Origin of the sequence: Catellatospora sp. NPDC049111 (genome assembly GCF_040648615.1) — a bacterium.
Lineage (GTDB): Bacteria > Actinomycetota > Actinomycetes > Mycobacteriales > Micromonosporaceae > Catellatospora > Catellatospora aurea.
The window spans coordinates 1-57,306 of the sequence record NZ_JBEZEB010000048.1 but is presented as its reverse complement, the minus strand read 5'-3'; the positions used below and the strand labels follow the sequence as shown (position 1 = coordinate 57,306).

The window sequence follows — 57,306 nt, the reverse complement described above, 5'->3', positions numbered from 1 at the left end:
TCACCATCACCTCGCTGAAGCTGACCCCGGCCGAGAGCTGATCGCGGTACGGCAGAACGGAGCGGGGCGGGACCTGAGGGTCCCGCCCCGCTCCGCTTTCCGTGTCCATCGCTTGTGGACACTGCGCGCCCGCCACCGGGTGCACCGCTCACCGTCACGGGTTACGCTGCGGTTCCACCTGTGACAGGAGCATCGTGACCACTTCCCCCTGGACCCCCGACAGCGGCCCGCACCAAGCACCCGCGGCGCAACGCCGCGGCACCAGTGGCTGGCTGATCGCGGCCGTGGTCACCGCCATCGTGGTGGTGCTGGTCTGCGCCGTCGTGGCCGTCACCGTGTTCGTGCTGCGCCTGCGCGACGGCGCCGCCACCGGCAGCGGATCCGCGGACACCACCGCGGGCGCCGCGGCTGGCGGCACGTGCCGGTGGCTGCCGGTCGAGGCGGCGTCGAACGTGAACGTCAAGGACGTCGGCACCCCGCCGCAGACGGTCCCGAGAAACGGCGTCCAGCAGCTCACGATGACCACGAACCGCGGCGTGATCACGATCCAGGTGGATACCGGCAAGGCCCCGTGCGCGGCGGCCAGCATCACCCACCTGGCCGGCCGGCGGTTCTTCGACGGCACGAGCTGCCACCGCCTGGTCACCGAAGGCATCCAGGTGCTGCAATGCGGCGACCCGTCGGGCACCGGCATGGGCGGTCCCGCGTACCGGTTCGCCGAGGAGAACCTGCCCAACGCCACCGACCCGGCCCTCGCCTACCCCGCCGGCACGCTCGCCATGGCCAAGACCCAGGAGCCCCACACCACCGGCAGCCAGTTCTTCATCGTGTACGGCCCGACCCCGATCGCCTCCGAGTACACCGTGCTGGGCACGGTGACCGCGGGCCTGGACGTGGTGACCGCGATCGGCAAGGGCGGCGCGGTCGACCCCACCGGCAACACCGCCACCGACGGCGCCCCCAAGTCCCCCGTCACCATCACCACCCTCACCGTCACCCCGGCCGTGCGCTGACCGCTTTGCCCGACTCTTAACGACTCGCGCCCTCGTCAGGTCGATGAGGGCGCGGGTCGTTGAGAGTTGCGGCTGGGTCAGGCGCCGGAGGTGACGCGGTAGGCGTCCATGACGCCCTCCACGCCGCGTACGGCGTTGAGCAGGTGGCCCAGGTGCTTCGGATCGGCCATCTCGAAGCTGAACCGGCTCACGGCGATCCGGTCGCGGGTCGTGGTGACCGTCGCGGACAGGATGTTCACCCGCTCCTCGGACAGCGCCCGGGTGATGTCGGCCAGCAGCTTGTGCCGGTCGAGCGCCTCCACCTGGATGGCGACCAGGAACATCGAGCCCGCGGTCGGCTTCCAGGTGACCTCGACGAGCCGCTCCGGCTGCGCCTTGAGGTCGCCGGTGTTGACGCAGTCCTCCCGGTGCACGCTGATGCCGCCGGAGCGGGTCATGAAGCCGTACACCTGGTCGCCGGGCACCGGGGTGCAGCAGCGGGCCAGCTTGATCCAGACATTGGACACGCCCTTGACCGCGACGCCGGGGTCGTGGCCGGGGGCCCTGGTCCGGCTGGGCCGGGTCGGGATGGTGGACTCGGCGATGTCCTCGACCGCGCCCTCCTCGCCGCCGTATCCGGCGACCAGGCGCTGCACCACCGACTGCGCCGAGACCTGGCCTTCGCCGACGGCCGCGTAGAGCGAGGTGATGTCGCTCAGGTGCAGTTCCCGCGCGATGGCCAGCAGGCCGCCCGCGGTCAGCAGGCGCTGCAGCGGCAGCCCCTGCCGGCGCATGGCGCGGGCGAGGGAGTCCTTGCCCGCGTCGATGGCCTCGTCGCGGCGCTCCTTGTTGAAGTACTGCCGGATCTTCGTGCGCGCCCGCGAGGACTTGACGAAGCCGAGCCAGTCCTGGGTCGGGCCGGCGCTCTCCGACTTGGACGTGAAGATCTCGATCACGTCGCCGTTGGACAGCACCGACTCCAGCGGCACCAGTTTGCTGTTGACCCGCGCGCCGATGCAGCGGTGGCCCACCTCGGTGTGCACCGCGTACGCGAAGTCGACCGGCGTGGAGCCGTTGGGCAGCGCGATGACCTCGCCCTTGGGCGTGAAGACGAACACTTCCTGGCTGGACAGGTCGTGGCGCAGCGCGTCGAGGAACTCGCCCGGGTCGGACGTCTCGCGCTGCCAGTCCAGCAGCTGGCGCAGCCAGGTCATGCCGTCGATGTGGCTGGACGGGCCGACCACCGTGGAGTTGGCCTTCGGGCCCTCCTTGTACTTCCAGTGCGCGGCGATGCCGTACTCCGCGGTGCCGTGCATCGCGTGGGTGCGGATCTGCATCTCGACCGGCTTGCCGTTCGGGCCGATCACGGTCGTGTGCAGCGACTGGTAGAAGTTCATCTTCGGCATGGCGATGTAGTCCTTGAACCGGCCGGGGACCGGTTGCCAGGCCGCGTGGATCACGCCGAGCGCCGCGTAGCAGTCGCGCACGGTGTCCACCAGGATGCGCACGCCGACGAGGTCGTAGATCTCGTTGAAGTCCCGCCCGCGCACGATCATCTTCTGGTAGATCGAGTACAGGTGCTTCGGGCGGCCGGTGACCTTCGCGTTGATCTTCGAGCCGCGCAGGTCGGCCTGCACCCGGTCGGTGACCTGCTTGAGCAGGTTGTCCCGCTGCGGGGTGTGGTCGCTGACCAGGCGCTGGATCTCCTTGAAGCGCTTGGGGAACAGCGTCGCGAAGGACAGGTCCTCCAGCTCCCACTTCACCGTGTTCATACCGAGCCGGTGCGCCAGCGGGGCCAGGATCTCCAGCGTCTCGCGCGCCTTCTGCTCCCGCTTGGCCAGCGGCAGGAAGGTGAGCGTCCGCATGTTGTGCAGCCGGTCGGCGAGCTTGACGACCAGCACGCGCGGGTCCTTGGCGGTGGACACGACCATCTTGCGGATCGTCTCGGCCTTGGCCGAGTCGCCCAGCTTGACCTTGTCGAGCTTGGTCACGCCGTCCACGAGCAGCGCGACCTCGTCGCCGAAGTCGGCGCGGGCCGCCTCCAGGGTGTAGGGCGTGTCCTCGATGGTGTCATGCAGCAGTGCAGCCACCAGCGTGGTGGTGTCCATGCCGAGGTCGGCCAGGATGCTCGCGACGGCCAGCGGGTGCGTGATGTACGGGTCGCCGGACTTGCGGAACTGGCCCTCGTGCCACTGCCGCGCCGTCTCGTATGCCTTCTGCAGGACGCGGATGTCGGCCTTGGGGTGCGCGGCCCGGTGCGCGGCGATCAGCGGCTCCAGCTCCTCGCTGACGCTGGCCGACTGCCAGGGCGCGTTGAAGCGGGACAGCCGGGCGCGCACCCGGCGGCCCGAAGGCACGCCGGCGAACATGCCGAGCTGGTTGGTGCCGGGCGCGGCGCGCACCTCAGGTGCGGTGGCACGCTCCTGCGGACCCCGGTCGGACTCGGCCGGGGACTGCTCGTTCGTGCCCGGGAAGGGCAGCACGGCTGCTGCCTCGCGCTTGGCGGGCTGGGCCGCCTTCGCGCCCTTCGCCGCCGGGGCCTTGTCGGGCCCGTTCCCGGCCGGTGACGTCTCCGCCACGGCCACGCTGGGGGCGACTTCCTGAGACAACGGCCGCTCCTTCGAGTGAGGTTCGGATAGCCCATGCTACCTGTGTTCGGGCTTGCCGGCCGATTTGCCGGAGGAGCGTACCCCCGCCGGCTGCGGCCGGGTAGGGCACTCGTGGCGTCCGTCACCCGGGCGGGTGGACGGACGCGGCTGATCAGGGCGCCTCGTACGCGCCCCGGACGGTGGTGTGCGTGGGGCGCTAGATGCGCAGAAGGGCGTGCACCGGGCGCTCGCCGAGCCGCTCCCGGCCGCCCAGGAAGCCCAGCTCGATCAGCACCACGAAACCGGCCAGCTCGCCGCCGGCCCGCTGCACCAGGTCCAGCGTGGCGTCGGCGGTGCCGCCGGTGGCCAGCACGTCGTCGACGACCAGCACCCGCTGGCCGGGCGTGAAGGCGGCCTCGCTGATCTCCAGCGTGGCGGTGCCGTACTCCAGGGCGTAGGTGGCGGCGTGGGCCACCCGGGGCAGCTTGCCGGCCTTGCGTACGGCCACCACCCCGGTGCCTGCGGCGTACGCGACGGCGGCGGCCAGCACGAAGCCACGCGCCTCCACGCCCACGACCACGTCGAACCGCCCGGCGTACTGCGCCACGATCGCGTCGATGACGCCGCGGAACGCCTTGCCGTCGGCGAACAGCGGGGTCAGGTCCTTGAACAGGACACCCGTCTTCGGGAAGTCCGCCACGTCGACGACCATGTCGGCGACGAGCGCCGCGGTGGCGTGCCCGCTGTCACCCTGGATCAGATCGTTGGTCACGGGCACACCCTAGTACGCCCCGCCGTGTCGCCACACCGTCACCGCCGGTCCCGGTCAGAACTGTGTCCCCACACACCCCGGCAGCATCCGCACACCGTAGTTGATCATGAGGTTGTGGCGACGACACACCGCCGATCCGTGCCATAAGTTCATGATCAACGCGCTGAAAGGGCGAGGCCCGGTCTCCGTGGGGAGACCGGGCCTCGGTGGTGTCGCCGGGGTCAGCGGCGCTTGCCGGCGGGGCGGCCGCCCGCGGGACGGCCGGCCTTGGCGCCGACGGTGGGCTTGGCACCCGCCTTCGGAGCCGCGCTGCCCGCGCCCGCGCCGACCTGCGCGGGCAGGTCGCCCGACGCGGACTTGGCCGGAGTGGCGCGGCGCGCCAGCACCCGCGCGGTGTGGTTGGCGATCTTCGGGTCCTTCTCCTTCAGCCACACCAGCACCGGCGTGGCGAAGAAGAGCGACGAGTAGACCGCGGTGCCCATACCGATGAACAGCACCAGACCCAGGTCCTTCAGCGTGCCCGCGCCGAGCAGGCCCGCGCCGATGAACAGCAGGCCGCCGACCGGCAGCAGCGCCACCAGCGCGGTGTTGATGGACCGCATGAAGGTCTGGTTCAGGGCCAGGTTGGCCGCCTCGGCGTACGTCGTGGTGCTGCTGCCCGTGATGCCGCGGGTGTTCTCCTGCACCTTGTCGAACACCACGACGACGTCGTAGAGCGCGAAACCGAGGATCGTCAGGAAGCCGATCACCGTCGACGGGGTCACCTCGAAGCCGACCAGCGCGTACACGGCGGCCGTGGCGACCAGGTCGAACGCCAGCGACGCGACCGCCGCCGCGGCCATCTGCCACTCGAAGCGGATCACCAGGTAGATGGTGACGACCACGACGAACAGCGCCAGGCCGATCAGCGCCTGCTCGGTGACCTGGGCACCCCAGGCCTGGCTGACCCGGTTGCCGGTGACGTTGTCGGCGTCCAGCTTCAGGTCCGCGGCGATCTTCGCCCGGACCGTGTCGGTCTGCTCGTCGGACAGCGACGAGCTGCGCACCGTGATCGCGGCGTTGCCGACCTGCTGCGCGGGGACCAGCGTGGCGTCGGGCTGGACCGACAGGATCGCGTCGTCGATCACCTTCTCGACGTCGGCGAGCTGCCCGGCCGAGGCCGGCACCGTGAACTCGTTGCCGCCCTCGAACTCGATGCCCGGCTTGAAGCCGATCAGCGACATGGCCAGGATCGCGACGAGCAGCACACCTCCGGCGACGCCGAACCACAGCTTGCGCTTGCCGACGATCTGGAACCCGGCCTCACCGCTGTAAAGACGGGATGCGAGACCACTCATCACTTAGCCTCCTTGGCTTCGTGCAGCACGCGGCCCAGGCCGCTGACGCGCGGGGAGAGGAACGCGTCGGTACGCGCGAACATCGTCATGATCGGGTGACGGAAGAGGAACACCACGATCAGGTCGAGCAGGGTCGCCAGACCCAGCGCGAAGGCGAAGCCCGCGACCGCGCCGGAGGAGACGAGGTAGAGCACCAGCGCGGCCATCAGCGAGATCGCGTTGGCGGTCAGGATCGTCTTGCGGGCACGCACCCAGGCGCGGGGCACCGCGCTGCGCGGGCTGCGGCCCTCGCGGATCTCGTCCTTCAGACGTTCGAAGTAGATGACGAAGGAGTCCGCGGCGACACCGAGCGAGACGATGAATCCGGCGATGCCGGCCAGCGTCAGGGTGAAGCCCATCTCCCGGCCCAGGAACACCAGCGCCAGGAAGGTCAGCGCCGCCGACAGGATCAGCGACAGCACGATGACCGTGCCCAGCAGGCGGTAGTAGAAGAACGAGTAGATGACCACCAGCAGCATGCCGATGCCGGCCGCCAGCAGACCCGCCTTCAGGTGCTCGCCGCCCAGGGTCGGGGTGATCGACTGCGCCTCCTGCTGTTCGAAGGTCATCGACAGCGAGCCGTAGTTCAGGTTGTTCGCCAGGTCGGTAGCCGACTTCTGGTCGAAGTCGCCGCTGATGACGGAGTCGTCACCGAGCACGCCCTGGATCTCCGGCGAGGAGATGATCTTGTTGTCCAGCACCACCGCGACGCGGCAGTGGTTCTCCGGGCCGATCGCGGTCTGGTCGCACTTCTGGCCCTCGTTGTTGAAGGACTCCTTGGTCAGCTTGGTCCACTTGTCCAGACCGTCGCTGGAGAAGTCCAGCGAGACCACCCGGCGGTTGGTGTTCTGCTCGACCTGCGGCGACGCCTTGTCGACATCGGTGCCCTTGACCTTCGACACGTCGAGCAGGTACTTGGCACCGTTCTCGCAGGCGACAGCCTCGGCGTCCGGGTTGTTGATCGAGCCCGGGGGGCGCTTGTCGAGCTGCTCGCAGCTCACGAACGGCACATAGAACTGCACCTTCGGGGCCAGCAGCGCGGCCTCGTAACCGTCGAGCGTGCCGAACGGAGCGAGCACCTCGAGCTGCGCGGGGTCGGTCGGCACCGCGGTCAGCTTGGCGGCGGCGTCCCAGGCGGCCTTGCCGACCTTCGCCTGCACCTGCTCCACGGTCACGTTCTTGTTGGCCGGGGCGGCGGAGGCGGAGGGCTTGGGAGCCGCTGCGGCCTTCGGGCTGGCCGAGGGAGAAGCGGCGGGGCTCTTGCTGGCCGGGGTCGGCGTCGGCGTCGGGGCCATCGCGACACCGCCACCGGTGCCACCGGCCGACGGGCTCACCGACGCCTTCGGGCTGGCCGCGGTGCTCGGCTTCGGGCTCGCGGCCGCGCTCGGGCTCGCGCTCGGCGACGGCTGGGGGGCCGCGGTCAGGCCGCTGCCGTCGGTCTGGCTCAGCACCTTGCGGAAGAAGAGCTGCGAGGCCTGGCCGACATCGTCGATCGCGTTGTCGCCCTTCTTGGCCACCGAGATCACGATGTTCCGGTCGCCCTCGATGACGACCTGCGCCTCGGAGACACCGCGAGCGTCGACACGCTCGGCGATGATGCGGCGGGCCTGCTCGAGATCCTGCGCGGTCGCCGGCTTGCCATCGGCGCCGGTCTGCGCCAGGAGGGTGACCCGCGAGCCGCCGACGAGGTCAAGGCCGAGGTTGGGGGCGAGGCGATCCTGCCAGCCGCCCTTGCCGCCGAACCAGACCGCGCTGGCGAGGATGACGAAGATGGCGCCGAGAAGGGCAAGTTGCCTCCCGGGGCGCATCTGTCCCTGAGGTGGTGCCACGGCTGTCGAGTCTCCCTGGGATGAATGACGGATGGGGATACGCCACGGCTCGACGCAGGGGAGCGGCCGGCCGTGGCGTGGGGTCAGCGATTTACTTGTCTTCCTTGACGGGGTTGTCCACCACGTGCTCGGTCGGCACGGTGACCTGCTCGGTCACCCGGCCCACGGCCTGACGCGCGTAGCGGGCGGTCACGCCGGGCGAGATCTCGAGGGTGACGCTCTCGTCGTCGGTGGAGACGACCGTGCCGTACAGGCCGCCGATGGTGATCACCTTGTCGCCGGCGCCGAGCGACTTCTGCATCGACTCGGCCTCCTTGCGGCGCTTGGCCTGCGGCCGGATGAACATGAAGTACATCAAGCCGAAGAGCAGGGCGAACATGATGATCGTCGGCAACGCGCTGCCGGAATTACCGCCCACTTTGTGACCTTTCCACAAGGCCCCGCAGCGCGAACCCGCGCGCCTGCGGTGGCATCTGTCGTCCGTTCGGACCGCGCGAAGTCTAGTCGGTACGCGAGCGATCGCACACTTGCGGTGTAGGTCACGTTAAGATCACGAACGCGAGGTCCGCTTATGTGTCCGGCTGGGCATCGACGGTGAACAGGTCGGGCGCCGTGGTGGCACCAGCACCAAAAGTACCATTTGGCGGTTTTTTACCGAGATGCCGCCACGCGGCAGCGGTCGCCACCCGGCCCCGGGGCGTACGCGCCAGCAGGCCCGCCCGCACCAGGAACGGCTCCACGACCTCCTCGACCGTGTCCGGCTGCTCCCCCACCGCCACGGCCAGCGTGGACAGGCCCACCGGTCCCCCGCCGAACAGCTCGACCAGCGACACCAGCACGGCCTTGTCCAGCCGGTCCAGCCCCATGTCGTCGACGTCGTACACCTTCAGCGCGGCGCGCGCCGAGGAGACGTTGACGACCCCGTCCGAGCGCAGCTCGGCGTAGTCGCGCACGCGGCGCAGCAGGCGGTTGGCGATACGCGGCGTGCCCCGGGAGCGCCCGGCGATCTCCGCGATGCCCTCTTTCGTCGCCGCCACCCCGAGGATGCGGGCCGAGCGCTGCAGCAGCGCCGCCAGCTCCGGTGCGCTGTAGAACTCCAGATGCCCGACGAACCCGAACCGGTCGCGCATCGGCCCGGTCAGCAGACCCGCCCGCGTGGTCGCGCCGACCAGCGTGAACGGCTCCACGTCCAGCGGGATCGCGGTCGCGCCCGGGCCCTTGCCGACCATCACGTCGACCCGGAAGTCCTCCATGGCGCTGTACAGCAGTTCCTCGGCCGGCTTCGCGATGCGGTGGATCTCGTCGATGAACAGCACGTCGCCCTGCTGCAGGCTGGTCAGCACCGCGGCCAGGTCGCCCGAGCGCTCGATGGCCGGGCCCGAGGTCATCCGCAGCGCCCCGCCCAGTTCGGCGGCGACGATCATCGCCAGGGTGGTCTTGCCCAGCCCCGGCGAGCCGGAGAACAGGATGTGGTCGGGCGGCGAGCCGCGCCGCAGCGCGCTGTGCAGCAGCACCTCCAGCTGCTCGCGCACCCGCTCCTGGGCGACGAACTCCGACAGCCGCTTCGGGCGCACCGACGCCTCGGCGTCGCGCTCCTCCGGCGAGGCCAGCGCGCTGACCAGAGAATCGGTCATCGCTTCGCCTCCCCGCGCTCGTCGTCACGATGAGTGGAAAGGTGCCGGATGCGCTCGCGGTGCTCACTCATCGCTTCTCCTCGCTGCGCTCGTCGCCACGATGAGTAGAAAGCTGCCGAATTCGCTCGCGGTGCTCACTCATCGCGTCTTACCCAGCAGCCGGATCGCCTGCTTGAGCAGCACGGGCACGGGCGGGGTCGGGCCGTCGATCGTCTCGGCGACCGCGGTCACCGCCTGGTCGGCCTGGGCCTGGCTCCAGCCGAGCCCGACCAGGCCCTGGCGCACCTGCTCGGTCCACGCCTGCGGGCGGCCGCCCTGGGCCGGGACCGCGGCCACCGGGCCGACCTTGTCACGCAACTCCAGGACCATGCGCTCGGCGCCCTTCTTGCCGATACCGGGCACCTGGGTCAGCGTCGAGACGTCCCCGTGCGAGAGGGCTGCGCGCAGCACGTCCGGGGTGTGCACGGACAGCGCGGCCTGGGCCAGCTTCGGGCCCACCCCGCTGGCCGTCAGCAGCAGCTCGAACAGCTGCTTCTCGTCGTCGTCGGCGAAGCCGAACAGGGTCAGCGAGTCCTCGCGCACGATCAGCGTCGCCGACAGCCGGGCCTGCTGCCCGACCCGTAGCGCCGCCAGCGTGCCCGGCGCGCAGAGCAGCCGCAGGCCCACCCCGCCGACCTCGACCACCGCCGCGTCCGCGCCGATCGAGGCGACGGTCCCCGCCACACTCGCGATCATCACTGCCTGCCCTTCGCCGCTCGGATGGCATCGCTCAGCCGGTCGCGCGTGCCACCGCGCCAGATGTGGCAGATGGCCAGCGCCAGCGCGTCGGCCGCGTCCGCCGGGCGGGGCGGCGCGTCCAGCCGCAGCAACCGGGTGACCATCGTGGTGACCTGCTTCTTGTCGGCCTGACCGGAGCCGGTCACGGCGGCCTTCACCTCGGACGGAGTGTAGGTGCGCACCGGCAGCCCGGCGCGCGCGGCCGCCAGCACCGCCACCGCCGCCGCCTGCGCGGTGCCCATCACCGTGCGCACGTTGTGCTGGCTGAACACCCGCTCCACGGCGACGCTCTCCGGCTGGTGCTTGGCGATCAGCTCGGCCAGGTTGCGGTCCAGGTGCAGCAGCCGGTCGGCCAGGTCGGCGTCGGGATCGGAGCCGATGACGGTGTAGTCCACCATCACGCAGGGCCGGCCGGGCACGCCCTCCACCACACCGACGCCGCACCGGGTGAGCCCCGGGTCGACGCCGAGCACCCGCCGCTGCCGTTGCTGCACCCGCCGCTCCGTCCACTTCGCCGTACGTGTGTACGACACCCTAGCGGACACCACCGTCAGCGGGCCCGAGCCACGTCCCGCCACACCCGTTCCCGGCACACTGTGTGGCCCGGACCCATGTGCCCGCTCCCACGGTGCTCGTAGTTTGACGAGCCATGACGACCGCGACGCCGCCACTGGTACGACTCGACCTCACCGGCCGCACCGCGCTGGTGACCGGCGCCGGCAGCGGCATCGGCCGGGCCTGCGCGGCCCGGCTGGCGCAGGCCGGGGCCAAGGTGCTCGTGGTCGACCGGGACGAAGCGTCCGCCCGGCTGGTCGCCGACGAGATCGGCGGCGCCGCTGTCGTCGCCGACCTGGCCGAACCGGACGCCCTCGACGACCTCGACCCGGCCGTCGACGTGATCGTCAACAACGCCGGCCTGCAGCACGTCGCGCCGCTGCAGGACTTCGCCCCCGACCGCTTCACCTACCTGCACCAGGTCATGCTGGTCGCCCCGTTCCGGCTGGTGCGCCGGGCGCTGCCGCACATGTACGCGCGGGGCTGGGGCCGGATCGTGAACATCTCCTCGGTGCACGGGCTGCGCGCGTCGGCGTTCAAGTCGGCGTACGTGTCGGCCAAGCACGGCCTGGAGGGCCTGTCGAAGGTCATCGCTGTCGAGGCCGCTCCGTTCGGCGTCACCGCGAACTGCATCAACCCCGCCTACGTGCGCACCCCGCTGGTCGAGGGGCAGATCGCCGACCAGGCCCGCTCGCACGGCATCGACGAGACCGAGGTCATCGAGCGGATCATGCTGGCCAAGGCGGCGATCAAGCGCCTGATCGAGCCCGCGGAGGTCGCCGAGCTGGCCGCGTACCTGTGCACCGACGCCGCCTCGTTCATCACCGGCACGTCCATCGCCATGGACGGCGGCTGGACAGCCCAGTGATCGGCGGGGTAGGAATGCGAGCCATGCCCTCCTCGACCATCCGGTTCCTCGAACTGCTCGAGCGCGAGGCGGCCCCGGTCGAATTCGAGGGGCCGCTGGTCCAGGCGCGCTCGCGGGGCGCCGGGCCGGACGAGATCGCCGAGCTGGAGGAGGCCAAACTCGCCGCGCTGCGGGTGCGGGCGCTGCTGGAGCGCCGCCGCCGCCGCGAGGCGGAACTGTCCGGCCTGTACGACACCGCCGGCGACCTGGCCGGCCTGCGCGACCTCGACGCGGTGCTGCACGCGATCGTGCACCGGGCCCGCAACCTGCTCGGCACCGACATCGCCTACCTGACCATGAGCGACGACGCCGCGGGCGACGTGTACATGCGGGTCACCGACGGCTCGGTCTCGGCGCGGTTCCAGCGGCTGCGGCTGCCCTTGGGCGCGGGCCTGGGCGGCCTGGTCGCACAGACCGGCACCCCCTACGCCACCGCGAACTACCCCGAGGACCGCCGCTTCCACCACACTGGCGAGATCGACGCGGGCGTGGGCGAGGAGGGGCTCGTCGCCATCCTGGGCGTGCCGCTGCGGCTGGGCTCGCGCGTCATCGGCGTGCTGTACGCCGCGAACCGCTCCGAGCGCCCGTTCGCCCGTGAGGAGGTGTCGCTGCTGGTGTCGCTGGCCGCGCACGCCGCCGTCGCCATCGACACCGCCCGGCTGCTCGGGGAGACCCAGACCGCGCTGAGCGAGCTGTCGGCGGCGCACACCAAGATCTCGGCGCACAGCGCGTCGGTGGAGCGCGCCGCGGCGGCCCACGACCGGATGACGGCGCTGGTGCTGCGCGGCGGCGGGGTCGAGGAGGTCGCCGCCGCAGTCACCGACGTGCTCGGCGGGCGGCTCATGGTGCTCGACGCCGACGGCCGCACCCTGGCCGTGGTCGGCACGGACACCTCCGGCAGCCTGGCCCAGGGCGCGCCGCTGCCCGGCCCGGGGCAACCGGGCGTCCGGCCTGCCGACGCGGCCGGCTTGTTCGGCCCGGACGGGCCGGTCCTGCCCGACGCCGCGATCGTGGCAGAGGCGCTGGCGACCTCCCGCGCCGACGGCCGGGCCGTGCGCCGGGGCGGGCTGTGGTTCGCCGCCGTCGTCGCCGGGGCGGAGAACCTCGGCGCGCTCGTCTGGCAGCCCAAGCACGACACCGGCCACGCCGACCAGCAGATCCTGGAGCGCGCCGCGCTGGTCACCGCGCTGCTGCTGCTGTTCCGGCGCACTGTGGCCGAAGCCGAGGGCCGGGTGCGCGGCGAGCTGCTCGACGACCTGATCGCCCGCCCGGTGCGCGACCCCGAGTCGCTGCGGGCGCGGGCCCGCCGGCTGAACGTGGACCTGGATCGCCCGCACGTGCTGGTCTGCGTCGACGACGCGGCGGCGACCTCCGGCCCTGCCCGGCAGCGCGCGGTGTCGTGGGCGCACACCTTCGCCGGTACGCATGCCGGGCTGGCCGCCACCCGCGACGGCCGGGTGGTGCTGATGGTGCCCGGCACCGACGCGGGCGCGCTGGCCCGCTCCGTGGCCCGGGAACTGGGCCGGGTGCTGGGCAGGCCGGTGACCGCGGGCGCGGCCGGACCGGCGACCGACCCGGCCGGGCTGGCCGCGGCGTTCAAGGAGGCCGACCACTGCGCCTCCGCGCTGGCCGCACTGGGCCGCACCGGCGACGGCGCCTCGACGGCCGAGCTCGGTTTCGTCGGACTGCTGCTGGGCGCGGTCCGGGAAGGCGGCGACCCGGACGTGACCCGGTTCCTGCGCGACACCATCGGCTCGGTCGTCGACTACGACATGCGTCGTGGCACGGCGCTGGTCAAGACGATGGAATGCTACTTCGGCACCGGCGGCAGCCTCGCCCGCGCCGCCGAGCAGCTGCACGTGCACGTCAACACGGTCACCCAGCGGCTGGACCGGGTGGCCCAGCTGCTCGGCGCGGACTGGCAGCGCCCCGACCGGGCGCTGGAGGTGCAGCTGGCGCTGCGCCTGCATCACCTGCGCACCGACGTGAGCTGAGGAGCGGCCGCGCGACCCGACGCCGCGACCGCCGCCGGGCGGTGGAGCGGAACAGGTCGGCCGCCTACCCCACCCTCGCCCGCATCTCGGCGGTATGGACAGACGACAGGGCTGGTCCGTCCACTGAGGAGATCTGATGCGAAGACTCGCTTTGCTCGCGGCTGCCACGGCCGTGGCCCTGGCCGGGTGCTCGGGCGGTGATCCGGTGCCCACCCCGAGCCCGACCGGCCTGAACGCGGGCGCGGCCTGCGAGCTGCCGCCCGGCGCGCGGCAGACCCGGTTCGGCGAGCACGGCGCCGACCTGGGCGGGGTCATCCTCGGCAGCGGCAAGACGGGGATCGTGCTGGCCCACCAGAACGGCGGGGACGTCTGCCAGTGGGCACCGTACGCGGCGGAGCTGGCAGGGCAGGGATACCGGGTGCTCGCCTTCGACTTCGGCGGGTTCGGGGTGTCCACGGCCGGTGACGCCGACAATCCGCAGCAGGTCGCGGCCGCTGCGGCGACCCTGCGTGCGGACGGCGCGACGAGCATCGTGCTGATCGGCGCGTCGATGGGCGGCACCGCCGTGCTCGCCGCCGCGCCGACCGTGACCCCGGCCCCGCTGGCCGTGGTGGCCCTGTCGGCTCCGTCGGTGTTCAGCGCGAACGCCCTGGACGCCGCGCCGAAGCTGACCATGCCGGTGTTCTACGCCGCGGGCGAGTTCGAGAGCAGCTTCGCCGACAGCGCCCGCGAGCTGCACGGCCTGACCCCGAAGACGACCACCAAGGAACTGCTGATCGTGCCGACCGACTGGCACGGGGTGTTCCTGCTGACCCCCGGCGGCCCGGCCGCGACGGAGACCGTACGGGCGAAGCTCGCCGAGTTCCTCAAGGCGAACGCGCCCACGTGACGGCGGCGCGGCCACGGCGTACGGCCGTCCGGCGTCGTTGCGGAGCATGGTGCCGCAACGCCGCAAGACCGCCCACGCCGCGCCGCGACCGCTTCGCGGTAAGGAAGGGCACCTTCCACAACGCATAGCGATAAGAAGGTGCCCTTCCTTGTTGCAGGGGCGAGGGGGTCAGGCGGCGACGCCTCGTAGGACCACGTCGACGATCTGCTCGGTCAGGTCGTCGACCTCGTCGAGGCGGGGATTCCAGCGCACCATGCGGTGCAGCAGCAGCGGGCTGATCAGCACCGACACGGTGACCTCGATGTCGAGATCGGCGCGCAGCTCCCCGGTGGTGACGCCGCGGCGGAGCACCTCGCGCATCACCTCACGGCGCGGCTCGGTGATCGCCTCCTGCCAGATCCGGTAGGCCTCCGGGCTGCGCGACACCTCCGGCATCAGGCAGGGCATCACGCGGACGGCGCGCTGGTCCTTCTGCCCCACCACGCTGAGCAGGCGGATCAGGTCGGCGCGCACCGAGTCGCCCACCGGCTGGGTCGGCGGGCCCTTGAGCTTGACCAGCGTCTCCAGCAGGAGTTCGTCTTTGCCCGCCCAGCGGCGGTAGATGGTGGCCTTGCCGACCCCGGCGCGGGCGGCGATCGCCTCCATGCTCAGCGCCTCGACGGTGGTGCCCTCCTCGATCAGGTCGAGAACGGCTTCCAGGATCGCCTCATGCGCACGGGAGCTGCGCGGACGCCCTTGCGTCCGCGCAGCTCCCGGCGTCGCCGGCAGTTCAGCGAGCTCAGTCATGGTGAACGGAACCTTACCCGACCGCGGACAACCGGGACGGCCGCTGGACGTCGCCCTCGTCACCGTCGGCGGGCACGGAGCGGTTCACCGGGATGTCGGTCCGGGTCGTCGCACCGCCCGGAGCCTGCGCAGTGCCGGGACCGGCCGGACCCGCCAGCTGCTTGGGCATCCATCGCAGCACCACCGCGACCGCGATCAGCGCCACGAGCGTGGAGCCGAGCGCCGCCCAGTGCATGGCGTGCACGAAGGCGTCGTTGGCGGCGCTGACCAGCGGGCCGCCGGCCGGGCCGAGGTTGGCGGCCACGCCGTACGCCCCGGCGATGGACTCGTTGGCGACGTCGCGGATCGGGCCGGGCAGCGCCGCGGTCGCGGTGTCGATCTCGCCCCGGTAGACCCCGGCCACGACCGAGCCGAGCACGGCCACGCCCATGGCCACGGCGACCTGCCGGACCGTGTTCGACACGGCCGAGCCGACGCCGGCCTTCTCCCGCGGCAGCACCGACATGATCGTGTTGGTGGCGGGCGGCATCACGTTGGCCATGCCGGCGCCCATGAAGAAGAAGTTCACCACCACGATCCAGATCGGGGTGTCCACCTGCAGGGTGGCCAGCACCGCGAAGGTGATGCCCGCCAGCAGGATGCCCACGGCCGACACGGTGCGCACGCCGAAGCGCTTGACCAGGTTCGTGCTCAGCGGCGCGAACACCATCTGCCCGACCGCGAACGGCACCAGCAGCGCGCCGCTCTGCATCGGCGAGTAGTCCCGCACCAGCTGCAGGTAGAAGCCGACGAAGAAGAACGAGCCCATCGAGGCGAAGAACAGCAGGCCGATGCTGGCCACCGAGGCCGAGAAGCGGGCGTCTCGGAACAGCTTCACGTCCAGCGACGGGTGCGTGGTGCGCGCCTCCCACCAGACGAAGGCCGCCAGCACCAGCGCGCCGCCGACCAGCGAGGCCCACACCTCGGGCCGGCCGAAGCCGTGCTCGCCGCCGTCGACGATGCCGTACACCAGCGCGACCAGGCCGACCACGGACAGCACCACGCCGACCAGGTCGATGCGGCCCGGCTGCGGGTCACGCGACTCGGGCACCAGGAACGCGACCGCGGCCAGGCCGAACAGGATGATCGGCACGTTGATCATGAAGACGGAGCCCCACCAGAAGTGCTCCAGCAGGAAGCCGCCCAGCAGCGGCCCGATCGCGACCGCGAGGCCGACCGAGCCGGCCCAGATGCCGATCGCCTTGCCGCGCTCGCGCGGGTCGAAGACGTTCGAGATGATCGAGAGCGTCACCGGCATGATCGCCGCGCCGCCGACGCCCATGAAGGCACGGGCCGCGATGAGCTGGCCCGGGTCCTGCGCGTACGCCGAGAGGACCGAGGCGATGCCGAACAGCACCAGGCCGATGAGCAGGAAGCGCTTGCGGCCCCAGCGGTCGCCGAGCACGCCGAAGCTGAACAGCAGGCCGGCGAAGACCAGGGTGTACGAGTTGATGGCCCACTCCAGCTGGCTCTGGGTCGCGCCCAGGCCGTGGACGGGGTCGGCGAGCGTACGCATCGCCACGTTGAGCACGGTGTTGTCGAGCACGACCACGAGCAGGCTGATCACCAGCACGCCGAGAATCGCCCAGCGCCTCGGGTGCCCGGTGTTGGCAGCAGAGTCCACGTGTGTTTCCATCCCCCAGGATTCCGATACGGTTCCGTTCCGTATCGGAAGCGACGCTACGCCCGCCCCCACAAATACGAAACCGTCCCGTATCGAAAGTGACCCACCCCACTCCAGGGAATAACGTCACGCGCCCCGGCATCATGCCGGGGCGCGTGCCCTCGATCATCCGACCTGCCAGGCAGTCGTGCGTATCTTGACCGGCTGTTCGCCCAGGTGCCTGGCAAGTCGGGCGATCTTGGCGAGGCGGGCCGGCGCGGGTCAGCCGCGGCGGCGGAGCCAGTGGGTGAGAGTGCCCCAGAGGCCGCGGCGGAAGATGAGGACGGTGAGGGCGAAGATGGCGCCGGTGACGAGGCCGATCTGTTCGAAGCCGGCGAAGGAGAGCCAGTCCTCCAGGCGGGTCACCGCGGCCGAGCCGACGACCGGGCCCCACAGGGTGCCGATGCCGCCGAGCACGACGATGATCACGGCCTTGCCCGAGGTGGTCCAGTGCAGCACGTCGAGGGAGACGAAGCGGTGGCCGATCGCGAACAGGCCGCCGCCGAGCCCGGCGGTGAACGCCGACAGCAGGAACGCGGCCAGCTTGTACCGGTGCACCGGGTAACCGAGGGCGCGGGCGCGGGCCGGGTTGTCCCGGATCGCCACCAGCACCCGGCCGAACGGCGAGTGCACCGTGCGCCAGACCAGCCACAATCCGCCCGCCACGATCGGCAGCGCCGCGTAGTAGAAGTAGAACTCGTCGCTCAGGTCCAGCCCGAACAGCTCGCGCGGCACCCGCTGCAGGCCATTCTCGCCCTGGGTGACCGAGCGCCACTGGTTGGCGATGTAGTACACCATCTGCGCGAAGGCGAGGGTGACCATCGCGAAGTAGATGCCGACCCGCTTGACGGCGAGGTAGCCGACCGGCACCGCCAGCACCGTCGAGGCGAGCGCGCCGAGCAGCACCGCCAGCGGGAACGGCAGACCCCAGTGGATCGCGGCCAGGCCGGTGGCGTAGGCCGCGGTGCCCCAGAAGGCCGCGTGCCCGAAGGACATCAGGCCGGTGTACCCGAGCAGCAGGTCCACCGCCACCGCGAACAGCGCCCAGCAGGCGATGTCCACCGCGACGGCCGGGTAGAGGTTGAACGGCAGCAGCAGCGCGACGAGCACGGCCGCCCCGGTCAGTGTCCAGCGCAGCCAGCGCGGCACGATCGTCGCGCCCCTGCGGTGGGAGTCCGGCGTCGGGGCGGGCTCCACCCGTACCCCCTGGGTGTCGGTTGTCATGCCGGGGCCTCCTCTCGTCCGAACAGGCCGGCCGGGCGCCACAGCAGCACGCCGGCCATCACCAGGAAGACCAGGACCTGCGACAGCAGCGCCCAGTCCTCGCCCAGGGCCTGCACCCAGGCCTGCACCAGGCCGATCGCGAACCCGGCGGCGACCGAGCCGAAGATCGAGCCGAGGCCGCCGATCACCACCACCGCGAAGACCACGATGATCAGATCGGCGCCCATCAGCGGGTTCACCGCGCGGATCGGCGCGGCGAGCACCCCGGCCAGCCCGGCCAGGCCGATGCCGAAACCGAACACCGGCGTCACCCACCGGCCCACGTCGATGCCGAGCGCGGTGCTCAGCTCGGGGCGCTCGGTGGCGGCGCGCACCACCATGCCGACCCGGGTCCGGCTGAGCAGCCACCACACGCCGACGCACACCGCTACCGCCATGACCAGCACGAACACGCGGTATGCCGGGAAGTCGAACGCGCCGAGGTCGAGGGTGCCGGACAGGATCGCCGGGGCGTCGTACGGGCTGGACTGCACGCCGTAGCGGGACTTCACCGAGTCCTGCAGGATCAGCGTCAGGCCGAAGGTGAGCAGGAAGTTGTACAGCGGATCGAGGCGGGCCAGCCGAGCGACCAGCAGCCGTTCCAGCGCCATGCCGAACAGCGCCAGCGCGAGCGGCATCACCAGCAGCGCCCACCAGAACGACAGGCCGACCTCGGTGAGCAGGACGTACGCCCCGAACGCGCCGAGCATGTAGATCGCGCCGTGGGCGAAGTTGACGACGCGGAGCATGCCGAAGATGACCGCGAGGCCGAGCGCCAGCAGCGCCAGGAAAGCACCGCCGACCAGCCCGTTGAACGTGTGCTGCAGGAAATTGACCATGAGGTACGGCCTTCCGGGGTTAAGAAGGGCACCTTCCACCACGCATGGCGATAAGAAGGTGCCCTTCCTTGGTCAGAGTTTGCAGTCGGGGCTGGGGGTGCGGAAGGCGTCGGCGGCGGGGATGGTGCGCAGGATCTTGACGTAGTCCCATTCCTCGGTGACCTCGGCCGGGGTCTTGACCTGGGCCAGGTAGGCGTCGTGCACGACGCGGTGGTCCTCGGCGCGGATCTTGCCGTTGCGCAGGAAGACGTCCGAGACGTCCTTGCCTTCGAGCTGCTTGACCACGGCGTCGGCGCCGTCGGTGCCCGCGGCTTGCACGGCCTCCAGGTACTGCAGGGCAGCCGAGTAGTTGGCGGCGTGGGCGAAGGTCGGGCGGACCCCGGCGGCGGTCTTGAAGCGGTCGGCGAAGGTCCGGTTCGTCAGGTCGTAGTTCCAGTACCAGGCGTCGGTGTAGGTGGTGCCGGCGAGCGCGGCCGGGGTCAGCGAGTGGATGTCGGTGAGGAACATCAGGCCGACGGCCAGGCCCACGCCCTTGTCCCGCAGCTTGAACTCGTTGTACTGCTTGACCAGCGCGACCAGCTCCGCCCCGGCCTGCATGGTGCCGAGCACGTCCGGCTTCGGGTCCAGCGTCGGGGCCTTGAGCAGGTACGTCGAGAAGTCACCGCTGGTGTTCGGGAACGGGGCGGCGTCCCGGCCCACGATCTTCCCGCCCGCGGCTTCGACGGCCGCGGAGAAGCTCTTCTCCATGTCCTGCCCGAACGCGTAGTCCGGGTAGACGATGTACCAGTTCTTCCTGCCTTCCTCCGTCGTGTTGCGGCCGGTGCCGTTGGCCAGCATGTACGTGTCGTAGGCGTAGTGGAACGTGTACTTGTTGCAGGACTTGCCGGTCAGGTCGGTGGTCGCGGCGGAGATGTTGAAGTAGAGCTTCTTCTTCTCCTTGGCCACGTCGGCGACCTTCAGCGCGGCCGACGAGGTCGGCACGTCGAGGATCACGTCGACGGCCTTGCGGTCGTAGAGCTCGGCGGCCTTGGCGTTGGCGACGTCCGGCTTGTTCTGGTGGTCGGCGGTCTCCACACCGAACTCCTTGACCACGGCCTTGTCGCCGTACTTCTCCTGGTAGTCGGTGATGGCCAGCTCAACAGCCTTGATCGAGTTCTTGCCGGACAGCTGCGAGTACGCGCCCGACTGGTCGTTGAGCACGCCGAACACGACCTTGCCGTCGGACAGCCCGCCACCGGCGGCGTCCGACTTCGGGCCGCCGCCGCCGCAGGCCGAGGCCAGCAGCGCGGTGGAACACAACATCACCAGAACCGCTTTGGTACGCAAGACATCTCCCTGGGGGTGTGGGGTGGTGCGTTTCAGATGCCGAGGTAGGCCAGCAGGTCCTTCTCGCGCGCGGCGACCTCGGAGTTCTCCAGCGATTCCACGACGCGCCCCTCGGCCAGCAGGTGATGGCGGTCGGCGACGGTCGTGGCGAAGTGCAGGTTCTGCTCCACCAGCAGCACGGCCACCCCGTGCTGCTTGGCCTGCCGCAGGATGTCGCCGACCTGCGCGACCAGCAGCGGGCTCAGGCCTTCGGTGGGCTCGTCGCACAGCAGCAGCCGCGCGCCCATGCGCAGCACCCGGGCCAGCGCGAGCATCTGCTGCTCACCGCCGGACAGGGTGGTCGACGGGGCGGTGCGGCGGGCGTGCAGGTGCGGGAAGGCGTCGTACACCTGCTCCATCGACCAGGGTGACGGCCCGACCACGGGCGGCAGCGACAGCGTCTCGGCCACGGTCAGCGTGGCGTAGCAGCCCCGGTCGTCAGGCACCCAGCCCAGCCCGGCTCGCGCCCGCCGGTGCGCGGGCTGCCCGGACAGCGTGCGCCCGGCCAGCTCGACGGTGCCGCGCTGGCCGGAGTGCAGGCCCATCACGCAACGCAGCAGGGTGGTCTTGCCCGCGCCGTTGCGCCCGCACAGGGTGACCACCTCGCCCGCGGCGATCTCCAGGCTCACCCCGCGCAGCACCTGCGCCTCGCCGTACCAGGCCGACAGATCGTCAATGCGCAGCACGGACCGCTCCCTCACCGAGATAGGCGGTGATCACGCGGGCGTCCGCGCGCACCTCGTCGTACGGGCCCTCCACCAGCACTTTTCCCGCCTGCAGCACGGTGACCCGGTCGGCCAGCGCGCCGACCACGGACATGTTGTGCTCCACCATGACCACGGTCCGTCCGGTGCGGATCGCCGCGATCAGGGCGACGGTGCGGTCCACGTCCTCCAGGCCCATGCCGGCCGTCGGCTCGTCCAGCAGCAGCACCGACGGCTCCAGGGCCAGCGCCAGCGCCAGTTCCAGGGCCCGCTTGCGGCCGTACGCGAGCGCGTCGGCGGTGGTGCCGGCCAGATCGGCCAGCCCGACCATGTCCAGCAGCTCCATGGCCCGCGGGGTGTAGCGGCGCATCAGCTTCGCCGAACGCCAGAATTTCCAGCCCAGCGAAGATCCGCTCTGCAGCGCCAGTTCGACGTGCTCCAACGCCGTGAGCTGCCCGAACAGGCTGGTGATCTGGAAGGAACGGGCCACGCCCCGGCGGGCGAAACCCTCCGGCGCCAGTCCGGTGACGTCCGCGCCCGCCACCTCGATCCGCCCCGCCGTCGGCGGCAGAAAGCCGGTGAGCAGGTTGAACAGTGTGGTCTTGCCGGCTCCGTTGGGTCCCACCAGCGCATGCACGCTGCCCGCCGCCACGGCGAGGTCGACGCCGTCGACCGCGCGGAAACCGCGGAACTCCTTGGTCAGCCCGATGGCGCGCAACGCCGGGGGATCTGGGCTCATCTGCTGCTCCTTGGGATGCTTCGTGCCACGTGACCTGGGTCACTGCGAATGCCCCGGAAACGTATGACTCACCGAGCAGCAACAGCCATGTAATCCGCCCACACAATCGACACGTCGACGATGTGCGATTCGCGCGGTTCCGCTCCCCTCGTCTGCCACCATCGGATGAAGCGGACAAACCGGTCCGTGTCACGAAACATCCGTGTCAGGAACAGAGGGGTATCGGCATGGCCAACGCATTCGGCGTTCCCACCTGGGTCGACCTGAGCACCACTGATCTGAAGAGCGCGACCGAGTTCTACACCCAGCTGTTCGGCTGGGACGCCGAGGTCACCCCGGAACCCGAGGCGGGCGGCTACACGACATACCTGATCGACGGCAAGCAGGTCGCCGGCGCGGGCCCCATCCAGGGCGAGAGCCAGCCACCGATGTGGACGACGTACGTCGAGACCGCCGACGCAGCGGCCACCGCCGCCAAGGTCGTCGAGTTCGGCGGCAGCGTCCTGCTGGAGCCGTTCGACGTGCTCGGATACGGCAAGATGGCGGTCTTCCTGGACCAGGCCGGGGCGATGTTCGCGGTCTGGCAGCCCGGCACCCACGGCGGCGGCGAGATCTTCCGCAAGCCCGGCACGCTGGCCTGGAACGAGCTCACCACCCGCGACCCGGAGGGCTCGAAGATCTTCTACGGCGCCGTGTTCGGCTGGAAACCGCAGGACATGCCGCTCGGCCCGGTCATCTACACCGAGTTCCAGCTGGACGGGGCCCGCGTCGCCGGCATGATGCCGATGGAGGGCGACGAGTGGCCCGAGGACCTGCCCCCGCACTGGATGGTGTACTTCCACGTCGCCGACTGCGACGCTGCCGCCGCACACGCTCAGGAACTCGGCGGCACCGTCTCCATCCCGCCCACCGACATCCCACCCGGCCGCTTCGCCGTCCTGTCCGACCCCCAGGGCGCCTTCTTCTCCATCATCACCGTCACCCCCGACCGCCTCACCGCCTGACCCCCCCCGAACAAAGGAAGGGCACCTTCTTAACGCTCCGCGTTATAGAAGGTGCCCTTCCTAACGTCCCATGCCTGGTGAGCTGGGAAGTCCCGACCCGCACGGCCGGACGCCGCCGAGACCGACGACCGCGACGCCGACCGCGGTCGCGGTCCGGGCATGCAGTTTCGAGGGAACTGCACGAAAGACCTCGCCCGATCCTGCGGTTTCCCCGAAACTGCAGGATGCCGGGGCAGATCGTGCGGGGCGGTCAGTGGTTGGCGGGCTGGTCTGCGGTGGCGCCGGCGACGATGTCGTCGATCAGGCGCGCCAGGCGCAGGTCCAGGTCGGTGAGGCCGCCGGCCGCGTGGGTGCAGCACGTGAAGGTGAGATGGCGGTAGCGGATGTCCATGTCCGGATGGTGGTCCATGCTCTCCGCCGCCTCCCCCACCTGGGCCACCACGGCCAGCGCGGCGGGGAAGCTGGGCAGCTTCACGGTGCGGGTGATGCCGTGCACGTCGCCGGTCCAGCCGCGCAGGGCGGCGAGGCCCTGCTCCAGCTCGCCGGGGTTGAGGACTTCGACCATAGAGACCATGATGCCCAGAATTCGCCCTCCGTCACCCGATTAGCGGAAAGAAGACCGACTTCCCCATCCAAGATCGCTCGACTTGCCCGGCACCTGGGGGAATCGGGCTTCAAGATACGCACAGGTGCAGGGCAAGTCGGATGATCTTGGTGTACGGCGGGACCGGGCGGGACGCCGCAGGGCCCCGTCCTGGAGCGGACGGGGCCCTGCGGCGAGGCGGATCAGGCTTCGATCTTCTCGATGATGTCGTCGGAGATGTCGAAGTTCGCGAAGACGTCCTGGACGTCGTCGCAGTCGTCGAGCACGTCGATCAGCTTGAGCACCTTGCGGGCACCCTCCTCGTCCAGCGGCACCTGGACGCTGGGCACGAAGGTCGACTCGGCCGACTCGTACTCGATGCCCGCGGCCTGCAGCGCGTTGCGGACCCCGATCAGGTCGCCCGCCTCGCTGATGACCTCGAACGACTCGCCCAGGTCGTTGCACTCCTCGGCCCCGGCGTCGAGCACCGCGCCGAGCACGTCGTCCTCGGTCAGGCCGTTCTTGGGCACGATGACCTGGCCCTTGCGGGAGAACATGTACGACACCGAACCGGCGTCGGCCAGGTTGCCGCCGTTGCGGGTGAGCGCGGTGCGCACCTCGGTCGCGGCGCGGTTGCGGTTGTCGGTCAGGCACTCGATCAGGATCGCCACGCCGTTGGGGCCGTAGCCCTCGTACATGATGGTCTGCCAGTCGGCGCCGCCGGCCTCCAGGCCGGAGCCCCGCTTGAGCGCCCGGTCGATGTTGTCGTTGGGGACCGAGTTCTTCTTGGCCTTCTGGACCGCGTCGAACAGGGTCGGGTTACCCGCCGGATCAGCCCCGCCGGTGCGCGCCGCCACCTCGATGTTCTTGATGAGGCGGGCGAACAGCTTGCCCCGCTTGGCGTCGATCGCCGCCTTCTTGTGCTTGGTCGTCGCCCACTTTGAGTGGCCGGACATCAGATCCTCCGTCAGCGCGCTGGTGAAGCTTCCTGTCCCGGGTCAGGAGGCCTGGTCACGCACCATGTCGACGAAGAGACGGTGCACCCGCAGATCCCCGGTGAGCTCCGGGTGGAACGAGGTGGCCAGCAGGTTGCCCTGCCGGACCGCGACCATCCTACCGGTGGCGGGGCCTGCGGTGACCCGGCCCAGCACCTCGACATCCGCGGTGACCGACTCGACCCACGGCGCGCGGATGAAGATCGCGTGCACCGGCTCGCCCTCGACGCCCGCGATGTCGACCGGGGCCTCGAACGAGTCGACCTGGCGACCGAAGGCGTTGCGGCGCACCGTCATGGCGATGCCGCCGAACGTCTTCTGGTCCGGCCGCCCGTCGAGCACCTCGTCGGCGAGCATGATCATGCCGGCGCACGATCCGTACGCCGGCATGCCTTCGGCGAGTCGCTTGCGCACGGGCTCGTACACCTCGAACGCGAGCGCCAGCTTGCTCATGGTGGTGGACTCGCCACCCGGGATGACCAGGGCGTCGATCTCGGCGACCTCCTCGGGACGGCGCACCGGCCGGCCGATCACGTCGCACTCGGCCAGCGCGGCCAGGTGCTCGCGCACGTCACCCTGCAGGGCGAGCACACCGATGACGAGGTCTGGCACGGGTCCTCCCAATAAGATCATCCACTGTAGGTCGAGTCTATGCCGGTACGGGCGCGCTCCCGTTCACGGCCTGCGCCGATGTGGCGGACACCGCCTCGGCGGCGAACGCCTCGGGCCCCGGCATCGCGATGACCGGCGCGGCGAGCACGGCCGCGGGCGCCGGGACCGCGATCGGGGCCCGAGTCGCAGCGGTCAGGGCCTGGTCCAGGTCGGCCCACAGGTCCTCGGGGTCCTCCAGGCCGACCGACATGCGCAGCAGGTTCGGGGTGATGCCGCCGGTCTCCTTGCCCTCGGCGTCGACGAGCCGGTGCGTGAGCAGGGCCGGGTGCTCGATCAGCGAGTCGACGGAGCCGAGGCTGACCGCGGGCGTGATCAGGCGCAGCGCGGCGACCACGGCCGCGGCGTCCCCCGTGGTCTCGAACGCGATCATCGCGCCGGGGCCGCGCATCTGCCGGCCGATCAGTCCGCGCGGGTCGTTGCCAGGCAGGCCCGGGTAGTGCACCTTGCTGATCCCCCGGTGCACGGCCAGCCGTACGGCCAGCGTCGCGGCGGTGGCCTGCGCGGCGCGTACCCGCAGCGGCAGCGTGGCCAGCCCGCGGTGCAGCAGGTAGCCGGCCAGCGGGTGCAGCACCGCGCCGGTGAGGATGCGCACCTGGCGCAGCGCCCCGGCCCGCTGCTCGGCGCAGGCGACGACGCCGCCGAGCACGTCGCCGTGCCCGCCGAGGTACTTCGTGCCGGAGTGCACCACGTACGCCGCGCCCAGCCGGGCCGGGCTCTGCAGCACCGGGGTGGCGAACGTGTTGTCGACCAGCACCGGGACGTCGCCGGCCTGGATGACGACGGTGGCGATGTCGACCAGGTTCAGCGTCGGGTTGCCCGGGGTCTCGACGACCACCAGGCCGGTGTCGGGGCGGATCGCGCGGGCGACCTCGTCCTGCTCGACCCAGGTCACGGACAGCCCGAGCAGTCCGATGGACAGCAGGTGGTCGGTGCCGCCGTACAGCGGGCGTACGGCGACCACGTGCCGGCGCTCGGTCATCAGGCAGGCGGCCTGCAGCACCGCGGTGATCGCGGCCATGCCGGAGGCGAACGAGACGGCGGCCTCGGTGCCCTCCAGCTCGGCCAGCGCCTGCTCGAAGCGGGCCGTGGTCGGGTTGTAGAGCCGCTGGTAGACCGGGGTCGCGGCGGTGGCCGCGCCGTCGGCGAACGCACCCAGCGCCGCACCCGCGGCGACCTGGTCGTGCATCGGGTACGTGGTGGAGAAGTCCAGCGGAAGCGCGTGCACACCGAGCTCGGCCAGGTCGGCACGGCCCGCGTGCACCGCGCGGGTGTCGACGGAGTAGGTCATGGGCGTGATCTTCGGGCCTTCTTCGGCCCTGGTAAACAGGGTCCGAATACTCTTCGGGGTATGACCGGAAACACCGTGCTTGATGCGATCGACGCGGCGATCCTGCGCGAGTTGCAGAACGATGCGCGGATCTCGAACAAGGATCTGGCGGCGCGCGTCAATGTCGCCGCCTCGACCTGCCTGGAGCGGGTGCGCGCGCTGCAGCGCCGGGGGGTGCTCGCCGGGTTCCACGCCGACGCCGATCCGGCCGCGCTGGGCCGCCCGCTGCAGGCCTACATCGCGGTACGGGTCCGCCCGCACAACCGCGACGTGGTGGAGCCGTTCATCCGTTTCGTGCTGGACCTGCCCGAGACGCTGGCGCTGAGCCACATCGCGGGCGCGGACGACTTCCTGGTGCACGTCGCCGTCCGCGACGCCGCCCACCTGCAGCGGCTGCTCCTGGACGGCTTCACGTCCCGCCGCGAGGTGGCCCATCTGGAGACCCAACTGATCTTCAGCCACATCCGGAAGTGGGACATCAGCCCTTTGTGACGAGGCGCTCCACGGGGCGGCCGACAACCGGCGGAGGACGGCCCCGTCATCCCGCGACGGCCGGTGACACGGCACGTTCGACAGCGCGCTGCCACGCCGATTTCTCCGCGTAGCCATTCGCTCGCCGCGCCGGTTACCCAAGGCATACGCCCGGCGGACACGGAATCCGCTCACGTGGCATCCACGTGCAATGTCCGTTTTGTACAGATAAGGGAATGTATGCCCCTGTTGCTCAACAGCCGGACGGGCAGGTCATGGCTGCCGTCACGATGACCGCCGTCTCCCTCGCCCTGTTCGCCTTCGCCGTGGTCACGCTCTGGTGGACCATGCACGCCTGGCGCACCCCGGAGACCCTCGCCGCCACCAGGTTCGCCGCTCCCGACGGCGCGCACACCCTCTCCTTCTCGCTGCTCGTCCCGGCCCGCCACGAGGAGGAGGTGCTCGCGCACACCGTGCGCCGGCTGCTCGAATCGAGCCACCCGCACTACGAGGTGATCCTCGTGGTCGGCCACGACGACGAGGGCACCACCGCGGTCGCCCGGCAGCTCGCCGAGCAGACCCCGGACCGGGTGCGCGTGGTCGTCGACACCAACGAGGTCAAGAGCAAACCCAAGGCGCTCAACAGCGCGCTGCCGCACTGCCGCGGCGACGTCGTCGGGGTCTTCGACGCCGAGGACCAGGTGCACCCGGCCCTGCTCACCCACGTCGACCACGCCTTCCGGCGCAGCGGCGCGACCGTGGTGCAGGGCGGCGTCCAGCTGATCAACTTCCATTCCAGCTGGTACAGCCTGCACAACTGCCTGGAGTACTTCTTCTGGTTCCGCAGTCGCCTGCACCTGCACGCCCGCCGAGGATTCATCCCGCTCGGCGGCAACACCGTCTTCGTCCGGACCGACGTGCTGCGCCGCGCCGGCGGCTGGGACGGCACCTGCCTCGCCGAGGACTGCGACCTGGGCGTACGGCTGTCCAGCAGCGGCGAGCGGGTCGTGGTGGCGTACGACTCGGCGATCGTCACCCGGGAGGAGACCCCGGATTCGGTGTCCGGGCTGCTCAAGCAGCGCACCCGGTGGAACCAGGGCTTCCTGCAGGTGCTGCGCAAGGGCGACTGGCGCGGGCTGCCGACGTTCTGGTCGCGCATGCTCGCCCGGTACACCCTGACCGGCCCTTTCGTGCAGGCGTTCTCGGCGATCGCGGTGCCGATCGGCCTGTACGTGGCGCTGTTCGCGCACGTGCCCGTCGCGGTCGCGATGCTGACCTTCCTGCCGGCGCTGCCCACGGCCGCGACGCTGGCGTTCCAGGTGGCCGGGTTGCGCGACTTCGGCAAGCAGTTCGGCCTGCGGGTGCGCCCGGTGCACTACGCGCAGCTCGTGCTCGGCACCTTCCCGTACATGCTGATCCTGTCGGTGGCCGCGGTCCGCGCCATCTGGCGCGAATGGACCGGACGCACCAACTGGGAGCTGACCAGGCACGTCGGCGCTCACCTCACCGAAACCCCGGCCACGGACGGCAGCGCGTCATGACCACCTCGTCGCGCCGGCGCGCCCGCTCCCGTTCCTTCGCGAAACGGCCCACCCCGCCCCGGGACATCGCGGTCACCTTCCACCCGGCCGCTCCACCGGAACCCGCCACCCCTGCGGACGAACCGGTCCTCGACGCCGCCGCGGCCGACGACCCGCCGTCGACGGCCGAGCCCGGCGCACCGATCGACCTGGCAGAGGAGGCCGAAGCCGACGCCGAGACCGAGGTCGAGGTCGAGGTCGAGGTCGAGGTCGAGGTCGAACCAGCGGAAGTCGAGGTCCACGCCGAGGAAGTCCAGGCCGCAGTCCCGGAAACGACGGTCGGGGTCGAGGAGCGGCCCGAGCCGATGCGCGCCCGGCTGCTGCGCCGCCTGCGGTCGCCGGGCGGCCTGCTGGTCACCGGCATCACCGCGATCGTGCTGTTCGTGCACGCCTGGAACATCACCGGGTTCCCGGCCGCCAGCGACGACGAGGGGACCTACCTCGCTCAGGCCTGGGCCGTGCGGCAAGGGCTGGGGCTGGGCCACTACACCTACTGGTACGACCATCCGCCGCTGGCCTGGATCCAGCTCGCCGCGTTCTCCTGGCTGCCCGCCGCGCTGTCCGACGGGCTCGCGGTGCCCACCGGCCGGTACGCGATGCTGGCGGTCACCGCCGCCATCCTGCTGCTCACCTACCTGCTCGGCCGCCGCCTCGGGCTGCCCCGCTGGGCGGCGGCGGTCGCCGTGCTCTGCTACGGGCTCTCGCCGCTGGCGGTGACCACGCAGCGGCAGATCTACCTGGACAGCTTCGCCGTGGCGTGGCTGCTCGGCGCGCTGGTGCTGGCGCTGTCGCCCCGGCGGCACCTGTGGCACCACGTCGCGGCCGGCGCGGCGGCGGCGGTGGCCGCGCTGTGCAAGGAGACCATGATCGTGGCGCTGCCCGCGGTGGTGCTCGCGCTGTGGCAGGGCACCGCCCGCAACGGGGTGCGCGCCTTCTCCTTCGCCGGGTTCGGCAGCGGGCTGCTGCTGGTCGGCGGCTTCTACCCGCTGTTCGCGATGCTCAACGGCGAGCTGCTGCCGGGTCCGGGCCACGTGTCGCTGATCGGGGCCTGGCAGTTCCAACTGCACAGCCGCACCGGCTCGGGCAGCGTGTTCACCGCGGGCAGCCCGGCCAACACGGTGGTCGGCTCGTGGCTGTACTACGACGTGGTGCTGCTGGCCGGCGGTGTGCTGGCCGCCGCGGTGGCGCTGGCGGTCCGGCGGCTGCGGGTGCCCGCCGTCGCGGTCGCGCTGCTGGCGGTGGTGGCGCTGCGGCCCGGCGGCTACCTGCCGACGATGTACGTGATCCAGGCGCTGCCGTTCCTCGCGCTGTGCCTGGCCGGAGTGCTGGCACTGGCGGTCCGGCACGGCCTCACCGGGGCGCCCGGCGAGCAGGTCCCCGGCTGGCGCCGGGCGGTGCTGCTCGGGCTCGCCGTGCTCGCGGTCGGCGTGGTCGGGGTGCGCTGGTCGGGCGGCGTCCACCGGGCGCTGACCGCCCGGGACAACACGCCGTACGAGGCGGCCGCGGCGTGGCTGCGCGAACGGGTGCCCGACCGGGCCCGCACCCGGGTGGTGGTCGACGACGTGATCTGGCTGGACCTGGTGCGCGACGGGTTCCCGCGCGAGAACGTGCTGTGGTTCTACAAGGTCGACCTGGACGCCAAGGTCGCCGCCGAACTGCCCCGCGGCTGGCGCGACGTCGACTACGTGGTCTCCACCCCGGCGATGCGGGGCGACCGGGCCCCGCTGCCGACCGTGGACGCGCTGCTGGAGCACTCCGACGTGCTGGCGACCTTCGGCGCGGGCAGCGACCGCATCGAGATCCGCTGGGTGCCCGACTCCCCCGCCGACCGGCGCTGACCGCGCCGTGACCGGACACGACACCGATCCCAGGGAGGCGACGTGAATCCGATCCCGTGGCTGCGGGCGCGCCGGCGCAGACCGGCCCTGGTCCTGGCCGCGCTGCTGGCCGCGGCGGGACTGGCCGCCGAGGCCGCGTACGCCGATGCGAACCTGGTCGCCAACCCGGGCCTGGAGGCGCTGTCCGGCGACGGCTTCCCGCTCTGCTGGAACGCGGCCGGGTGGGGTGACAACTCGTACACGTTCGCGGTCACCGGGGACGCGCACGGTGGGACGTCCGCCATGGCGATCACGCTGGCGGACCGGGCCTCGGGTGACCGCAAGGCGATGATGGTCGAAGACGCGTCGTGCGCCCCGAACGTCACGCCGGGCCACCAGTACGACCTGTCGGTCTGGTACAAGACGACCACCACCGGCACGGTCATGACGATGTTCCGGCACGACACGGCCGCCGGCTGGCAGTACTGGACGGACCTGGCGTCGCTGCCGGTGACCGCGGAGTTCACCGAGAAGACGGTGCGCACGCCGCCGATCCCGCCGCACACCGACCAGATCACCTGGGGCGTGACCGTCTACGACACCGGCACGCTGGTCACCGATGACTACCGGATGGTCGACGTCACCCAGCCGACGCCGGGTGCGGCGTGCAGCTCGGGTGAGGCCTGCGCCAAGGGGGCGTGGCAGGTGATGCCGTTCACCGCCCCGGCGCGGGCCATGCACGCGGTGGTGCTGCACGACGGGAACGTGCTGCTGGTGGCCGGTTCCGGCAACGACGCGGACGCGTTCGCGGCGGGCAGCTTCGCGACCGCGCTGTACCGGCCGTACTCCGGGACGTTCGTGAGCGTGCCGACCCCGGCGGACCTGTTCTGCTCCGGGCACGTGCAGCTCTCCGACGGGCGGGTCCTGATCATGGGCGGCAACAAGGACTACCCGAGCGCCGACGGCGCGACCGGCTACCGCGGCCTGAAGGAGTCCTATGTCTTCGATCCGGCGGCCGGCGCGTACACCCGGCTCAACGACCTCAACGCCGGGCACTGGTATCCGTCGGCGACCCTGCTGGGCAACGGCGACGTGATCTCGCTGGGCGGGCTCGGCGAGGACTCCGGCGGCACGGTCGCCACCGAGTACTACTCGGCGGCGCAGGGGCGCTGGCTGGGGCTGAACGAGACCAACCAGACCTGGCGCTTCTGGGGGCTGTACCCGTCGATGATCCTGATGCAGGACGGCCGGCTGTTCTACACGGGCAGCCACGTCTTCGGCGACAACCTGCCCGGCACCGGCGCGTCCATCTACGACCACGCCGCCGGCACCGTGACCGACGTGCCCGGCCTGCGCCGCAAGGACGAGCGCGACCAGTCGATGAGCGTGCTGCTGCCGCCCGCGCAGGACCAGCGGGTGCTCACCCTGGGCGGCGGCAACAACGTCGCCAACCCCGACGCCCACCGGCTCACCGACGTGATCGACCTGAAGGCCGCCGCCCCCGCGTACACCCCGGGTCCGCCGATCCCGACCGGGACGCTCACCGGCGGCGTGCCGCAGACCGAAGACCAGGGCAAGATGTACGTCTCCGCGGTGCTGCTGCCCGACGGCCTGGTCTTCGAGACCGGCGGCGGCCTGCACAACCGGGCCGACCCCGTCTACGAGGCGTCGATGTTCGACCCCGCCACGAACACGTTCACCGCGGGCATGGCCACCGACCCGATGCCGCGCACGTACCACTCGTCGGCGTTCCTGCTGCCGGACGGGCGGGTGATGGCCTTCGGCGACAACCCGGGCGACGGCTCGTTCGCCACCCACATCTCGATCTACTCCCCGCCGTACCTGTTCCGGGGGGCACGGCCGCAGATCAGGTCGGTGGCGAGCACGCAGTGGGCGTACGGCTCGACGCAGCGGATCACGGTGGACGGCCCGGTGCTCAAGGCGGCCCTGATCCGCCCGGCCGCGGTGACGCACTCGTCCGACCCCAACCAGCGCTACGTCGACCTGCCGATGACGGTGGACGGCGACGGCATCGGCCTGAACCTGACCAGCAACCCGAACATCGCGCCGCCCGGCTGGTACATGCTCTTCGTCGTCGGCGCCAACGGGGTGCCGTCCGTGGCCAGGTGGGTGCACCTCTCGTGAACACGTCCACGCGTACCGCGCTGCGCCTGCTCGCGGCCGCCGCCGTCCTGCTGACCGTCGCCACCGGCCTCGGCCCGTCCACCGCGACGGCCGGACCCGCGACCTGGGTCACGCTCGGCCCACACCCGGCCCGGCCCGGCACGGTGCGGCCGTTCGTGCAGTCGTTCGCCCGCAAACCTCAGGCCAGGCCGCAGGTGCCGCTGCCGAAGCCGAAGAAGCCACCGGAGCTGCCCGCGAGCATCGACGGCTGCGACCACGGCTACCGCATGCCGCAGCAGCCGGGCCTGTGCGTGCCGTGGCGGTTCCCGCCCGGGGTGCGCGCGCGCTGCGACTGGCTGCGCGGCCACGGCTACTTCGACCCGGCCCCGGACGGCACGGCCGCGCGCCTGCTCGTTCGCGGCAGGGACCGGCACCGCCTGGACCCGGACCGCGACGGCGAGGCCTGCGAGAAGACGGAGCGACCCGCCCGCTGAGGTCAGCGGGCGGGTCGTCAGGAGGCGCTCACGGCCGGTGGTTCACCAGCCGCGCTCGGCCAGGCGGTGCGGCTGCGGGATCTCGTCGACGTTGATGCCGACCATGGCCTCGCCCAGGCCGCGGGAGACCTTCGCGAGCACGTCCGGGTCGTCGTAGAAGGTGGTGGCCTTCACGATCGCCTCGGCGCGCTGCGCCGGGTTGCCGGACTTGAAGATGCCCGAGCCCACGAAGACGCCCTCGGCGCCGAGCTGCATCATCATCGCGGCGTCGGCCGGGGTGGCGATGCCGCCCGCGGTGAACAGCACGACGGGCAGCTTGCCGGTCTCGGCGATCTCCTTGACCAGCTCGTACGGCGCCTGCAGCTCCTTGGCGGCGACGTACAGCTCGTCGGCGGGCAGCGAGGTCAGCTTCTTGATCTCGCCACGGATCTTGCGCATGTGGGTGGTGGCGTTGGACACGTCACCGGTGCCGGCCTCGCCCTTGGAGCGGATCATGGCCGCGCCCTCGGTGATCCGGCGCAGCGCCTCGCCCAGGTTGGTCGCGCCGCAGACGAAGGGCACGGTGAACTGCCACTTGTCGATGTGGTTGGCGTAGTCGGCCGGGGTCAGCACCTCGGACTCGTCGACGTAGTCGACGCCGAGCGACTGCAGCACCTGGGCCTCGACGAAGTGGCCGATGCGGGCCTTGGCCATGACCGGGATGGAGACGGCGTTGATGATGCCGTCGATCATGTCGGGGTCGCTCATGCGGGACACGCCGCCCTGGGCCCGGATGTCGGCGGGCACACGCTCCAGCGCCATGACCGCGACGGCGCCGGCGTCTTCGGCGATCTTCGCCTGCTCCGCGTTGACGACGTCCATGATCACGCCGCCCTTGAGCATCTCGGCCATGCCGCGCTTCACGCGGGCGGTGCCGGTCACCGGTACGTTCACAGACTCGGTTGCAGACATGATGTCGCGCTTCTCCTGACACACGGGATCGAGGACCGCGGAGGAGGCCGCCCGGCGTCATACGATCACCGCAGGGCGGGCGGCAGGCTCCGCTGGGGTGAATTCTACGCGGGGGCGAGCAGGCCACCCGACGGCCAATCAGCACCCTGTGGCCCGGCCTGTGACCCGAGTCACAGGTGTGACCTGCGACAACTCAGCGGAAGCCGCAAATGTACCCGAGCGCTCAGACCGCGCTCAAGGTCGGGTCGTCGATGTCGAAGTAAGACGGGCGGGTGTGCTTGCGGTTGAGCCGCAGCAGGCGCACCAGCGGCCGTTCGCGGGACGCCAGCGCGCCGCGGACCAGGTCGGTGTGCATCTGCCGGGCCAGCGCGACCCGGCGGCTGGCCGCGATCACGGCCGCCCCGTTCGGCTCCTGCGGGTCGAGGGCCTGCTTGCGCAGCATCCGGGTGAGGTCGTTCTCCGACGCCTCCCGATCGTCCTCGCGGGCGTCCAGCGCGGCCCGCGCGGCCGCGTACAGGTCCGCGCCCGCCGGATCGCCGGCCAGCTCGTGCTCGGCCAGCACCGCGGCGGCCGCCGCGCGGCGCACCAACTGCGAGTCCAGCGCCCGGCCCGCCGAGGCGGCCCGCAGGTGCAGGCGGTCCACCCGCCCGGCGGTCCAGGTGACATACGACGCGATCACGACCACCAAGGCCACGACGCCGATCACCCAACCCATGCCGGGCATCGTAGTGGTGCGCCGTTACGGGCTCACCACTGCGCGGGGGTCTCCTCCCCGCTGACCGTCTCCCCGAGAGCCTCGATGGCGCTGTTGTAGACCTCCAGCACCCGCGCCGCGACCACCGGCCAGTCGTACGCGGCGACCACCCGGCCCGCGTGTTCGGCCAGCTCACGGCGGCGTGCACCGTCGTCGAGCAGGGCGCTGACGGCCTCGCCCAGGGCCGCGGCGTCGCCGTTGGGGAACAGGGCGCCGGCCCGGCCGCCGTCCAGCACCCGGCGGAACGCGTCCAGGTCGGTGGCGACCACGGGCGCGCCCGCCGCCATCGCCTCGGTGAGGATCATGCCGAACGACTCCCCGCCGGTGTTCGGCGCGATGTACAGGTCGACGCTGCGCAGCATGCGCGCCTTGTCCTCCTCCGACACCTTGCCCAGGAACGTCGTGCGCTCGGCGACCACCGGCGGCAGGTCCACCTCGGCGAGGTCGCCGGGCCCGGCCAGCAGCAGCCGCATGCCGGGCCGCTGCGGCATCACCTCGGCCAGCGCGCGGGCGAGGATGTCGAAGCCCTTGCGGGGCTCGGTGAAGCGGCCCAGGAAACCGACCGTGCCGCCGTACCCGGGCCGGCACTCCCCCGGCCAGCCCGGCAGCGGCTCGGCGTCGGCGAAGTGCGCCACCGACACCCCGTTCGGGATCTCCACCGCGCCGCCGTCCAGGTGCTCCACCTGCACCCGGCGGGCCAGCTCGCTGACCGCGATGCGGCCGGTGATGCGCTCCAGCACCACCCGTGCCACGGGCGCGCCCGCCGCCAGCGCCCGCGAGCGGGTGATCGCGGTGTGGAACGTGGCCACCACCGGGCCGCGCGCCGACATCACCGCAAGCAGCGACAGGCTCGGCGTCAGCGGCTCGTGCACGTGCAGCACGTCGAAGTCGCCTTGGTGCAGCCAGCGCCGGGTGCGCGCGGCCGAGATCGGGCCGAAGTTGAGCCGGGCCACCGAGCCGTTGTACGGCACCGGCACGGCCCGCCCGGCGGCCACCACGTAAGGCGGCAGGGGCTGGTCGTCGTCGGCGGGCGCGAGGACGCTGACCTCGTGCCCCATCGCGATCAGCGTCTCGGCGAGGTCGCGTACGTGGAACTGCACCCCGCCCGGCACGTCCAGCGAGTACGGGCAGACGATTCCGATCCGCACGTCACTCCTCGGGGTCGGGGACGCCCGCGGCCGTCGCGGCGCGGGCAGCGGCCACGCCCGCGGGCGGTTCCGTCAGCCACAGCTTCTGCAGCATGTGCCAGTCGGCCGGGTGCGCGGCGATGCCCCGGGCCAGGCCGTCGGCGACCTGCTGGGTGAGCAGCCGGACCCGCACGTCCAGCGGGCCGGCGGACGCGTCGGGCACCGGCAGCGGGCCGATCACCCGGCCGCAGGCCAGGTCCGGCTCGTACCACATGTCCACCACGAACAGCGGCGCGCCGGTGCGCAGCGCGAGCATCGCCGGACCGGCCGGCATCCGGGTGCGCCCGCCGAAGAACTCCACCTCGACACCCCGCGCGGACAGGTCCCGGTCGGCCAGCAGCGGCACGACGTGCGCCTGCCCCAGCGCCTTGACCAGCGCGTCGATCGGCGAGCCCTGCCCGCCGACGGTCGGCACGATGGTCATGCCGAGGTTCTCGCGGTACTGCAGGAACCGCCGGTACAGCCCCTCCGGCTTGAGCCGCTCGGCGACGGTGGTCAGCGGCACCCCGTGCGCGGTGACCAGCGCCCCGGCCGCGTCCCAGTTGCCCGCGTGCGGCAGCGCGACGATCGCGCCGGTGCCGGCCTCGTGCGCGCCGATCAGCTTCTCGACGCCGTGCAGCCGGAAGCCGTCGCGCAGCTGCGCCTTCGACTTCGACGGCAGCCGGAACGCCTCCAGCCAGTAGCGGGCATACGAGCGCATCGCGTCGCGGACCAGCTCGTCGGACGGGTCGTGGCCGAGCACGTTGCGCAGGTTGCGGGCCAGCCGCTGCACACTCGGTCCCCGCTTCGCGGCGGCCCGGTCCGCCCCGGCTCGGAACAGCGCCGACGCGGCCGACTCGGGCAGCGCCCGCACCAGCCGCCATCCGGCCGCGTAGCCGAACTCGACCAGCCGTTCGCGCCCGCTCACGCCGTCTCCTCGCTGTGCTCGTCGGCGGCGCGAGTCCTCGCCGACATGGTTCGCTCGCTCACACCGACTCCCCGGCCGACTCCTGCTTGTGCACGTGCCACATGCGCTGCCAGACGGTGAACACCGAACCGGCCGCGAGCAGCCAGAGCGAGGCGGGCAGGCCCCAGGACAGGCCGAAGCCGGCCAGCAGCGCGCCGACGCCGACGATGATCAGGCGCTCGGCGCGCTCGACCAGGCCGACGTGGCAGGACATGCCCAGGCCTTCGGCGCGGGCCTTGACGTACGAGACGACCTGCCCGGTGACCAGGCAGATCAGGGCGGCGGCCAGCGAGGCGCGGTCGCCGGTGCCCGCATACCACCAGGCGATGGCCGCGAAGATGGCACCGTCGGCGATGCGGTCCATGGTCGAGTCCAGCAGCGCGCCGTAGCGGTTGGCGCTGCCGCGGGCGCGGGCCATCGCCCCGTCCATCACGTCGGTGAGGCCGCACACTAAGATGATCACCACGGCGGCGACCCAGTGGCCGCGTGCCGCGAAACCGAACGCGCCCACCAGCACGCCCAGGGTGCCGACCACGGTCACCGCGTTCGGGCTCACCCCCGCGCGCAGCAGGGCCCGGCTGAGGGGATCGAGCAGGCGGGCCGTGCCGGCCTTGCCCACCACGCTGAGGATCTTCGCCATGATGGCGCTAACGATAGCGGGGCGTGTTGGCACGCTCGACAGCGGCGACACGCTGACGCCGGGGTTGTATCCGTACGCCCGATGGGTGTGGGATCGGAAACAATGCAGTAACCGACACGGCAACAGGAGGCGGACAGATGGCGCGCGGCGACAAGGAGAAGGTCTCACAGGCTCCGGCGCAGGTCGCCGAGCAGCCGTCAGACGTGCGCAACGTGGTGGTGGTCGGGCACGCCGGCAGCGGTAAGACGACGCTGGTCGAGGCGCTGCTCGCCGCCACGGGAACCATCGGCCGGGCGGGCTCGGTCACCGAGGGCACCACGGTCACCGACCACGACCCGGCCGCGGTCAAGCAGCAGCGCTCCGTCGCCCTGGCCTGCGCGCCGCTGTCCCACCAGGGCGTGAAGGTGAACCTGCTGGACACCCCCGGCTACGCCGACTTCGTGGGCGAGCTGCGGGCCGGCCTGCGCGCCGCCGACGCGGCCCTGTTCGTGGTCAGCGCCTGGGACGGCATGGACGCCGCCACCGCCACCCTCTGGGAGGAGTGCGCCGCGGTCGGCATGCCGCGGGCCGTGGCGATCACCCGGCTGGACCACCCGAGGGCCGACTTCGACGAGGCCCTCGCCCTGTGCCAGCGGGTCTTCGGCGAGGAGGTGCAGCCGCTGTACCTGCCGATGCACGGCGACGACGGCCACTCCGTCGAGGGCCTGATCGGACTCATCTCGCAGCAGGTCTACGACTACTCCAACGGCTACCCGCCCCAGGTCCGCCAGCCCGACCCGGAGCACCTGCCCGCCATCGAGGAGTCCCGCGGCGAGCTGATCGAGGGCATCATCGCCGAGAGCGAGGACGAGACCCTGATGGACCGGTACCTCGCGGGCGAGGTCATCGACTCCCAGGTGCTCATCGACGACCTGGAGAAGGCCGTCGCGCGCGGCCACTTCCACCCGGCGGTGCCGGTGTGCGCGGAGACCGGCGTCGGCCTGGACGCGCTGCTGGAGCTGCTCACCCGGGCGTTCCCGACCCCGCTGGAGCACCCGCTGCCCGCGGTCACCGGCGTCGACGGCTCGCCGCGCGACGCGCTGGACTGCGACCCGAACGGCCCGCTGGTCGCGGAGGTCGTCAAGACCACCATCGACCCGTACGTCGGCCGGGTCAGCCTGGTCCGGGTCTTCTCCGGCACGCTGCGCCCGGACACCCCGGTGCACATCAGCGGCCACGGCCTGGCCGAGCGCGGCCACCCCGACCACGACGCCGACGAGCGCGTCACCCACATCTACTCCCCGCTCGGCGCGAACCTGCGCGAGGTGGCCAAGTGCGTGGCCGGCGACATCTGCGCCGTCACCAAGTCGACCGCCGCGGAGACCGGCGACACCATCTCCGGCAAGGACAGGCCGCTGCTGGTGGCCCCGTGGCTGATGCCCGAGCCGCTGCTGCCGGTCGCGGTGGTGCCCAAGACCCGCTCCGACGAGGACGCCCTGGCCAAGAACCTGGCCAAGCTGGTCGCCGGCGACCCGACGCTGCGTCTGGAGCGCAACCCGGAGACCCACCAGCTCGTGCTGTGGTGCATGGGCGAGGCGCACGCCGACGTGGTGCTCGACCGGCTGCGCGCGGGCGGCGTCGAACTGTCCACCGAGCCGGCGAAGGTGGCGCTGCGGGAGGCGTTCGCGGCCCCGGCCAGCGGGCAGGGCCGCCACGTCAAGCAGTCCGGTGGGCACGGCCAGTACGCCGTCTGCGCGATCCAGCTGGAGCCGCTGCCCCGCGGCACCGGCATCGAGTTCGTCGACAAGATCGTGGGCGGGGCCATCCCGCACAACTACATCCCCAGCGTCGAGAAGGGCGTACGCGCCCAGGCCGAGAAGGGCATCGTGGCCGGTTACCCCGTGGTCGACTTCCGGGTGACCCTGGTCGACGGCAAGGCGCACAGCGTCGACTCCTCCGACGCGGCGTTCCAGACCGCGGGCAGCATGGCCCTCAAGGACGCCGCCGAGAAGGCGCAGATCACGCTGCTGGAGCCGGTCGACCAGGTGGTCATCACGGTGCCCGACTCCGCGGTCGGCGCGGTGATGAGCGACCTGTCCGGCCGCCGGGGCCGGGTGCTGGGCTCGGAGTCCGACCCGGGCGGCGGCGAGCGCACCCAGGTGCGGGCCGAGGTGCCCGCCGTGGAACTGCTGCGCTACCTGGTGGACCTGCGCTCGATGACGGCCGGCGCGGGCACCTTCACCCGCGAGTTCGCCCGCTACGAGCCCATGCCCGGCCACCTCGCCGACCAGGCCCGCAAGGAGCACACCCCCACCCGCTGACCCGCCCTGTCATCGACGTTGGCCTATCTCATCGAAATCCGTGCCCAGGATTCGACGAGATAGGCCAACGTCGAACAAAAGCGAGGACGGCGACCGGGTGAGCACGGCTCGTGGACGGTGGTCGTGGGGAGTCAGGCGGTGGTGACGGGCTGGCCGGCGGCCATCAGTTCGGAGACGGTGACCAGTTCGAAGCCGCGGTCGCGCAACCCGGTCACGATGCCCTTGAGGTTGTCGATGCAGACCAGCCGGTCGTCGGGGCCGGTGTCGTGGGCGAGGATCACCGCACCGGGGCGGGCCTGCTCAGCGGTGTCGGCGACGATGCCGCCGGGATTCTTCACGAACAGGTTCTCGCGCATCCGCTGCGACCACATGACCACGTCGTAGCCGAACTCCTCGGCCACGGTCAGCGTGCTGCCGCCCAGGTGGCCCCACGGCGGGCGGAGCAGCGTCGGCGGCCGTCCGACGTGCTCGGCGATGGCGTCGTGGCAGCGGCGCAGCTGGTCGCGCACCTTCTTCTCGTCGCGCTGGGCCAGGTCCTTGTGCGCCCAGGTGTGGTTGCCGACCTCGTGGCGGGCGTAGCGCCCCCGGACGAGCGCCGCGTTGCGTTCCAGCCGCTCGCCGACGACGAAGAACGTCGCCTTGGCGTCGAGGGCGTCGAGGGCGTCGAGCACCCGGGGCGTCCAGTCGGGCTCGGGGCCGTCGTCGAAGGTCAGCGCGATCAGCGGCCGCTCGGTGGTGACGTGCCAGAGCACCCGCACCGAGCCCTTGTGCCAGCCCAGCTCGTTGCCGGCCGGGGCGTACCCGCCGTCGAGGGGCAGCCGGTCCGGGCCGAACAGGCCGCGCACCTTCGGCACCGCCACCGCGGCGGCCGCGCCGACGCCGCCCGCGGCGAGCAGGCGCACCAGCTCGCGCCGAGAAACCATGCTGGACCCCCGTCCCCCGTCCCACCGCGCCGAGGGGCCGGGCGGTGCAGACGTGCCGTCTACGCCGATGGTGACGTGCGAAGGCCCCTCCGCGGTTCCCTTTGCACGATCACGTCACACCGAGTGACGGCGCGGCGAGCCCGCGCACCGTGCACGCGGGCTCGCCGGCAGGTCACCAGACCAGGCAGAACGGGTGCCCGGCGGGGTCGGCGTACACCCGCCAGTTGTCGCCCGCACCGGCCAGCCGGGTCGCACCGAGGGCGAGCACCTTCGGCTCGGCCTGCTCGATGTCGGACACCTCGACGTCCAGGTGGTACTGCTGCGGGTGGGCCGGGTCGGGCCACTGCGGGGCGCGGTGCTCGGCGATCTCCTGGAAGATCACCGGCAGCCGGCCCTCGGCGGAGATCATCGCGCCGCCCTCGCCCTCCCAGGTGACCGGCAGGCCGAGCAGCTCGCTGTAGAAGCGGGCAAGCGGACCGGCGGACGTGCAGTCGATCGCGACGTCGGCGAGCGCGGCGCTGTCCACCTCGCCCTGGCAGAGGCAGAACGGGTGCCCCGCGGGGTCGGCGAGCACGGTGAAGGTCTCGCCGCCGCCGGGCAGCCGGGTCGCGCCGAGCTTGACCGCGTGCTCGACCGCCGCGGCCATGTCCGGCACGCGCAGGTCGAGGTGCATCTGCTGCGGGTGCGCCGGGTCGGGCCAGCGCGGCGGCACGTGGTCGGGGGCGTGCTGGAAGCCGAGGCGGGTGCCGTCGGCCGCCTTGAGCGTGATCCATTCGTCGTCGGCGTAGTGCTCGGTCAGGCCGGCCAGCTCGCTGTAGAAAGCGGCCAGGCCCTTGATGTCGGGCGCGTCGAGCACGACGGTGCGCAGGTTGCCAATCATGGCAGCCATCCTTCCGCGAAGGTGTGACACCGGCCGGTTACCCACTCGGCGCGCCGCCGTACCGCCGCCACCGCCACCGCCACCGCCACCGCCATGATCGCCGTTTGTGGCCGGAATCCGGCGTTGGACCTCACCTTTCGACCGGAAACGGCGATCATGGCCGGAACCGAGGCTGCCGCGCGCGACGGCCGCCCCGGATCAGGCCGGCCAGGCCTCGCGGAGCAGGTCGCGGGTGTCGGTGAGCAGCTGCGGCAGGGCCTTGGTGCGGGCGACCACGGGCAGGAAGTTGTTGTCCCCGCCCCACCGCGGAACGACGTGCTGGTGCAGGTGCGCGGCGATCCCCGCGCCCGCCGCGTGGCCCTGGTTGAGCCCGATGTTGAACCCGTGCGCGTTGGAGACCTTGCGGACCACCCGCATCGCCGTCTTGGTGAACTCGGCCAGTTCCGCGGTCTCGGCGTCGTCGAGCTCCGGGTAGTCGTCGATGTGCCGGTACGGGCAGATCAGCAGGTGGCCCGGGTTGTACGGGAACCGGTTGAGCACCGCGTACACGGCCTGCCCGCGGGCGACCACCAGCCCGTCGGGGTCGGACACCGGCGCGACGCAGAACGGGCAGTCGGTGGACTTCGGGCCGCCGCTGACGTACGCCATGCGCCACGGGGTCCAGAGCCGTTCGAGGCCGTCCGGGTCCGGGGAACTCATGCCGACGCCGCCGCGGTGAAGGGCACGTCGGGGCGGCCGATGACCCGGGTGGTCAGCTGCATCCAGCGGTCCGGCTCGGCCAGCGGGGTGAACCCGGCCTCGGCGTAGACGCCGTGCGCGTCGGCGGTCGCCAGGATGATCCGGTACACGCCGAGCGCGAGCACGTCGTCGCGGACCGCCGCCACCGCCCACCGGGCCAGACCCTGTCCCCGGTACGCGGCCTCGATGAACACGTCGCACAGCCATGCGAAGGTGGCCCCGTCGGTGACCACGCGCAGCAGGCCGACCTGCGTCCCGTCCGGGGCGTAGACGCCGTACACGGTGGAGCCGGCCAGGGAGCGCTCGATGACCGCGCGCTCGCGCCCGTTGGCCCAGTAGCTCTCCGTGGCCAGCCACCGCTCGACGGTGTCGAGGTCGAGCCGGGCCGGGTCCGTGTCCAGCACGAACCCGGCCTCGTTCACGCGCTCGCTCACGCCGCCTCGGCGTTCTCCGCCACGGCGGCGGACGGGCCGGTGTTGACGCGCGAGCGCACGATCTCGGTCACGTGGGCGACGGCCTCGTCCAGGCTGACGCCGTTGCGCTGCGAGCCGTCGCGGTAGCGGAAGGACACCGTGCCGTCGGCCAGGTCCTGGTCACCGACGATGGCCATGAACGGGATCTTCTGCTGCTGCGCGGTGCGGATCTTCTTCTGCATGCGCTCGTCGGAGCTGTCGACCTCGGCCCGGATGCCCGCCTTGCGCAGCTTGGCCACGAAGTCGTACAGGTAGGCGGTGTGCCCGGCCTCGTCGTCGCTGCGGATCGGGATGCCGACCACCTGGACCGGGGCCAGCCAGGCCGGGAACGCGCCCGCGTAGTGCTCGGTGAGCACGCCGATGAAGCGCTCGATCGAGCCGAACTTCGCACAGTGGATCATGACCGGCTGCTGGCGGGTGCCGTCGGCGGCCTGGTATTCCAGCTCGAAGCCCTTCGGCTGGTTGAAGTCGTACTGGATGGTCGACATCTGCCAGGTCCGGCCGATGGCGTCCTTGGCCTGCACGGAGATCTTCGGGCCGTAGAACGCCGCGCCGCCCGGGTCCGGCACCAGGGTCAGCCCGGTCTCCAGCGCGCACTGCTCCAGCACCGCGGTGGCCGTGGCCCAGTCCTCCTCCGAGCCGACGAACTTCTCCGGCTTGCTGTCGTCGCGGGTCGACAGCTCCAGGTAGAAGTCCGTGATGCCGAAGTCCTTCAGCAGCCCGAGCACGAAGTCGAGCAGGTGCTTGATCTCGGCGGCCGCCTGCTCCTTGGTGACGTAGGAGTGCGAGTCGTCCTGGGTGAAACCGCGCACCCGGGTCAGGCCGTGGATCACGCCCGACTTCTCGAACCGGTACACCGAGCCGAACTCGAACAGCCGGATCGGCAGCTCACGGTAGGAACGCCCGCGCGACCGGTAGATCAGGTTGTGCATCGGGCAGTTCATGGCCTTGAGGTAGTAGTCGCTGCCCTCCATGTCCATCGGCGGGAACATGGTCTCCTTGTAGTAAGGCAGGTGACCCGAGGTGTGGAAGAGGCCTTCCTTGGTGATGTGCGGCGTGCCGACGTACTGGAAGCCCTCCTCGATGTGGCGCAGGCGGACGTAGTCCTCCATCTCGCGCTTGATCACACCGCCCTTGGGGTGGAAGACCGCCAGGCCCGAGCCGATCTCGTCGGGGAAGCTGAACAGGTCGAGGTCGGTGCCCAGCTTGCGGTGGTCGCGGCGGGCCGCCTCCTCCAGCAGCTTCAGGTAGTCCTTGAGCTGGTCACGGGTCGGCCACGCGGTGCCGTACACCCGCTGCAGCTGGGGGTTCTTCTCCGAACCGCGCCAGTACGCCGCCGCGGAGCGCATCAGCTTGAACGCGCCGATCAGCCGGGTCGACGGCAGGTGCGGGCCCCGGCACAGGTCGCCCCAGCAGCGCTCGCCGGTCTTGGCGTCGAGGTTGTCGTAGATGGTCAGCTCGCCGCCGCCCACCTCCATGACGTCGTCGCCCGCGTCACCCTTGATGTCGACCAGTTCGAGCTTGAACGGCTCGTCCTTCAGCTCGGCCTTGGCCTCGTCGAGCGTCTCGAAGCGGCGCCGGGAGAAACGCTGCCCCGACTTGACGATCTCCTGCATCCGCTTCTCGATCTTGTCGAGGTCGTCCGGGTGGAACGGCTTGGCCACCGAGAAGTCGTAGTAGAAGCCGTTGTCGATCGGCGGCCCGATGCCCAGCTTCGCCTCGGGGAAGATGTCCTGCACCGCCTGGGCGAGCACGTGCGCCGTGGAGTGGCGCAGCACGTCGAGGCCGTCCTTGCTGTCGATGGCGACCGGCTCGACCGCGGTGTCGACCGCGGGAGACCAGTCCAGGTCGCGCAGGCGGCCCTCGGGGTCGCGGACCACCACGATCGCCTTGGGGCCGTGCACCGGCAGGCCGGCCTCGGCGATCGCCTCCGCGCCCGTCGTCCCGGCCCGGACGACGACGGGGTCGGCCTGCGGCGGGCTGATCGAAACGCTCACGGTGATCTCCTCAAGTCCTCTGCTGCGGTTTGTCCGGCTCCGGCCATGCTATCGGGCGCGCCGATCATGCCGGTTACCGGTTCCGGCCGCCTGCGGTTCATCCGCATGCTCCTTTCACCGAGGCTTCGACGGCGTTAGATTGGCGCCATGGCGAGCGCTGACCTGGCAAGGACCCTCGATCGTCGCTATCAGACCTACTTCGCCGACCGCCCGGCGGTGCCGTTCGCGGTCCACGCCGGCGACGGCACGCCGCCCAGCGTCCTGGGCTCCGGCGACCCCGCCTTCACCGTCGTGATCAGCGACCCGCGCGGCGCGAAGGCGCTGGCCGGGCTCGACCAGTTCCAGATCGGCGTGGCCTACCTGCGGGGCTGGCTGGACATCGAGGGCGACCTGATGGCCGCACTCAAGGTGCGCGGCATGTTCCACGACCGGCACCCGATCGCCTGGCTGGCCCGGTTCGCCCCGGCGCTGCGGCTCGGCGGGGCCGAGCACGACCGCCGCGCGATCTCGTCGCACTACGACAACGAGTCCGAGTTCTTCCTGACCTTCATGGATTCCCGGCACCGGTGCTACACCCAGGGCGTGTTCGCCCGCGACGACGAGCCGCTCGAAGACGCGATGACCCGCAAGATGGAGCTGGCCCTCGACGCGCTGCGGGTCTCCCCCGGCGACCACGTCCTGGAGGTCGGCGGCGGCTGGGGCGCGTTCGCCGAGTTCGCCGCCCGGCGCGGGGTGCACGTGACCACGCTGACGCTGGCCGAGGAGTCCGAGCGCTACCTGTCCGACCTGTTCGCCCGCGAGCAGCTGCCCGCCACCGTGGTGCGCCGGCACCTGCTGCGCTACGAGGCCCCACGCCGCTACGACGCGATCGTCAACATGGGCGTGACCGAGCACCTGCCCAACTACGGCGCGACCCTGCGCAAGTACGCCGAGCTGGTCAAGCCGGGCGGGCACGTCTACCTGGACGCGCTGGCGATGCGGGCCAAGCACCGGGTGTCGACGTTCATGAGCCGCTACATCTACCCGGGCAAGTCCTCGCCGCTGGTGCTGCACTCCTACCTGCGCCAGGTGGCGCGCTCGCCGTTCGAGCTGGTCAGCGTCGACGACGACCGGCACAACTACCACCTGACCTGCGCGGAGTGGGCGCGGCGGCTCGACGCGGCCCGCGAGGACGTGGTCCGGCGCTGGGGCGACCCGCTGTACCGGCGGTTCCGGCTGTTCCTGTGGGGCTCGGCGGCCAGCTTCGACACCGGGCTGGTGCAGGCGTACCGCTGGGTGCTGCGGCTGCCCTGAGCAACTCTCGGGGCCACTCTCGGCGACCGTTTCGCCCGGTGCAGACCGTTCTGCGCGGTACCGTCTGAAGGTGACACCAGACCTCACGCTCGGGGTCCTGTCGCCGTTTCTCGGGGGCTGGTACTACGGCGGCGTACTGGCCGGGATCGCGCGCGCCGCGGCGGAGGCGGGCGTGGGGGTCATCGCGATCCAGACCCTCGACGCGGGCACCGAGCACATCGAGGTCACCGAGCCGCCGGAGCTGTCGTACCCGGTGGCCTGGCAGCACGTGTCCGGTTTCGTGATGGTGCTGCAGGCGGTCTCGCCCCGCTACCGCCACTCGATCGAGGAGAGCGGGCGGCCGTTCGTGTCGGTGAGCCACGAACTGCCCGGCCTGACGCATCCGCTGGTGATGCCCGACAACCGGACCGGCGTCACCGAGGCCGTCGACCACCTGGTCGCCCACGGGCACCGCCGGATCGCCTTCGCCGGGCGGCTGGAGACCGACGACATCCGCGAGCGCTACGAGGCGTACCGCGAAGCGCTGGCCGTGCACGGCATCGAGGCCGATCCGGGGCTGCTGTTCACCGCGCCCACCAATCAGATCGACGGTGGCGAGCACGCCGCCGAGCGTATGCTCGCCGCCGGGCTGCCCTCGACCGCGGTGATCGCGGGCACCGACGAGAACGCCACCGGCATCATGCACACGCTGGCCGCGGCGGGGCTGCGGCTGCCCGCCGAGCAGGCCGTGGTGGGCTTCGACGACCTGCGCTCCAGCGCCTACCTCATCCCCCGGCTGACGACCGTGCGCCAGCCGACCGAGATGATCGGGCGAGCCGCCGTCACGACCCTGCTCGGCCTGATCCGCGGCGATCCCGAGCCCCCGGCGCGCATCCTCGTACCCACCTCGCTCATCGTGCGCGAGTCCTGCGGGTGCAGCGGCGACATCGCGTTCCACGCCGACGTCGAGCCGCCCGTGCCGCACCGCCGCCTGGCCGACCTGATCGCCACGACCGTCGCGCCGGTGCACGGCTCACTGTCCCCGGCCGACGCGGCCGATCTCGTGCACGCCGCCGAGACGGTGGCGCGCGCCGTCGAGCCCGTCCCGGCCGACGCGCCCGCGCGGCGGCCCGCCTGCGAGGAGGTCCGCCTGGCGCTGGAGCTGCTGCTGCGGCTGTCCGGGGGGCGTCCGGAGGCGCTGTACGAGATCGCGCAGTTGATCCGCGACTACGGCCGGCCGGCCAACGGGGTGCTGCTCATCCTCATGGAGATGCGCGGCCGGACCCTGTTTCGGGACAGCTCCCTGCTGCGCGAGACGCTGAGCGCGCAGTACGAGGTCGGCATGGAGCTGCTGCGCGGGCACCGGGAGCCGGCCCGGCTGGAGTGGATGCGCCGCACCTGGGTCCGGGGCGGCTGCCTCGGGCTGTGGGCCGGCGGGCTGCCGCCCTCGCTGGCCGACGCCACCCTGGAGATCACCGGCCGGTTCCTGCCCGGCGAACCGCCCTCGTCCGAGCCGTCGGTGGCGGTCAGCGCGTTCCCGCCGCTGCGGCTGCGGGAGCTGGCCGACCCCGCGGCCAACCTGATCGTCTTCGTGGTGCCCGTCAAGGGAGGGGCCAGCGACTGGGGCTTCCTGGCCGTGGTGGACTCGGTGTCCACCGGCGGCGCGACCGGGCGGGAGCCGTTCAACCAGTGGGCCGCACTGCTGGCGGTGGCACTGGACCGGCAGGCGCTGCTGAAGGAGTCGCTGCGGCAGAAGGAGCAGCTGCGCATCGCGGCCCTGTATGACGAGCTGACCGGCCTGCCCAACCGCTCGCTGTTCCTGGACCGGCTGCGCCAGGCGATCCGGCAGTCGCGGCGACGCACCGGCCGGCCGTTCGGCGTGCTGTTCCTGGACCTGGACGGGTTCAAGGTGGTCAACGACAGCCTCGGCCACTCGGCCGGGGACCGGCTGCTCAAGCAGGTCGCCAAACGCATCAAGTCGACCCTGCGCGAGTCGGACACGGTCGCCCGGTTCGGCGGTGACGAGTTCCTGGTGCTGCTCGACGACGTGACCGCACCGCACACCCCCGCCCAGGTCGCCGAGCGCCTGCACGGGGTGCTCACCCAGCCGTTCCAGCTGCACGGCCAGGACGTGGTGGTGACCGCCAGCATCGGCATCACGATGAGCAGCCGCCGCTACAGCAACGCCGAGGACCTGCTGCGCGACGCCGACATCGCGATGTACTCGGCCAAGTCCCGGCACAAGGGCCGCCACGCCGTCTTCGACGTGGCCATGCACGCCAAGGCGGTGACCCGGCTGCAGATCGAGACCGAGCTGCGCCAGGCCCTCGACAACGGCGAGTTCGAGGTGCACTACCAGCCGATCGTGGCGCTGCGCTCGGGCCGCACCAAGGGCTTCGAGGCGCTCATCCGCTGGCGTCACCCGCTGCGCGGGCTGCTGGCGCCGGCCGCGTTCATGCCGGTCGCCGAGGAGACCGGCCTGGTCATCCCCATCGGTAGGTGGGTCGTCGACGAATGCTGCCGCCAGCTCGCCACCTGGTACGCCGCCGGGGTCGCCACGCCCGGCTTGTCCGTCGCCGTCAACGTGTCCAACCGCCAGTTCTGGAGCGGTAACGTCATCGACGACATCACCGGTTCGTTGGACCGGCACCAGCCCCCGGCGGGCAGCCTCGCCGTGGAGATCACCGAGGGCGTGGTGATGGAGAACGTCGGCCCGGCCCGCGACATCCTGGACACCCTGCACGATCTGGGCTGCCAGCTGCACATCGACGACTTCGGCACCGGATACTCCTCATTGGAGGCGCTGCACCGGCTGCCCATCGACGCGCTGAAGATCGACCGGTCGTTCGTCTGGCAGATCGACACCGACCGGCGCAGCGGCGAGCTGGTGCGCACCATCGTCCTGATGGGACGCAACCTGTCGCTCGACCTCATCGCCGAGGGCATCGAGACACCCGAGCAGCGCGACTTCCTGATCCGCCTGGGCTGCGGGTACGGGCAGGGCTTCCTGTTCTCCCGGCCGGTGCCCGCCGACGTGGCCTGCACCCTGCTCGGCGAGCCCGCCTAGACTGCCGATCATGTGGCTGTTCCTGACCCTGTTCTCGGTCACCGTACTGGCGCTCGCGATCTGGTGGCGGTGGCGCAAGACGTCGCGCCCGGCGGCCGGTCCCACCCGCCCGGCGGGCAAGCGCCCCACCGGCAAGCGGCCACCGGGGCGGCCCACCGCGCCGAAGAAGACGCCGGTGCCCGCCGGCGGGCCGCAGCCCGGGGAGATCTGGTGGGCCGACGTGCCCTACGAGGACGGCACCGGGTCGAAGGTGCGGCCGTGCGTGGTGCTGCGGGTCAAGCGCGGGGCGTTCGAGATCCTGAAGATCACCAGCCAGGACCAGAGCCACCGCAGCGACCACATCGAGATCCCCACCAAGGGCTGGGACGCCGACGCGGACCACAACAGCTTCCTGGATCTCAGCGACCCGATCACGGTCATGACGGATGCCTTCTCCAACCGCGCGGGCACCCTCGACCCCGCCACCTGGCGCAAGGTCAGAGCCCTGCACCAGGTGTGACGCACCCGCCTTTACATTGACGTTGGCCTATTACATCGACTTTGATCTCGTCTCAGTCGATGTAATAGGCCAACGTCCATTAAAAGACGGGGCGGGGCAGGGCTGGATCAGGCCGTGTAGGCGTCGATCTCGGCGAGCAGGGTGGACTTGACCTGGTCGGACGCGAAGGAGTGGCGCACGCCCTGGCGGGCCAGTTCGGCCACGCCCGCGGCGTCGAGGTCGAGCAGCCGGGCGGCGACCAGGTACTCGTTGTTCAGCGTGGTGCCGAACATCGGCGGGTCGTCGGAGTTGATGCTGACCGGCACGCCCGCGGCCACGATCGCGGCGAGCGGGTGCTCGGCCAGGTCCGCCACCGCCCGGGTGCGCAGGTTCGAGGTCGGGCACACCTCCAGCGGGATGCCGTGCTCGCCGAGGTACGCCAGCAGCTCGGGGTCCTGCGCGGCGTGGATGCCGTGGCCGATGCGCTCCGCGCCGAGTTCGCGGATCGCGTCCCAGACGGTCTGCGCGCCGGTGGTCTCCCCCGCGTGCGGGACGCTGCGCAGCCCGGCCGCGCGGGCCTGGTCGAAGTACGGCTTGAACTGCGGCCGGGGCACGCCGATCTCGGGGCCGCCGAGGCCGAAGCTGATCAGGCCGTCCGGACGCCGGTCGAGCGCGATGCGCAGGGTCTGCTCGGCCGAGGCCAGGCCGGCCTCGCCGGGGATGTCGAAGCACCACCGCAGCACCAGGCCGAGTTCCTTCTCGGCCGCGATCCGCGCGTCCTCGATGGCCTCGCAGAACGCCTCGGCCGGGATGCCCCGGTTGACGCTGGAGTACGGCGTCACGGTCAGCTCGGCGTAGCGCACCTGCTGCGCGGCCAGGTCCTGGGCGACGCCGTAGGTCAGCGTGCGCACGTCCTCGGCGTCGCGGATCAGGTCCACCACACTCAGGTAGACCTCGATGAAGTGCGCGAAGTCGGTGAAGGTGAAGTACTCGGCGAGCAGGGCGGGATCGGCCGGGACCGGACTGCGGCCCTCGTGCCGGGCGGCCAGCTCGGCCACGATGCGCGGGGAGGCCGAACCCACGTGGTGCACGTGCAGCTCGGCCTTGGGCAGCCCCGCCACGAAACTCGCAAGATCGTCCTTAGCCATGCCGGAACCATACCTTCCTGCGCCCGCCCGACAGCCCCGCGGCCGACGCGGCACCCCGGGTCAGCCGGTCGTGGCGACCCGGTGGCCGACCGCGAAGACGCGGCGGAACGGGAAGTCGACCACGCCGCCGTCGGCCGGGTAGGCCGCGGCGAGCAGCGGCTCCAGCTCGGCGTTGTACTCCTCCCATGCGCCGGGTTCGCCGGCCAGCGCGGCCCGCACCGGACGCAGCGCGGTGCCGGTGAGCCAGGTGAGCACCGGATGCGGGCCGCCGGTGACGGGCAGCTGGTGCACGTACGTGGTCTCCCAGGTGTCGGCCGTGCAGCCGGCGGCGCGCAGCAGTCCGGCGTACGCCTGCGGGCCGGGCACCGAGCGCGGCTGCTCGGCGATCTGGCCGAGCAGCGCCGACCAACGTGATGATGCACACAGCCCACGCAGCGCCTGATGGGCGGGGGCGTCGTGGTTGCCGGGGACCTGCAGCGCGAGCCAGCCGCCCGGACGCAGCGCCCGCGCCCACCGGCCGACCAGCTCCTCCTGGCCGGGCACCCACTGCAGGACCGCGTTGGTGACGAGCACGTCCACCTCCGGTCCCGGCAGGTAGTCCCGCACGTCACCGACCCGGTAGGCCACCGGCCCGGGTCCGCCCTGGTCCGCCAGCGCCTTCTCGATCATCTCCGGCGACGAGTCGATGCCGCTGACCTGCGCCTGCGGCCATCGCGCGGCGAGCGTCGCGGTGAGGTTGCCAGGCCCGCAGCCCAGGTCGACGACCTGCGACGGCCGCTCGGCCGCCACCCGGGCCACCAGGTCGTGGAACGGCCGACCGCGATCGTCGGCGAAGCGCAGGTAGGTCTCGGGGTTCCACATGACGGGCCTCCAGCTCGCAAACCGTACGTACGTCTTGGTTTGACGGTAGCGCGCCACCCGGAGATTCCGCAAGCAGGTCCGCCGAACAGCATCGAGCCCCGCATACAGGGCATGATGCGGGGCTCGATGGGCTTTCCGCCGGGCTGACGCCACACGACGGAACGACGAACGGGCCGGTGCAGCACCGGCCCGTTCAGGTCAGACGAGCGCCGCCGGAGCACGTGGCTCCGGTGGCGTCACCTTGGGAAGATCAGAGCGGGCGAACCGCGTCGGCCTGCGGGCCCTTGGCGCCCTGGACGATCTCGAACTCGACGCGCTGGTTCTCCTCGAGGCTGCGGAAGCCGCTGGCCTGGATCGCGGAGAAGTGCACGAAGACGTCAGCGCCACCACCGTCGACGGAGATGAAGCCGAAGCCCTTGTCGGCGTTGAACCACTTAACGGTTCCCTGAGCCATTTTCACCATTTCCTTGCACAAACTGAACCGCGCCGCACACCTCGTGCGGGGGCTGGCCACTGAGTAGCGGCAACCGGCGGTCCTCACTTCTCAGGGAGGGCAACGCGAGCAGACCACTTACACAAAAACCAGGGGCCAGTGTAGCCCACAACACGAAGCCGTGGGGAACCGGATGATCGTCATTACAGGTTCCGGGGTGGTTTCCGAATCGTTACGAACCTTACTGTTGTCAGCGCTGGACAGTTCGAGACCGAAAGCGCTTGCATGGCTTGCGTCACCTTGCGGTAGTCCGGTACCACGGGGCTGCGCTCCGACAAGCTCACGAGGAGGAAACTCCATGGCATCCCACAGACAGCGGCGTCTGCTCGCCTTCTCCGGTGCGGTCGTTCTGGCTCTCACCGTCGCGGCCTGCGGCGGCAAGTCAGAACCCACTTCCGAGGGCAAGCTCGACACCCCCGAATGCGCCGCCTACAAGGACTACACCGGCATCTCCGGTGAGACCGTCACCATCTACGCGTCCATCCGTGACGCCGAAGCGGTCCTGCTGGAGAAGTCCTGGAAGCCGTTCGCCGACTGCACCGGCGTGAAGATCGAGTACGAGGGCAGCGGCGAGTTCGAGGCGCAGCTGAAGGTCCGCGTCGAGGGCGGCGACGCGCCCGACCTGGCCTTCATCCCGCAGCCGGGTCTGCTGGAGTTCTTCGCCAAGGGCGGCAAGCTCAAGGCTGCCGGCGAGAAGACCAAGGCCATGGCCACCCAGAACTTCTCCCCCGACTGGCTCAAGTACGGCACCGTCAACGGCACCCTGTACGGCGCCCCGCTGGGCGCCAACGTGAAGTCGTTCGTGTGGTACTCGCCGGCCCTGTTCAAGGAGAAGGGCTGGACCGTCCCGAAGACGTGGGACGAGATGATCAAGCTGAGCGACACGATGGCCGCCGCCGGCGTCAAGCCGTGGTGCGCGGGCATCGGCTCCGGTGACGCGACCGGCTGGCCGGCCACCGACTGGATCGAGGACGTGCTGCTGCGCGACCAGGGCCCGGACGTGTACGACCAGTGGGTCACCCACGCCATCCCGTTCAACGACCCGAAGATCGTCTCGGCGACCGACCGGGTGGGCTCGATCCTGAAGAACGAGAAGTACGTCAACGGCGGCATCGGCGGCGTGAAGTCCATCGCCACCACCACCTTCCAGGACGGCGGCCTGCCGGTCGTCCAGAAGAAGTGCGGCATGCACCGCCAGGCCTCGTTCTACGCCAACCAGTGGCCGCAGGGCACGAAGGTGGCCGAGGACGGCGACGCGTTCGCCTTCTACCTGCCGCCGATCGACCCGGCCAAGGGCAAGCCGGTGCTGGGCGGCGGCGAGTTCGTCGGCGCGTTCACCGACACCCCGGCCGTGCAGGCGGTGCAGACCTACCTGGCCAGCGCCGACTGGGCCAACAGCCGCGCCAAGCTGAACAACTGGATCTCCGCCAACAAGGGTCTGGACGTGGCGAACGTGGCCAACCCGATCGACAAGGTGGCGGTCGGCATCCTGCAGGACAGCGGCGCGGTCTTCCGTTTCGACGGCTCGGACCTGATGCCCGCCGCCGTCGGCGCGAACTCCTTCTGGAAGGGCATGACCAACTGGATCAACGGCACCGACACCAAGGCCACCCTCGACTTCATCGAGGGCACCTGGCCCAAGTGAGCCGGTAGTTGATCTATCTACGCCGTGTGGGTCCCGGTTCGGGGCTCACACGGCGTAGTCTTCCTCCCGACCGGTCCCCGAGGAGACACGCGTGAACTTCGACTTCACCGCCGAAGCCCCGAAGTTGATGATGCTGCTGTATGGCGTCATCGCCTTCGCCGCTGTGGTGGGCCTGTTGCTGCTGGTGCTGGACGTGCTGCCGGCGCGCAAGGACCGGTGGATCGCGCTGGGGCTGCTCGCCCCGGCCGGGCTGCTGCTGACGGTCGGGCTGGTCGTGCCGGCCGTCCGGACCGTCATCCTGTCCTTCATGAACGCGGGCTCCGACGAGTTCGTGGGCCTGGACAACTTCCTCTGGATCTTCACGGACAAGAACTCGGGGATGCTGCCCGACTTCGGCGCCACCCCCGTGCAGTACGGCGTGCTGCTGAGCACCCTGCTCTGGGTGCTGCTGGTGCCCACCGTCTCCACCGCCGTGGGCCTGGTCTACGCGGTCATGGTGGACCGGTCCCGGTTCGAGTCGCTGGCCAAGTCGCTGGTCTTCATGCCGATGGCCATCTCGTTCGTCGGCGCGGGCATCATCTGGAAGTTCGTCTACGAGTACCGCCAGGAGGGCGCCGACCAGATCGGCCTGCTCAACCAGCTCGTCGTCGCGATGGGCGGCACGCCGCAGCAGTGGCTGCTGGACGGGCCCTGGAACACACTGTTCCTGATCGTGGTGCTGGTCTGGATCCAGGCCGGCTTCGCCATGGTGGTGCTCTCGGCGGCGATCAAGGCGATCCCCGCCGACATCGTCGAGGCCGCCCGCATCGACGGCGTGACGCCGGGGCAGATGTTCTGGCGCGTCACCATCCCGAGCATCCGCCCGGCCCTGGTCGTCGTGCTGGTCACCATCTCCATCGGCACCCTGAAGGTCTTCGACATCGTGCGCACCATGACCGGCGGCCAGTTCGGCACCAGCGTGGTCGCCAACGAGATGTACACGTACTCGTTCCGGGCCGATGAGAAGGGCAAGGGCGCCGCGCTGGCGGTGCTGCTGTTCCTGTTCGTCATCCCCATCGTGATCTACCAGGTGCGCCTGATGCGCCGCCGTCGGCTGGAGGGGGCTCGCTGATGAGCACTGGCACCGAGACCGTTCTCGCCGCACCCGACGCCGAGGTTCCGCCCACCGTGGCGGGGCGGGTGCGCAAGAAGCTGACCAGCCGTACCGCCAGCGCCGTCTCGCTGGTGATCGCGCTGCTGTGGACCGTGCCCACGCTCGGGGTGCTGATCTCGTCGATCCGCCCGGAGAACGAGATCAAGTCCAACGGCTGGTGGAACTTCTTCAGCAATCCCCAGTTCACCCTGGAGAACTACGAGCAGGTGCTGTTCGGCTCCCGGTCCGCCTCCGGCGGGCTGGCCGGCTACTTCGTCAACTCGCTGGTCATCACGATCCCGTCGGTGCTGTTCCCGCTGGCGTTCTGCGCGCTGGCCGCGTACGCCCTGGCGTGGACCCGGTTCCGCGGCCGCGACTGGGTGTACATCGGCATCTTCGCCCTGCAGATCGTGCCGCTGCAGATGGCGCTGATCCCGCTGCTGTCGTTCTTCAACTACGGCGTCTCGCTGGGCGGAGTGCAGCTGCTGCCCGCCTGGGACCTCGACGGCCCGGCCAAGTTCATCACGGTCTGGTTCGCCCACACCTGCTTCGCCCTGCCGCTGGGCATCTTCCTGCTGCACAACTTCATGGCGGAGCTGCCCGGCGACCTGGTCGAGGCGGCCAAGGTGGACGGCGCGACGCACGCCAAGATCTTCCGCTCGATCATCCTGCCGCTGATCGTGCCCGCGCTGGCCTCGTTCGCCATCTTCCAGTTCCTGTGGGTCTGGAACGACCTGCTGGTGGCTCTGATCTTCGCGGGCGGCCCGAAGAACGCCCCGCTCACGGTGCGCCTGGCCGAACTGGCGGGCAACCGCGGCAACGAATGGCAACGCCTCACCGCCGCCGCCTTCGTCTCGATCATCGTTCCGCTGACGGTCTTCCTCTCCCTGCAGCGCTACTTCGTCCGCGGCCTGCTCGCCGGCAGCGTCAAGGGCTGAAACCTCAGGAAGGGCACCTTCACAACGCTCCGCGTTGTAGAAGGTGCCCTTCCTGACATCTGCCGCGCGTGACCAGGCCGGATGCCGGCGAAGCCGGAGCAGGTGCGCGGTCAGCGGCCGAGCACCGAGCCGCCGTTGACGTTGATGATCTGACCGGTCACGTAGCCGCCCGACTCCCCCGCCAGCCAGCACACCGCGTCCGCGATGTCCTGCGGCCGGCCGGGCCGGCCGACCAGGGTCTGCGCCACCCGCGCGGCGTGGCCCTGCGGCGTCATCCGGCCGGCGAAGAACTCCGTCTCGGCGATGTAACCGGGTGAGACCACGTTGGCGGTCACGCCGTCCGGCCCCAACTGCGCCGCGAGGTCCAACACCCAGCCGTGCAGCGCGGCCTTGGCCGCCGAGTACGGCCCGCCGCCGCCGCGCTGGGCCGCGATCGAGCTCAGCAGCACCACCCGGCCGCCGGGGCGGCGCAGCAGCGGCAGCAGCGCCTCGGTGAGCAGCACGGCGGTGAGCACGTTGGCCTCGAAGGTGGCCTGCCACTGATCGGCCACCGCGGTCAGCCCGTCGCCGTCGCGGCCGACGTACCCGCCCGCGTTGTTGACCAGCACGTCCACGGCCTGCCCCGCCAGCGTCTCGGCGACACGTCCGGCCCCCGCCGGCTCGCTGAGATCTGCGGCGACCACCGTCACCGCCGCCCCGGTCGCCGAGCGGATGCCTGCCGCGGCCCGTTCGAGCATGTCCGGTCGCCGTCCGATCGCGACGATGTCGTGTCCCCGCTCCGCCAGCGCCAGCGCGGTCGCCGACCCGATCCCGGTCCCCGCCCCGCTGACCACCGCCAGCGGCCTGTTCTCCCCATGATCAGTCATGCGGCGACCCTACCGGCAGGAACGTCACCGCACCGGGCCCGCGCCTCACCCCTCGCCGCCGACCCACCCCCGCGCGTCGGCCCGCCCGTTTCCGGGAAACCGCACCAATCACCTCCCGGATTCGCCCACTTTCCCGGAAACTGCAGATGATCACACGTGGCAGGCGGGCGGGAGATGCGGCAGGATGCCGGACGTGAAGGACATTCGCGTCGCCGTACCGGCTGATCTGCCGGCCCTGTCCACCACCCTGGCCGAGGCTTTCGGCGACGACCCGGTGTGGTGCTGGATGGTCCCGCCGCGCGGCCGGCGCGCCCGGCTGGAGCGCATCTTCGGGGCCCTGCTGCGGTATGCGATCCCGCGCGGCCACGTATACACCGTCGCCGACCGGCAGGCGGTCACCATGTGGGCCCCGCCGCACGAGTGGAAACTGCCCACACCCGCGGTCGTCCGGGCGGCCCTGCCGCTGCTGCGCGCCACCGGCGCCCGGCTGCCCCGGCTGCTGGGCCGGATGGGTGAGATCGACCGCCTGCACGAGCAGCAGCCCGCCGAGCACTGGTATCTGGAGTTCATCGGCACCACCGTCGCCGCGCGCGGGACCGGCCTGGGCTCGGCGCTGCTGGCGGACGCGCTGACCCGGTTCGACGCCGCCGGGCTGCCGGTCTACCTGGAGTCGTCCAACGAACGCAATCTGAGTTTCTACCGGCGCCACGGCTTCACCGTGACCGGGCAGCCGCCGATGCGCTTGTGTCGTCATCGAGCAGGCCGCCGATCCATGCTTGGTGCATGGCGCAGATCGAGCGGACGAGTTGCCGGTCGACGGCGTCGCGGGTGGCGCCGGC

The 57,306-nt window shown here is 71.3% G+C and carries 52 protein-coding genes (1 of these 52 only partly in view); 19 read left to right on the top strand and 33 right to left on the bottom strand.

Translation table 11 applies throughout. The features are described 5' to 3' along the window. Together AB0B66_RS37615 and AB0B66_RS37610 are read left to right on the top strand one after the other, a co-directional pair. On the top strand, positions 1-41 hold the end of the coding sequence (locus AB0B66_RS37615; protein WP_360539317.1) for a peptidylprolyl isomerase. 778 nt of this gene lie to the left of the window's left edge; the window shows 41 of its 819 coding nt (coding positions 779-819); the start codon falls outside the window, past its left edge; its stop codon occupies positions 39-41. Positions 42-194: 153 nt separating this feature from the next. After that, entirely contained in the window at positions 195-1,013 is an 819-nt protein-coding gene (locus AB0B66_RS37610; protein ID WP_360539315.1) for a peptidylprolyl isomerase, read from the top strand. 77 nt (positions 1,014-1,090) lie between these two features. Here AB0B66_RS37610 and AB0B66_RS37605 read toward each other — a convergent pair whose 3' ends face one another. The 8 genes from AB0B66_RS37605 to ruvC all read right to left on the bottom strand — a co-directional run bounded on the left by AB0B66_RS37605 (position 1,091) and on the right by ruvC (position 10,462). After that, on the bottom strand, positions 1,091-3,361 hold the full coding sequence (locus AB0B66_RS37605) for a bifunctional (p)ppGpp synthetase/guanosine-3',5'-bis(diphosphate) 3'-pyrophosphohydrolase (RefSeq protein ID WP_360539347.1): 2,271 nt from the start codon (positions 3,359-3,361) through the stop codon (positions 1,091-1,093). Between the two features lie 436 nt (positions 3,362-3,797). Then, on the bottom strand, positions 3,798-4,358 hold the full coding sequence (locus AB0B66_RS37600; protein ID WP_360539314.1) for an adenine phosphoribosyltransferase: 561 nt from the start codon (positions 4,356-4,358) through the stop codon (positions 3,798-3,800). A gap of 215 nt (positions 4,359-4,573) precedes the next feature. Next, entirely contained in the window at positions 4,574-5,689 is a 1,116-nt protein-coding gene (gene secF, locus AB0B66_RS37595) for a protein translocase subunit SecF (protein WP_360539312.1), read from the bottom strand. Continuing rightward, positions 5,689-7,557, bottom strand: a complete 1,869-nt coding sequence (gene secD / locus AB0B66_RS37590) for a protein translocase subunit SecD (protein ID WP_360539310.1) — start codon at positions 7,555-7,557, stop codon at positions 5,689-5,691. Before secD ends, secF begins: the two co-directional genes overlap by 1 nt. Positions 7,558-7,648: 91 nt before the next feature. Continuing rightward, complete coding sequence (yajC, locus tag AB0B66_RS37585) at positions 7,649-7,975, bottom strand: preprotein translocase subunit YajC (protein ID WP_360539308.1); 327 nt, start codon at positions 7,973-7,975, stop codon at positions 7,649-7,651. A gap of 151 nt (positions 7,976-8,126) precedes the next feature. Next, positions 8,127-9,191: a Holliday junction branch migration DNA helicase RuvB gene (gene ruvB / locus AB0B66_RS37580; RefSeq protein ID WP_360539306.1), complete on the bottom strand. Its 1,065-nt coding sequence runs from the start codon at positions 9,189-9,191 to the stop codon at positions 8,127-8,129. A 138-nt stretch (positions 9,192-9,329) separates the two neighbouring features. Beyond that, positions 9,330-9,926 carry a Holliday junction branch migration protein RuvA gene (ruvA, locus tag AB0B66_RS37575; RefSeq protein ID WP_360539304.1) on the bottom strand — a complete coding sequence of 199 codons (597 nt, stop codon included), beginning with the start codon at positions 9,924-9,926 and terminating at the stop codon, positions 9,330-9,332. Next, positions 9,926-10,462, bottom strand: a complete 537-nt coding sequence (gene ruvC, locus AB0B66_RS37570; protein WP_360539345.1) for a crossover junction endodeoxyribonuclease RuvC — start codon at positions 10,460-10,462, stop codon at positions 9,926-9,928. Before ruvC ends, ruvA begins: the two co-directional genes overlap by 1 nt. Before the next feature lie 155 nt (positions 10,463-10,617). Between ruvC and AB0B66_RS37565 the strand changes: the two genes are divergently transcribed. The 3 genes from AB0B66_RS37565 (at position 10,618) to AB0B66_RS37555 (ending at position 14,313) form a co-directional block, all read left to right on the top strand. Further along, entirely contained in the window at positions 10,618-11,391 is a 774-nt protein-coding gene (locus AB0B66_RS37565; protein WP_360539303.1) for a 3-hydroxybutyrate dehydrogenase, read from the top strand. A 14-nt stretch (positions 11,392-11,405) separates the two neighbouring features. Beyond that, positions 11,406-13,424 carry a helix-turn-helix domain-containing protein gene (locus AB0B66_RS37560; protein ID WP_360539302.1) on the top strand — a complete coding sequence of 673 codons (2,019 nt, stop codon included), beginning with the start codon at positions 11,406-11,408 and terminating at the stop codon, positions 13,422-13,424. Positions 13,425-13,560: 136 nt separating this feature from the next. Then, entirely contained in the window at positions 13,561-14,313 is a 753-nt protein-coding gene (locus AB0B66_RS37555) for an alpha/beta fold hydrolase (protein ID WP_360539301.1), read from the top strand. Between the two features lie 168 nt (positions 14,314-14,481). On the opposite strand, the gene AB0B66_RS37550 is transcribed toward AB0B66_RS37555, so the two are convergent. The 7 genes from AB0B66_RS37550 to AB0B66_RS37520 form a co-directional block, all read right to left on the bottom strand. Continuing rightward, entirely contained in the window at positions 14,482-15,099 is a 618-nt protein-coding gene (locus AB0B66_RS37550) for a TetR/AcrR family transcriptional regulator (protein ID WP_360539299.1), read from the bottom strand. Positions 15,100-15,112: 13 nt separating this feature from the next. After that, positions 15,113-16,762, bottom strand: coding sequence for an MFS transporter (locus AB0B66_RS37545; protein WP_360539298.1), 1,650 nt, complete (start codon positions 16,760-16,762; stop codon positions 15,113-15,115). A gap of 261 nt (positions 16,763-17,023) precedes the next feature. Continuing rightward, positions 17,024-18,025 carry a branched-chain amino acid ABC transporter permease gene (locus tag AB0B66_RS37540; RefSeq protein WP_360539296.1) on the bottom strand — a complete coding sequence of 334 codons (1,002 nt, stop codon included), beginning with the start codon at positions 18,023-18,025 and terminating at the stop codon, positions 17,024-17,026. Continuing rightward, positions 18,022-18,903, bottom strand: coding sequence for a branched-chain amino acid ABC transporter permease (locus tag AB0B66_RS37535; protein ID WP_360539294.1), 882 nt, complete (start codon positions 18,901-18,903; stop codon positions 18,022-18,024). Before AB0B66_RS37535 ends, AB0B66_RS37540 begins: the two co-directional genes overlap by 4 nt. 72 nt (positions 18,904-18,975) lie before the next feature. Beyond that, positions 18,976-20,205, bottom strand: a complete 1,230-nt coding sequence (locus tag AB0B66_RS37530) for an ABC transporter substrate-binding protein (RefSeq protein ID WP_360539343.1) — start codon at positions 20,203-20,205, stop codon at positions 18,976-18,978. A gap of 56 nt (positions 20,206-20,261) precedes the next feature. Further along, on the bottom strand, positions 20,262-20,954 hold the full coding sequence (locus AB0B66_RS37525) for an ABC transporter ATP-binding protein (RefSeq protein ID WP_360539292.1): 693 nt from the start codon (positions 20,952-20,954) through the stop codon (positions 20,262-20,264). Next, positions 20,941-21,711 (bottom strand): ABC transporter ATP-binding protein, encoded by a 771-nt coding sequence (locus AB0B66_RS37520; RefSeq protein WP_360539290.1) that lies wholly within the window; start codon positions 21,709-21,711, stop codon positions 20,941-20,943. The genes AB0B66_RS37525 and AB0B66_RS37520 overlap by 14 nt, the downstream gene beginning before the upstream one ends. 221 nt (positions 21,712-21,932) lie before the next feature. Here AB0B66_RS37520 and AB0B66_RS37515 point away from each other — a divergent pair, with 221 nt between their 5' ends. After that, a complete protein-coding gene (locus tag AB0B66_RS37515; RefSeq protein ID WP_360539342.1) occupies positions 21,933-22,715 on the top strand; it encodes a VOC family protein in 783 nt (260 codons plus the stop codon). A gap of 250 nt (positions 22,716-22,965) precedes the next feature. Here AB0B66_RS37515 and AB0B66_RS37510 read toward each other — a convergent pair whose 3' ends face one another. From AB0B66_RS37510 to AB0B66_RS37495, 4 genes are all read right to left on the bottom strand, one after another. Then, on the bottom strand, positions 22,966-23,280 hold the full coding sequence (locus tag AB0B66_RS37510) for a 4a-hydroxytetrahydrobiopterin dehydratase (RefSeq protein WP_360539288.1): 315 nt from the start codon (positions 23,278-23,280) through the stop codon (positions 22,966-22,968). Between the two features lie 221 nt (positions 23,281-23,501). Further along, positions 23,502-24,254 (bottom strand): YebC/PmpR family DNA-binding transcriptional regulator, encoded by a 753-nt coding sequence (locus tag AB0B66_RS37505; RefSeq protein WP_360539286.1) that lies wholly within the window; start codon positions 24,252-24,254, stop codon positions 23,502-23,504. A 42-nt stretch (positions 24,255-24,296) separates the two neighbouring features. Continuing rightward, a complete protein-coding gene (gene pdxT, locus AB0B66_RS37500; protein ID WP_360539284.1) occupies positions 24,297-24,905 on the bottom strand; it encodes a pyridoxal 5'-phosphate synthase glutaminase subunit PdxT in 609 nt (202 codons plus the stop codon). A gap of 37 nt (positions 24,906-24,942) precedes the next feature. Further along, entirely contained in the window at positions 24,943-26,253 is a 1,311-nt protein-coding gene (locus AB0B66_RS37495; protein WP_360539282.1) for an aminotransferase class I/II-fold pyridoxal phosphate-dependent enzyme, read from the bottom strand. 60 nt (positions 26,254-26,313) lie between these two features. On the opposite strand from AB0B66_RS37495, the gene AB0B66_RS37490 reads away from it, so the two are divergent. The 5 genes from AB0B66_RS37490 to AB0B66_RS37470 all read left to right on the top strand — a co-directional run bounded on the left by AB0B66_RS37490 (position 26,314) and on the right by AB0B66_RS37470 (position 32,778). Next, positions 26,314-26,784, top strand: coding sequence for an Lrp/AsnC family transcriptional regulator (locus AB0B66_RS37490; protein ID WP_239167169.1), 471 nt, complete (start codon positions 26,314-26,316; stop codon positions 26,782-26,784). A 254-nt stretch (positions 26,785-27,038) separates the two neighbouring features. Continuing rightward, on the top strand, positions 27,039-28,304 hold the full coding sequence (locus AB0B66_RS37485) for a glycosyltransferase (RefSeq protein ID WP_360539280.1): 1,266 nt from the start codon (positions 27,039-27,041) through the stop codon (positions 28,302-28,304). Beyond that, positions 28,301-30,181 (top strand): glycosyltransferase family 39 protein, encoded by a 1,881-nt coding sequence (locus AB0B66_RS37480; protein ID WP_360539278.1) that lies wholly within the window; start codon positions 28,301-28,303, stop codon positions 30,179-30,181. The genes AB0B66_RS37485 and AB0B66_RS37480 overlap by 4 nt, the downstream gene beginning before the upstream one ends. 42 nt (positions 30,182-30,223) lie before the next feature. After that, complete coding sequence (locus AB0B66_RS37475) at positions 30,224-32,305, top strand: galactose oxidase early set domain-containing protein (RefSeq protein WP_360539276.1); 2,082 nt, start codon at positions 30,224-30,226, stop codon at positions 32,303-32,305. Continuing rightward, a complete protein-coding gene (locus AB0B66_RS37470; protein WP_360539274.1) occupies positions 32,302-32,778 on the top strand; it encodes a hypothetical protein in 477 nt (158 codons plus the stop codon). Before AB0B66_RS37475 ends, AB0B66_RS37470 begins: the two co-directional genes overlap by 4 nt. Positions 32,779-32,820: 42 nt before the next feature. On the opposite strand, the gene pdxS is transcribed toward AB0B66_RS37470, so the two are convergent. The 5 genes from pdxS to pgsA form a co-directional block, all read right to left on the bottom strand. Beyond that, positions 32,821-33,711: a pyridoxal 5'-phosphate synthase lyase subunit PdxS gene (gene pdxS, locus AB0B66_RS37465; RefSeq protein ID WP_360539272.1), complete on the bottom strand. Its 891-nt coding sequence runs from the start codon at positions 33,709-33,711 to the stop codon at positions 32,821-32,823. Positions 33,712-33,952: 241 nt separating this feature from the next. After that, on the bottom strand, positions 33,953-34,444 hold the full coding sequence (locus AB0B66_RS37460) for a hypothetical protein (RefSeq protein ID WP_360539270.1): 492 nt from the start codon (positions 34,442-34,444) through the stop codon (positions 33,953-33,955). 32 nt (positions 34,445-34,476) lie between these two features. After that, complete coding sequence (locus AB0B66_RS37455; RefSeq protein ID WP_360539268.1) at positions 34,477-35,631, bottom strand: glycosyltransferase family 4 protein; 1,155 nt, start codon at positions 35,629-35,631, stop codon at positions 34,477-34,479. Between the two features lies 1 nt (position 35,632). Beyond that, positions 35,633-36,577: a phosphatidylinositol mannoside acyltransferase gene (locus AB0B66_RS37450; RefSeq protein ID WP_360539266.1), complete on the bottom strand. Its 945-nt coding sequence runs from the start codon at positions 36,575-36,577 to the stop codon at positions 35,633-35,635. Between the two features lie 58 nt (positions 36,578-36,635). Beyond that, complete coding sequence (pgsA, locus tag AB0B66_RS37445) at positions 36,636-37,256, bottom strand: phosphatidylinositol phosphate synthase (protein ID WP_360539264.1); 621 nt, start codon at positions 37,254-37,256, stop codon at positions 36,636-36,638. A 137-nt stretch (positions 37,257-37,393) separates the two neighbouring features. Here pgsA and AB0B66_RS37440 point away from each other — a divergent pair, with 137 nt between their 5' ends. Continuing rightward, on the top strand, positions 37,394-39,556 hold the full coding sequence (locus tag AB0B66_RS37440) for an elongation factor G-like protein EF-G2 (RefSeq protein ID WP_360539262.1): 2,163 nt from the start codon (positions 37,394-37,396) through the stop codon (positions 39,554-39,556). 131 nt (positions 39,557-39,687) lie between these two features. Here the strand turns inward: AB0B66_RS37440 and AB0B66_RS37435 are convergent, their stop codons facing one another. From AB0B66_RS37435 to thrS, 5 genes are all read right to left on the bottom strand, one after another. Continuing rightward, a complete protein-coding gene (locus AB0B66_RS37435; protein ID WP_360539260.1) occupies positions 39,688-40,479 on the bottom strand; it encodes a polysaccharide deacetylase family protein in 792 nt (263 codons plus the stop codon). 172 nt (positions 40,480-40,651) lie between these two features. Then, positions 40,652-41,359, bottom strand: coding sequence for a VOC family protein (locus tag AB0B66_RS37430; RefSeq protein ID WP_360539258.1), 708 nt, complete (start codon positions 41,357-41,359; stop codon positions 40,652-40,654). A 198-nt stretch (positions 41,360-41,557) separates the two neighbouring features. Beyond that, positions 41,558-42,058, bottom strand: coding sequence for an HIT domain-containing protein (locus AB0B66_RS37425; protein WP_360539256.1), 501 nt, complete (start codon positions 42,056-42,058; stop codon positions 41,558-41,560). After that, positions 42,055-42,531, bottom strand: a complete 477-nt coding sequence (locus AB0B66_RS37420; RefSeq protein WP_360539254.1) for a GNAT family N-acetyltransferase — start codon at positions 42,529-42,531, stop codon at positions 42,055-42,057. The genes AB0B66_RS37425 and AB0B66_RS37420 overlap by 4 nt, the downstream gene beginning before the upstream one ends. Beyond that, the gene (gene thrS, locus AB0B66_RS37415; protein ID WP_360539252.1) at positions 42,528-44,567 is read right to left on the bottom strand and encodes a threonine--tRNA ligase; all 2,040 of its coding nucleotides are present in this window, start codon (positions 44,565-44,567) and stop codon (positions 42,528-42,530) included. Before thrS ends, AB0B66_RS37420 begins: the two co-directional genes overlap by 4 nt. A 147-nt stretch (positions 44,568-44,714) precedes the next feature. Between thrS and AB0B66_RS37410 the strand changes: the two genes are divergently transcribed. From AB0B66_RS37410 to AB0B66_RS37400, 3 genes are all read left to right on the top strand, one after another. After that, entirely contained in the window at positions 44,715-45,860 is a 1,146-nt protein-coding gene (locus AB0B66_RS37410; RefSeq protein WP_360539250.1) for a class I SAM-dependent methyltransferase, read from the top strand. Positions 45,861-45,930: 70 nt separating this feature from the next. After that, on the top strand, positions 45,931-48,906 hold the full coding sequence (locus AB0B66_RS37405; RefSeq protein WP_360539248.1) for an EAL domain-containing protein: 2,976 nt from the start codon (positions 45,931-45,933) through the stop codon (positions 48,904-48,906). A 10-nt stretch (positions 48,907-48,916) separates the two neighbouring features. Continuing rightward, the gene (locus tag AB0B66_RS37400; protein WP_360539246.1) at positions 48,917-49,405 is read left to right on the top strand and encodes a type II toxin-antitoxin system PemK/MazF family toxin; all 489 of its coding nucleotides are present in this window, start codon (positions 48,917-48,919) and stop codon (positions 49,403-49,405) included. Between the two features lie 107 nt (positions 49,406-49,512). On the opposite strand, the gene AB0B66_RS37395 is transcribed toward AB0B66_RS37400, so the two are convergent. From AB0B66_RS37395 to AB0B66_RS37385, 3 genes are all read right to left on the bottom strand, one after another. Continuing rightward, positions 49,513-50,532, bottom strand: coding sequence for an adenosine deaminase (locus AB0B66_RS37395; protein WP_360539244.1), 1,020 nt, complete (start codon positions 50,530-50,532; stop codon positions 49,513-49,515). Between the two features lie 60 nt (positions 50,533-50,592). After that, the gene (locus tag AB0B66_RS37390) at positions 50,593-51,393 is read right to left on the bottom strand and encodes a trans-aconitate 2-methyltransferase (RefSeq protein ID WP_360539242.1); all 801 of its coding nucleotides are present in this window, start codon (positions 51,391-51,393) and stop codon (positions 50,593-50,595) included. A 250-nt stretch (positions 51,394-51,643) separates the two neighbouring features. Then, the gene (locus AB0B66_RS37385) at positions 51,644-51,847 is read right to left on the bottom strand and encodes a cold-shock protein (protein WP_120320032.1); all 204 of its coding nucleotides are present in this window, start codon (positions 51,845-51,847) and stop codon (positions 51,644-51,646) included. A 337-nt stretch (positions 51,848-52,184) separates the two neighbouring features. Between AB0B66_RS37385 and AB0B66_RS37380 the strand changes: the two genes are divergently transcribed. The 3 genes from AB0B66_RS37380 to AB0B66_RS37370 all read left to right on the top strand — a co-directional run bounded on the left by AB0B66_RS37380 (position 52,185) and on the right by AB0B66_RS37370 (position 55,601). Then, complete coding sequence (locus tag AB0B66_RS37380; protein ID WP_360539241.1) at positions 52,185-53,531, top strand: ABC transporter substrate-binding protein; 1,347 nt, start codon at positions 52,185-52,187, stop codon at positions 53,529-53,531. Between the two features lie 91 nt (positions 53,532-53,622). Continuing rightward, a complete protein-coding gene (locus AB0B66_RS37375) occupies positions 53,623-54,642 on the top strand; it encodes a sugar ABC transporter permease (RefSeq protein WP_360539239.1) in 1,020 nt (339 codons plus the stop codon). Further along, positions 54,642-55,601: a carbohydrate ABC transporter permease gene (locus AB0B66_RS37370; RefSeq protein WP_360539237.1), complete on the top strand. Its 960-nt coding sequence runs from the start codon at positions 54,642-54,644 to the stop codon at positions 55,599-55,601. The genes AB0B66_RS37375 and AB0B66_RS37370 overlap by 1 nt, the downstream gene beginning before the upstream one ends. A 110-nt stretch (positions 55,602-55,711) precedes the next feature. Here the strand turns inward: AB0B66_RS37370 and AB0B66_RS37365 are convergent, their stop codons facing one another. Beyond that, the gene (locus tag AB0B66_RS37365) at positions 55,712-56,467 is read right to left on the bottom strand and encodes an SDR family oxidoreductase (protein ID WP_360539235.1); all 756 of its coding nucleotides are present in this window, start codon (positions 56,465-56,467) and stop codon (positions 55,712-55,714) included. 193 nt (positions 56,468-56,660) lie between these two features. Here AB0B66_RS37365 and AB0B66_RS37360 point away from each other — a divergent pair. Then, positions 56,661-57,306 (top strand): GNAT family N-acetyltransferase (locus AB0B66_RS37360; protein WP_360539233.1); only part of this gene is annotated, 646 nt, incomplete at its 3' end.

Coding starts and splice junctions, on each gene's coding strand:
- AB0B66_RS37605 (WP_360539347.1), bottom strand. CDS start 3,361: ATGTTCGCCGGCGTGCCTTCGGGCCGCCGGGTGCGCGCCCGGCTGTCC.
- secF (WP_360539312.1), bottom strand. CDS start 5,689: ATGAGTGGTCTCGCATCCCGTCTTTACAGCGGTGAGGCCGGGTTCCAG.
- ruvB (WP_360539306.1), bottom strand. CDS start 9,191: ATGACCGATTCTCTGGTCAGCGCGCTGGCCTCGCCGGAGGAGCGCGAC.
- ruvA (WP_360539304.1), bottom strand. CDS start 9,926: ATGATCGCGAGTGTGGCGGGGACCGTCGCCTCGATCGGCGCGGACGCG.
- AB0B66_RS37565 (WP_360539303.1), top strand. CDS start 10,618: ATGACGACCGCGACGCCGCCACTGGTACGACTCGACCTCACCGGCCGC.
- AB0B66_RS37560 (WP_360539302.1), top strand. CDS start 11,406: ATGCGAGCCATGCCCTCCTCGACCATCCGGTTCCTCGAACTGCTCGAG.
- AB0B66_RS37555 (WP_360539301.1), top strand. CDS start 13,561: ATGCGAAGACTCGCTTTGCTCGCGGCTGCCACGGCCGTGGCCCTGGCC.
- AB0B66_RS37550 (WP_360539299.1), bottom strand. CDS start 15,099: ATGACTGAGCTCGCTGAACTGCCGGCGACGCCGGGAGCTGCGCGGACG.
- AB0B66_RS37540 (WP_360539296.1), bottom strand. CDS start 18,025: ATGACAACCGACACCCAGGGGGTACGGGTGGAGCCCGCCCCGACGCCG.
- AB0B66_RS37535 (WP_360539294.1), bottom strand. CDS start 18,903: ATGGTCAATTTCCTGCAGCACACGTTCAACGGGCTGGTCGGCGGTGCT.
- AB0B66_RS37530 (WP_360539343.1), bottom strand. CDS start 20,205: ATGTTGTGTTCCACCGCGCTGCTGGCCTCGGCCTGCGGCGGCGGCGGC.
- AB0B66_RS37520 (WP_360539290.1), bottom strand. CDS start 21,711: ATGAGCCCAGATCCCCCGGCGTTGCGCGCCATCGGGCTGACCAAGGAG.
- AB0B66_RS37510 (WP_360539288.1), bottom strand. CDS start 23,280: ATGGTCGAAGTCCTCAACCCCGGCGAGCTGGAGCAGGGCCTCGCCGCC.
- AB0B66_RS37505 (WP_360539286.1), bottom strand. CDS start 24,254: ATGTCCGGCCACTCAAAGTGGGCGACGACCAAGCACAAGAAGGCGGCG.
- AB0B66_RS37495 (WP_360539282.1), bottom strand. CDS start 26,253: ATGACCTACTCCGTCGACACCCGCGCGGTGCACGCGGGCCGTGCCGAC.
- AB0B66_RS37490 (WP_239167169.1), top strand. CDS start 26,314: ATGACCGGAAACACCGTGCTTGATGCGATCGACGCGGCGATCCTGCGC.
- AB0B66_RS37485 (WP_360539280.1), top strand. CDS start 27,039: ATGGCTGCCGTCACGATGACCGCCGTCTCCCTCGCCCTGTTCGCCTTC.
- AB0B66_RS37480 (WP_360539278.1), top strand. CDS start 28,301: ATGACCACCTCGTCGCGCCGGCGCGCCCGCTCCCGTTCCTTCGCGAAA.
- AB0B66_RS37460 (WP_360539270.1), bottom strand. CDS start 34,444: ATGGGTTGGGTGATCGGCGTCGTGGCCTTGGTGGTCGTGATCGCGTCG.
- pgsA (WP_360539264.1), bottom strand. CDS start 37,256: ATGGCGAAGATCCTCAGCGTGGTGGGCAAGGCCGGCACGGCCCGCCTG.
- AB0B66_RS37440 (WP_360539262.1), top strand. CDS start 37,394: ATGGCGCGCGGCGACAAGGAGAAGGTCTCACAGGCTCCGGCGCAGGTC.
- AB0B66_RS37435 (WP_360539260.1), bottom strand. CDS start 40,479: ATGGTTTCTCGGCGCGAGCTGGTGCGCCTGCTCGCCGCGGGCGGCGTC.
- AB0B66_RS37430 (WP_360539258.1), bottom strand. CDS start 41,359: ATGATTGGCAACCTGCGCACCGTCGTGCTCGACGCGCCCGACATCAAG.
- AB0B66_RS37425 (WP_360539256.1), bottom strand. CDS start 42,058: ATGAGTTCCCCGGACCCGGACGGCCTCGAACGGCTCTGGACCCCGTGG.
- AB0B66_RS37410 (WP_360539250.1), top strand. CDS start 44,715: ATGGCGAGCGCTGACCTGGCAAGGACCCTCGATCGTCGCTATCAGACC.
- AB0B66_RS37400 (WP_360539246.1), top strand. CDS start 48,917: ATGTGGCTGTTCCTGACCCTGTTCTCGGTCACCGTACTGGCGCTCGCG.
- AB0B66_RS37395 (WP_360539244.1), bottom strand. CDS start 50,532: ATGGCTAAGGACGATCTTGCGAGTTTCGTGGCGGGGCTGCCCAAGGCC.
- AB0B66_RS37390 (WP_360539242.1), bottom strand. CDS start 51,393: ATGTGGAACCCCGAGACCTACCTGCGCTTCGCCGACGATCGCGGTCGG.
- AB0B66_RS37385 (WP_120320032.1), bottom strand. CDS start 51,847: ATGGCTCAGGGAACCGTTAAGTGGTTCAACGCCGACAAGGGCTTCGGC.
- AB0B66_RS37380 (WP_360539241.1), top strand. CDS start 52,185: ATGGCATCCCACAGACAGCGGCGTCTGCTCGCCTTCTCCGGTGCGGTC.
- AB0B66_RS37370 (WP_360539237.1), top strand. CDS start 54,642: ATGAGCACTGGCACCGAGACCGTTCTCGCCGCACCCGACGCCGAGGTT.
- AB0B66_RS37365 (WP_360539235.1), bottom strand. CDS start 56,467: ATGACTGATCATGGGGAGAACAGGCCGCTGGCGGTGGTCAGCGGGGCG.